At 65.2% G+C, this 55,710-nt stretch carries 55 protein-coding genes, 1 tRNA gene and 2 pseudogenes (1 of these 58 only partly in view); 26 read left to right on the top strand and 32 right to left on the bottom strand.

All coding sequences use genetic code 11. The features are described from left to right. Positions 1-1,855, top strand: the 3' portion of a protein-coding gene (locus ACQR10_RS07840) for a xanthine dehydrogenase family protein molybdopterin-binding subunit (protein WP_316179900.1). 479 nt of this gene lie to the left of the window's left edge; only the last 1,855 of its 2,334 coding nucleotides appear in the window; its start codon lies off the left edge, out of view; the stop codon is at positions 1,853-1,855. A gap of 71 nt (positions 1,856-1,926) precedes the next feature. Here the strand turns inward: ACQR10_RS07840 and ACQR10_RS07835 are convergent, their stop codons facing one another. After that, a complete protein-coding gene (locus ACQR10_RS07835) occupies positions 1,927-2,301 on the bottom strand; it encodes a transposase (RefSeq protein WP_316179899.1) in 375 nt (124 codons plus the stop codon). Positions 2,302-2,608: 307 nt separating this feature from the next. Between ACQR10_RS07835 and ACQR10_RS07830 the strand changes: the two genes are divergently transcribed. Next, positions 2,609-3,547, top strand: coding sequence for an acetamidase/formamidase family protein (locus ACQR10_RS07830; protein WP_316217016.1), 939 nt, complete (start codon positions 2,609-2,611; stop codon positions 3,545-3,547). Positions 3,548-3,554: 7 nt separating this feature from the next. Here ACQR10_RS07830 and ccoG read toward each other — a convergent pair whose 3' ends face one another. Further along, positions 3,555-5,036, bottom strand: coding sequence for a cytochrome c oxidase accessory protein CcoG (ccoG, locus tag ACQR10_RS07825; RefSeq protein WP_316217018.1), 1,482 nt, complete (start codon positions 5,034-5,036; stop codon positions 3,555-3,557). Between the two features lie 530 nt (positions 5,037-5,566). Beyond that, positions 5,567-6,361, bottom strand: a complete 795-nt coding sequence (locus ACQR10_RS07820) for a fumarylacetoacetate hydrolase family protein (protein ID WP_315803737.1) — start codon at positions 6,359-6,361, stop codon at positions 5,567-5,569. A gap of 950 nt (positions 6,362-7,311) precedes the next feature. Here ACQR10_RS07820 and ACQR10_RS07815 point away from each other — a divergent pair. Beyond that, complete coding sequence (locus tag ACQR10_RS07815) at positions 7,312-7,923, top strand: SOUL family heme-binding protein (protein ID WP_316217019.1); 612 nt, start codon at positions 7,312-7,314, stop codon at positions 7,921-7,923. 20 nt (positions 7,924-7,943) lie between these two features. On the opposite strand, the gene ACQR10_RS07810 is transcribed toward ACQR10_RS07815, so the two are convergent. The 13 genes and pseudogenes from ACQR10_RS07810 to ACQR10_RS07750 form a co-directional block, all read right to left on the bottom strand. Then, complete coding sequence (locus tag ACQR10_RS07810) at positions 7,944-8,720, bottom strand: cyclase family protein (RefSeq protein ID WP_316217020.1); 777 nt, start codon at positions 8,718-8,720, stop codon at positions 7,944-7,946. Then, positions 8,705-8,950: a fumarylacetoacetate hydrolase family protein gene (locus ACQR10_RS07805; protein WP_410051426.1), complete on the bottom strand. Its 246-nt coding sequence runs from the start codon at positions 8,948-8,950 to the stop codon at positions 8,705-8,707. Before ACQR10_RS07805 ends, ACQR10_RS07810 begins: the two co-directional genes overlap by 16 nt. Positions 8,951-9,349: 399 nt before the next feature. Beyond that, positions 9,350-9,532: a hypothetical protein gene (locus ACQR10_RS07800; RefSeq protein WP_316217021.1), complete on the bottom strand. Its 183-nt coding sequence runs from the start codon at positions 9,530-9,532 to the stop codon at positions 9,350-9,352. A gap of 343 nt (positions 9,533-9,875) precedes the next feature. Further along, a pseudogene (locus ACQR10_RS07795) lies at positions 9,876-11,265 on the bottom strand (M20/M25/M40 family metallo-hydrolase). A gap of 126 nt (positions 11,266-11,391) precedes the next feature. Further along, positions 11,392-11,739, bottom strand: coding sequence for a RidA family protein (locus ACQR10_RS07790; RefSeq protein ID WP_316179892.1), 348 nt, complete (start codon positions 11,737-11,739; stop codon positions 11,392-11,394). Between the two features lie 7 nt (positions 11,740-11,746). Continuing rightward, positions 11,747-12,880, bottom strand: coding sequence for an NAD(P)/FAD-dependent oxidoreductase (locus ACQR10_RS07785; protein WP_316217022.1), 1,134 nt, complete (start codon positions 12,878-12,880; stop codon positions 11,747-11,749). Continuing rightward, the gene (locus ACQR10_RS07780; RefSeq protein WP_316217023.1) at positions 12,877-14,280 is read right to left on the bottom strand and encodes an NAD(P)/FAD-dependent oxidoreductase; all 1,404 of its coding nucleotides are present in this window, start codon (positions 14,278-14,280) and stop codon (positions 12,877-12,879) included. The genes ACQR10_RS07785 and ACQR10_RS07780 overlap by 4 nt, the downstream gene beginning before the upstream one ends. Beyond that, positions 14,277-14,573 carry a (2Fe-2S)-binding protein gene (locus ACQR10_RS07775; protein WP_315803744.1) on the bottom strand — a complete coding sequence of 99 codons (297 nt, stop codon included), beginning with the start codon at positions 14,571-14,573 and terminating at the stop codon, positions 14,277-14,279. The genes ACQR10_RS07780 and ACQR10_RS07775 overlap by 4 nt, the downstream gene beginning before the upstream one ends. Positions 14,574-14,606: 33 nt before the next feature. After that, the gene (locus tag ACQR10_RS07770) at positions 14,607-15,746 is read right to left on the bottom strand and encodes an NAD(P)/FAD-dependent oxidoreductase (RefSeq protein ID WP_316217024.1); all 1,140 of its coding nucleotides are present in this window, start codon (positions 15,744-15,746) and stop codon (positions 14,607-14,609) included. 8 nt (positions 15,747-15,754) lie between these two features. Then, entirely contained in the window at positions 15,755-16,564 is an 810-nt protein-coding gene (locus ACQR10_RS07765; protein WP_315803746.1) for an ABC transporter permease, read from the bottom strand. Beyond that, positions 16,561-17,442, bottom strand: a complete 882-nt coding sequence (locus ACQR10_RS07760) for an ABC transporter permease (protein WP_315803747.1) — start codon at positions 17,440-17,442, stop codon at positions 16,561-16,563. Before ACQR10_RS07760 ends, ACQR10_RS07765 begins: the two co-directional genes overlap by 4 nt. Beyond that, positions 17,439-18,482: an ABC transporter ATP-binding protein gene (locus ACQR10_RS07755; RefSeq protein ID WP_316217025.1), complete on the bottom strand. Its 1,044-nt coding sequence runs from the start codon at positions 18,480-18,482 to the stop codon at positions 17,439-17,441. The genes ACQR10_RS07760 and ACQR10_RS07755 overlap by 4 nt, the downstream gene beginning before the upstream one ends. Before the next feature lie 117 nt (positions 18,483-18,599). Next, complete coding sequence (locus tag ACQR10_RS07750) at positions 18,600-19,631, bottom strand: ABC transporter substrate-binding protein (protein ID WP_315803749.1); 1,032 nt, start codon at positions 19,629-19,631, stop codon at positions 18,600-18,602. A 221-nt stretch (positions 19,632-19,852) separates the two neighbouring features. Between ACQR10_RS07750 and ACQR10_RS07745 the strand changes: the two genes are divergently transcribed. From ACQR10_RS07745 to ACQR10_RS07700, 10 genes are all read left to right on the top strand, one after another. Next, positions 19,853-20,776 (top strand): LysR substrate-binding domain-containing protein, encoded by a 924-nt coding sequence (locus tag ACQR10_RS07745; RefSeq protein WP_316179886.1) that lies wholly within the window; start codon positions 19,853-19,855, stop codon positions 20,774-20,776. A 255-nt stretch (positions 20,777-21,031) separates the two neighbouring features. After that, on the top strand, positions 21,032-22,459 hold the full coding sequence (atpD, locus tag ACQR10_RS07740) for a F0F1 ATP synthase subunit beta (protein ID WP_316179885.1): 1,428 nt from the start codon (positions 21,032-21,034) through the stop codon (positions 22,457-22,459). Next, positions 22,456-22,878, top strand: coding sequence for a F0F1 ATP synthase subunit epsilon (locus ACQR10_RS07735; RefSeq protein WP_316179884.1), 423 nt, complete (start codon positions 22,456-22,458; stop codon positions 22,876-22,878). Before atpD ends, ACQR10_RS07735 begins: the two co-directional genes overlap by 4 nt. Beyond that, positions 22,878-23,174 (top strand): AtpZ/AtpI family protein, encoded by a 297-nt coding sequence (locus tag ACQR10_RS07730; RefSeq protein WP_316217026.1) that lies wholly within the window; start codon positions 22,878-22,880, stop codon positions 23,172-23,174. Before ACQR10_RS07735 ends, ACQR10_RS07730 begins: the two co-directional genes overlap by 1 nt. Continuing rightward, a complete protein-coding gene (locus ACQR10_RS07725; RefSeq protein ID WP_315803753.1) occupies positions 23,171-23,461 on the top strand; it encodes an N-ATPase subunit AtpR in 291 nt (96 codons plus the stop codon). Before ACQR10_RS07730 ends, ACQR10_RS07725 begins: the two co-directional genes overlap by 4 nt. Further along, complete coding sequence (locus ACQR10_RS07720) at positions 23,461-24,147, top strand: F0F1 ATP synthase subunit A (RefSeq protein ID WP_409997954.1); 687 nt, start codon at positions 23,461-23,463, stop codon at positions 24,145-24,147. Before ACQR10_RS07725 ends, ACQR10_RS07720 begins: the two co-directional genes overlap by 1 nt. Further along, the gene (locus ACQR10_RS07715; protein ID WP_315803755.1) at positions 24,144-24,389 is read left to right on the top strand and encodes a F0F1 ATP synthase subunit C; all 246 of its coding nucleotides are present in this window, start codon (positions 24,144-24,146) and stop codon (positions 24,387-24,389) included. Before ACQR10_RS07720 ends, ACQR10_RS07715 begins: the two co-directional genes overlap by 4 nt. 27 nt (positions 24,390-24,416) lie before the next feature. Further along, a complete protein-coding gene (locus ACQR10_RS07710) occupies positions 24,417-25,133 on the top strand; it encodes an ATP synthase F0 subunit B (RefSeq protein ID WP_315803756.1) in 717 nt (238 codons plus the stop codon). Continuing rightward, entirely contained in the window at positions 25,130-26,671 is a 1,542-nt protein-coding gene (locus tag ACQR10_RS07705) for a F0F1 ATP synthase subunit alpha (protein ID WP_316217027.1), read from the top strand. The genes ACQR10_RS07710 and ACQR10_RS07705 overlap by 4 nt, the downstream gene beginning before the upstream one ends. Continuing rightward, positions 26,671-27,522, top strand: coding sequence for a F0F1 ATP synthase subunit gamma (locus ACQR10_RS07700; protein WP_316217028.1), 852 nt, complete (start codon positions 26,671-26,673; stop codon positions 27,520-27,522). Before ACQR10_RS07705 ends, ACQR10_RS07700 begins: the two co-directional genes overlap by 1 nt. 286 nt (positions 27,523-27,808) lie before the next feature. On the opposite strand, the gene ACQR10_RS07695 is transcribed toward ACQR10_RS07700, so the two are convergent. The 7 genes from ACQR10_RS07695 to ACQR10_RS07665 form a co-directional block, all read right to left on the bottom strand. Then, positions 27,809-27,884: transfer RNA gene (locus tag ACQR10_RS07695), tRNA-Lys, on the bottom strand. A gap of 165 nt (positions 27,885-28,049) precedes the next feature. Beyond that, on the bottom strand, positions 28,050-28,649 hold the full coding sequence (locus ACQR10_RS07690; protein WP_316217029.1) for a Spy/CpxP family protein refolding chaperone: 600 nt from the start codon (positions 28,647-28,649) through the stop codon (positions 28,050-28,052). Positions 28,650-28,798: 149 nt separating this feature from the next. Further along, positions 28,799-30,124: a TRAP transporter large permease gene (locus ACQR10_RS07685; RefSeq protein WP_315756319.1), complete on the bottom strand. Its 1,326-nt coding sequence runs from the start codon at positions 30,122-30,124 to the stop codon at positions 28,799-28,801. Then, positions 30,121-30,687: a TRAP transporter small permease gene (locus ACQR10_RS07680; RefSeq protein ID WP_315752772.1), complete on the bottom strand. Its 567-nt coding sequence runs from the start codon at positions 30,685-30,687 to the stop codon at positions 30,121-30,123. The genes ACQR10_RS07685 and ACQR10_RS07680 overlap by 4 nt, the downstream gene beginning before the upstream one ends. A 121-nt stretch (positions 30,688-30,808) precedes the next feature. Next, complete coding sequence (locus ACQR10_RS07675; RefSeq protein ID WP_315803767.1) at positions 30,809-31,825, bottom strand: TRAP transporter substrate-binding protein; 1,017 nt, start codon at positions 31,823-31,825, stop codon at positions 30,809-30,811. A 290-nt stretch (positions 31,826-32,115) separates the two neighbouring features. Then, positions 32,116-33,690, bottom strand: a complete 1,575-nt coding sequence (locus ACQR10_RS07670; protein WP_316217030.1) for a 2-isopropylmalate synthase — start codon at positions 33,688-33,690, stop codon at positions 32,116-32,118. Positions 33,691-33,817: 127 nt separating this feature from the next. Beyond that, positions 33,818-33,943: a hypothetical protein gene (locus ACQR10_RS07665; protein ID WP_315803769.1), complete on the bottom strand. Its 126-nt coding sequence runs from the start codon at positions 33,941-33,943 to the stop codon at positions 33,818-33,820. A 1,082-nt stretch (positions 33,944-35,025) separates the two neighbouring features. Between ACQR10_RS07665 and ACQR10_RS07660 the strand changes: the two genes are divergently transcribed. The 7 genes and pseudogenes from ACQR10_RS07660 to ACQR10_RS07630 all read left to right on the top strand — a co-directional run bounded on the left by ACQR10_RS07660 (position 35,026) and on the right by ACQR10_RS07630 (position 41,876). Continuing rightward, complete coding sequence (locus ACQR10_RS07660) at positions 35,026-36,732, top strand: GmrSD restriction endonuclease domain-containing protein (protein ID WP_316179865.1); 1,707 nt, start codon at positions 35,026-35,028, stop codon at positions 36,730-36,732. A 34-nt stretch (positions 36,733-36,766) separates the two neighbouring features. Beyond that, positions 36,767-37,498, top strand: a complete 732-nt coding sequence (locus tag ACQR10_RS07655; RefSeq protein WP_316217031.1) for an alpha/beta fold hydrolase — start codon at positions 36,767-36,769, stop codon at positions 37,496-37,498. Between the two features lie 98 nt (positions 37,499-37,596). Next, the gene (locus ACQR10_RS07650) at positions 37,597-37,842 is read left to right on the top strand and encodes a CopG family ribbon-helix-helix protein (protein ID WP_316217032.1); all 246 of its coding nucleotides are present in this window, start codon (positions 37,597-37,599) and stop codon (positions 37,840-37,842) included. Continuing rightward, positions 37,839-38,133: pseudogene (locus ACQR10_RS07645) on the top strand (type II toxin-antitoxin system RelE/ParE family toxin). The gene ACQR10_RS07650 and the pseudogene ACQR10_RS07645 overlap by 4 nt, the downstream one beginning before the upstream one ends. Before the next feature lie 117 nt (positions 38,134-38,250). After that, a complete protein-coding gene (locus ACQR10_RS07640; RefSeq protein WP_316217033.1) occupies positions 38,251-39,810 on the top strand; it encodes a serine hydrolase domain-containing protein in 1,560 nt (519 codons plus the stop codon). A gap of 235 nt (positions 39,811-40,045) precedes the next feature. Further along, positions 40,046-41,497: a sensor histidine kinase gene (locus tag ACQR10_RS07635; protein ID WP_316217034.1), complete on the top strand. Its 1,452-nt coding sequence runs from the start codon at positions 40,046-40,048 to the stop codon at positions 41,495-41,497. A 163-nt stretch (positions 41,498-41,660) separates the two neighbouring features. Beyond that, the gene (locus tag ACQR10_RS07630) at positions 41,661-41,876 is read left to right on the top strand and encodes a hypothetical protein (RefSeq protein WP_316217035.1); all 216 of its coding nucleotides are present in this window, start codon (positions 41,661-41,663) and stop codon (positions 41,874-41,876) included. A 132-nt stretch (positions 41,877-42,008) separates the two neighbouring features. Here ACQR10_RS07630 and ACQR10_RS07625 read toward each other — a convergent pair whose 3' ends face one another. Together ACQR10_RS07625 and ACQR10_RS07620 are read right to left on the bottom strand one after the other, a co-directional pair. Then, positions 42,009-42,575, bottom strand: coding sequence for an HXXEE domain-containing protein (locus tag ACQR10_RS07625; protein ID WP_316217036.1), 567 nt, complete (start codon positions 42,573-42,575; stop codon positions 42,009-42,011). Positions 42,576-42,702: 127 nt separating this feature from the next. After that, entirely contained in the window at positions 42,703-42,993 is a 291-nt protein-coding gene (locus tag ACQR10_RS07620) for a hypothetical protein (protein WP_315803776.1), read from the bottom strand. A gap of 199 nt (positions 42,994-43,192) precedes the next feature. Between ACQR10_RS07620 and ACQR10_RS07615 the strand changes: the two genes are divergently transcribed. Continuing rightward, complete coding sequence (locus tag ACQR10_RS07615) at positions 43,193-43,780, top strand: TetR/AcrR family transcriptional regulator (RefSeq protein ID WP_315803777.1); 588 nt, start codon at positions 43,193-43,195, stop codon at positions 43,778-43,780. A gap of 6 nt (positions 43,781-43,786) precedes the next feature. Here the strand turns inward: ACQR10_RS07615 and ACQR10_RS07610 are convergent, their stop codons facing one another. Then, a complete protein-coding gene (locus ACQR10_RS07610) occupies positions 43,787-44,023 on the bottom strand; it encodes a hypothetical protein (RefSeq protein ID WP_315803778.1) in 237 nt (78 codons plus the stop codon). Between the two features lie 122 nt (positions 44,024-44,145). Here ACQR10_RS07610 and ACQR10_RS07605 point away from each other — a divergent pair, with 122 nt between their 5' ends. Further along, positions 44,146-44,871: a Crp/Fnr family transcriptional regulator gene (locus tag ACQR10_RS07605; protein WP_315803779.1), complete on the top strand. Its 726-nt coding sequence runs from the start codon at positions 44,146-44,148 to the stop codon at positions 44,869-44,871. 64 nt (positions 44,872-44,935) lie between these two features. Here the strand turns inward: ACQR10_RS07605 and ACQR10_RS07600 are convergent, their stop codons facing one another. The 3 genes from ACQR10_RS07600 to ACQR10_RS07590 all read right to left on the bottom strand — a co-directional run bounded on the left by ACQR10_RS07600 (position 44,936) and on the right by ACQR10_RS07590 (position 46,422). Continuing rightward, complete coding sequence (locus ACQR10_RS07600; RefSeq protein WP_315803780.1) at positions 44,936-45,295, bottom strand: hypothetical protein; 360 nt, start codon at positions 45,293-45,295, stop codon at positions 44,936-44,938. 169 nt (positions 45,296-45,464) lie between these two features. After that, entirely contained in the window at positions 45,465-46,100 is a 636-nt protein-coding gene (locus tag ACQR10_RS07595; protein ID WP_316217037.1) for a CAP domain-containing protein, read from the bottom strand. 1 nt (position 46,101) lies between these two features. Further along, the gene (locus ACQR10_RS07590) at positions 46,102-46,422 is read right to left on the bottom strand and encodes a hypothetical protein (RefSeq protein ID WP_315803782.1); all 321 of its coding nucleotides are present in this window, start codon (positions 46,420-46,422) and stop codon (positions 46,102-46,104) included. A 205-nt stretch (positions 46,423-46,627) separates the two neighbouring features. Here ACQR10_RS07590 and ACQR10_RS07585 point away from each other — a divergent pair, with 205 nt between their 5' ends. Together ACQR10_RS07585 and ACQR10_RS07580 are read left to right on the top strand one after the other, a co-directional pair. Continuing rightward, positions 46,628-47,875 (top strand): multidrug effflux MFS transporter, encoded by a 1,248-nt coding sequence (locus ACQR10_RS07585; protein ID WP_316217038.1) that lies wholly within the window; start codon positions 46,628-46,630, stop codon positions 47,873-47,875. Between the two features lie 11 nt (positions 47,876-47,886). After that, positions 47,887-48,399, top strand: a complete 513-nt coding sequence (locus tag ACQR10_RS07580) for a DUF1833 family protein (protein WP_316217039.1) — start codon at positions 47,887-47,889, stop codon at positions 48,397-48,399. Here the strand turns inward: ACQR10_RS07580 and ACQR10_RS07575 are convergent, their stop codons facing one another. The 3 genes from ACQR10_RS07575 to ACQR10_RS07565 form a co-directional block, all read right to left on the bottom strand. Next, a complete protein-coding gene (locus ACQR10_RS07575; protein ID WP_316217040.1) occupies positions 48,400-48,795 on the bottom strand; it encodes a hypothetical protein in 396 nt (131 codons plus the stop codon). It abuts the gene before it with no gap. Between the two features lie 253 nt (positions 48,796-49,048). Next, on the bottom strand, positions 49,049-49,240 hold the full coding sequence (locus tag ACQR10_RS07570; protein ID WP_316217041.1) for a hypothetical protein: 192 nt from the start codon (positions 49,238-49,240) through the stop codon (positions 49,049-49,051). An 80-nt stretch (positions 49,241-49,320) separates the two neighbouring features. After that, a complete protein-coding gene (locus ACQR10_RS07565) occupies positions 49,321-51,117 on the bottom strand; it encodes a ShlB/FhaC/HecB family hemolysin secretion/activation protein (RefSeq protein WP_316217042.1) in 1,797 nt (598 codons plus the stop codon). Between the two features lie 127 nt (positions 51,118-51,244). On the opposite strand from ACQR10_RS07565, the gene ACQR10_RS07560 reads away from it, so the two are divergent. Continuing rightward, positions 51,245-52,531, top strand: coding sequence for a FecR family protein (locus ACQR10_RS07560; protein WP_316217043.1), 1,287 nt, complete (start codon positions 51,245-51,247; stop codon positions 52,529-52,531). A 152-nt stretch (positions 52,532-52,683) separates the two neighbouring features. After that, positions 52,684-55,434: an EAL domain-containing protein gene (locus tag ACQR10_RS07555; protein WP_316217044.1), complete on the top strand. Its 2,751-nt coding sequence runs from the start codon at positions 52,684-52,686 to the stop codon at positions 55,432-55,434. Positions 55,435-55,710: the final 276 nt, after the last annotated feature.

The raw sequence follows: 55,710 nt of genomic DNA, 5'->3' as shown, positions 1-55,710 counted from the left end.
GGCGGCCAAGCGCCTCGGCGTGCCGCCGAGCGAAGTGAAAGCCGTCAATCATGAGGTCGTGCACAGCGCCAGCGGCCGCCGCCTCGGTTTCGGCGAGCTCGCAGCCGATGCCGCCGGTCTGCCGGTGCCTGCGGTCGACACCATCAAGCTGAAGTCGCCTGGGGATTTCCGCTATCTCGGCAAGGGGCAGGTCAGCATCGTCGATCTGCACGACATCACCGTCGGCAAGGCGCGCTACGGCGCCGACGTCCGCCTGCCCGGCATGAAATACGCGGTCATCGCCCGGCCGCCGGTGACCGGCGGCAAGGTCAAGTCGTTCGATCCGGCCGAGGCACTGAAGGTGCCCGGCGTCGAGCAGGTGATCGAGGTCAAGGGCTGGCCGTGGCCGTCGAAGTTCCAGCCGCTCGGCGGCGTCGCCGTGATCGCACGCAACACCGGTGCCGCGATCAAGGGCCGCGACGTGCTCAAGGTCGAGTGGGACGACGGCGCCAATGCGAGCTACGACTCTGTCGCCTATCGGACCGAGCTCGAGGCCGCCGCGCGCCAGCCGGGCCTCGTCGTGCGACAGGAAGGCGACGTCGAGGCCGCGCTGAAGTCGGCCGACAAGGTCGTCATCGGTGAGTACTACCTGCCGCACGTCGCTCATGCCAGCATGGAGCCGCCGGTCGCGGTCGCCGACGTCAAGGGCGACAAGGCCGAGATCTGGGCGCCGGTGCAGAGCCCCGGCGGCACGCACGAGGATGTCGCCAAGACGCTGCAGATTCCGCCGGAGAACGTGACCGTCAACGTCACCCTGCTCGGCGGCGGGTTCGGGCGGAAGTCCAAATGCGACTTCGCGCTCGAGGCCGCCCTGCTGTCGAAGACGGTGGGCGCGCCGGTCAAGGTGCAGTGGACGCGTGATGACGACATCCATCACGATTTCCTGCACACGGTGTCGGTGGAGCGCATCGAGGCCGGCCTCGACAAGAGCGGCAAGGTGGTGGCGTGGCGTCACCGCAGCGTCGCGCCGACCATCCTGTCGACCTTCGCCGCCGGCGCCGACCATGCCGCGCCGTTCGAGCTCGGCATGGGCCTCGTCGACATGCCGTTCGAGATCGCCAACATCCAATGCGAGAATCCGGCCGCCAAGGCGATGACCCGCATCGGCTGGTTCCGGTCGGTCTCGAACATCCCGCGCGCCTTCGCCGTGCAGTCGATGGTCGGCGAGATCGCGCACGCCACCGGCCGCGACCAGAAGGACACGCTGCTCGATCTGATCGGCAGCCCGCGCGTGCTCAAGCTCACCTCGGTGAAGGACCTCTGGAACTACGGCGAGCCCTATGAGAGCTACCCGATCGACACCGGGCGGCTGCGCCGCGTCGTCGAGTTCGTCGCCGAGAAGGGCAATTGGGGCCGGTCGGTGCCCAAGGGCCACGGTCTCGGCATCGCCGCGCATCGCAGCTTCGTCAGCTACATCGCTACCATCGTGGAGGTGTCGGTCGACGACAAGGGCAAGCTTGTGGTGCACCAGGTCGACACCGCGATCGACTGCGGCACCTTCGTCAACCCCGAGCGTATCGCCTCGCAGCTCGAAGGTGCCGCGATCATGGGGCTGAGCCTCGCCAAATATGGCGAGGTGAGCTTCAAGAACGGCCGGGTGCAGCAGCGCAACTTCGACGACCATCCGGTGGTCCGGATCGACGAGGCCCCGCTGATCACGAACGTGCACATCGTCCCTGCCGATGCCGACACGCCGCCGAGCGGCGTCGGCGAGCCGGGCGTGCCGCCGTTCGCGCCGGCGCTCGCCAATGCGATCTTCGCCGCCACCGGCAAGCGCCTGCGCGCGCTGCCAATCGGCAATCAGCTCGCGACGTAAGCTTGCAGCAATCAGCAGATCATCGGCCGGAGCGATCCGGCCGATGATCCTACCGGAAGACGCAGGATCAGTCAGCGCCCATAGCGCACCGAGGCATAGCGGCCAATGACGGCGCCACGTCCCTGCCCCGGCGCGCCCGCCACGCCGTGAGGCGTGCTGCCGCAGTCCTGGCGCTGCGGCACCGGCGCAGCCTTGATGGCCGTGTTTGCATTCGGCTGCCCCTCGACGAGCTTCGTCACCAGCGAGCGCAGCCGCTGATTCTCGATCTCCAGCTCTTTCAGATGACGCAGAGCAGGACTGCTGAGACCGCCATAGCGCTGACGCCAACGATAGAAGGTGCGCAGCGACACGCCGGCCGTGCTGCAAATTTCGGCAATCGGAACGCCCGACTCCGCCTCGCCAAGCAGAACCAGAATTTCGTGCTCGGTGTGCAGGGAACGTCGCATGATCAGGTACCCCTACGCGGCCAACGCGGTCAATCTCGCATGAATTCCATGAGCTTGGTAGTGCGGCAACGCATGGGTCTCGCAACCGCGCTCCGCGTGGGCGCACCGCGATCGAGGTCAAGCGCGGCGATGCGGGCTCATCGCGGGCCGCCGGCGCCTCGCCGCCAATTGGCAAAATTGACGCGCGTCGCCAGACACGTCGCCCGCTGCCGGTCGTGTGAGCAAGGCTGAACAGTTTTTGGCGTTGCCGACCGCGACATCCTGCCTTGATATCAGCTGCAAAGACCGAGACCCGAGGAGCCCTGCCATGTCCAAACGCCACGAGATTCCCGCGACGCATGAGAGCATGGTCTGGGGCTATCTCGACAGCACGACGCCGCCGGTGCTCGAGGTCGCCTCCGGCGACACCGTGACGCTGCATTCCTTTCCGGCCGGCGGGAAGGAGACCTTGCCCGAGGACCGTAGGATCGTTCCCGCCAACTACCTCACTGCGCTCGACACCATGATCCAGGGGCCCGGACCGCATTTCATCACCGGCCCGGTCTATGTGAAGGGCGCGCAGCCCGGCGACACGCTCCAGGTCGACATCCTCAACGTCAAGGTCAGCCAGGACTGGGGCTTCGTCTCGATCCTGCCGCTGCTCGGCACCCTGCCAGACGAGTTCACGGACTACGAGACCATCCACCCCAAGGTCGACCACGACCGCCAGGTCTGCATCATGCCCTGGGGCACCGAGATCGCGCTCGATCCGTTCTTCGGCATCATCGCCACCGCGCCACCGCCCGCATGGGGGCGGTGCGGCTCGCCGGTGCCGCGCAGTTTTGGCGGCAACATGGACAACAAGGAGCTGCGGCCCGGCACCACGCTGTATCTGCCCGTCTTCAACGAGGGCGCGCTGTTCTTTGCCGGCGACGGCCATGGCGTGCAGGGCGACGGCGAGGTCTGCATCACCGCGCTCGAGACCGGCGTCACCGGCAGCTTCCGCCTCACCGTGCGCAAGGACATGGACATCACCTGGCCGCTCGCCGAGAACGCCACCCACCTGATGTCGATCGGCCTCGACGAGGATCTCGACGACGCCGCCAAGCAGGCGGTGCGCGAGATGGTCAAGCACGTCTGCGCCCGCACCAATTTGTCGCACAACCAGGCCTACATGCTGTGCTCGCTGGCCGGCAATCTGCGCGTCACCCAGCTGGTCGACGGCAACAAGGGCATCCACATGCTGCTGCCGAAGGCGTATCTCTGAGCCTCCTCTACCGGTTGACGAAGCGGTCGTGCGCGGTCAGCACGACCTGCCCGCTCGGATCGACCGCCTCGAAGGTGACGTCGGCATCCTCGGGCTCTGGCATGGTCAGCGTCACCCGCAGCGTTTCCGAGCCGTCGGGCTCGACCTCGATCGCATCCGCCGCCGCATGGCCGACGATGGCGAGCGCCGCGTCGACGCCGCTGATCCCGAGCTTGAAGCTCTGCACGGCCGAGGACTTGTTGAGCAGCTTGACGGTGTAGGCGTTGCGCACCGAACCATCCGACAGCCGCACGGCAAGGGGATCACGATCGTGCTGCACCGACAGCACGGCCGTGGTCTTGGTCACGAACGACACCGCGATGACGCCGGCCAGCGCGACGCAGGCCAGCGCGAGTCCGATCGTCTTCGGCCGCACCAGCCGCGACACACGCGGCTCGCCGACGCGGCCGCGCTCGATGTTGCGCCAGCTCTCGTAGTCGATGAGGCCGCGCGGACGATCGAGCTTGGCCATCACCCCGTCGCAGGCGTCGACGCAGAGGCCGCAATTGATGCAGGCGAAGCTCGGACCCTGCCGGATGTCGATGCCGATCGGGCAGACCGCGACGCAGGCGCCGCAATCCACGCAATCGCCGGCCGGCAGCCCCTGCGACCTCGCCTCGGCGGCCTTCTTGGCGGACATCCGGGTCTCGCCGCGATAGTCACGGTAGTTGACGGTGAAGGCTTCGGGATCCCAGATCGCGCCCTGCAGCCGCGGCCACGGGCACATGAAGGTGCAGACCTGCTCGCGCGCGAAGCCGGCGAGGCCGTAGGTCGTGCCCGCGAACACCAGCGTCCAGGTCAGCGCCGTCGCCGACATCTCGCCATGGATGACATCGCGCACCAGCTCCGGCGCGTCGGTGAAGTAGAAGATCAGGGTGCCGCTGGTGCCGAGCGCGATCGCCATCCAAAGTGCGTGCTTGGTCGCGATCTGCGCGATGCGTTTCGCCGTCAGCGGCGCGCCGATGTTCTTCAGCCGCTGCCGCCGGTCGCCCTCGACCAGGCGCTCGACCAGCAGGAACAGGTCGGTCCACACCGTCTGCGGACAGGCGAAGCCGCACCAGAGACGGCCGGCCAGCGCATTGACCAGAACCAGGATCAAGGTCGCCAGCAGCATCGCCGCGGTGATGAGGTAGAGGTCCTGCGGCCAGATCTCGGCCGGGCCGAGATAGAGCTTTCCGTGGGCGAAATCGAGCAGCACGGCCTGGCCCGGCGCATTCGGCCCGCGGTTCCAGCGGATGAACGGCGTGACGTAGTAGACCGACAGGGTGAACACCAGGATCAGCCATTTGAGCCGGCGGATCGGGCCCTTGACGCCCTGCGGAACCACAGGACCACCCGCCTTGCGCGGCGATCGTGCCGGGCTGCGCGCTGGTGCCTGGGACTGGCTTTGTCCCCGTCCCTCCGCCATGCGCCGCGTCCTGGCGTGATCGATCTCGATGGTGATGGCCACGGCTGCCCTCGTTCGCTTGCCTGTTGCAGGCGACGATAGGCGGCGAGGCCGGGACGCTCTTTGTCGGGCCACAAACTTGCGAACGGGTGGCAGCGACTGTTTGCGCGGGAACAACGATAGTTCCCGTTCGGCAGGTGATGGGAGGCGCAGCGCCGCGAGCGCCATGGCGACAGGCGCAGCATCCGGAGGGATGATGGCGGCTGCCGCCCTTTGGGCGGCGGTCTGCAGGAGGACAGCGTATTGCCGCCACATCGGCATTCTTTGCTCGGCCCATCCTTCGAGACGCGCGCCTTCGGCGCGCTCCTCAGGATGAGGGCGGAATGCTCGGTCAAAGGCTTGAGCCTCATGTCACAGTCGTGATCCTCTCCATGAACACGCCAACAGCGTGTTCATAGTCCCGTATGCAGCGGCCGCCCCGCCGCTTGCGCCTCATGGTGAGGCGCGCCGCTCGCGGCGCGTCTCGAACCATGAGCCACAGGCGGGAAGCGAACTGCGGAGAAGTTCGTCTTCGTAAACAAGATCCACGATCCTCAGACGATCTTGATCGACATGTCCGGCAGGCCTTCGAGCTTGCACAAGAGCACGTCGCCCTTCACCACCGGGCCGACATTCTCCGGCGTGCCGGAATAGATGATGTCACCGGCCTTCAGCTCGAACGCCTCGGACAGTTTCGCGATCTGCTCGGCGACGTTCCAGATCATCTTGGTCAGGTCGGAGTTCTGCCGGACCGTGCCGTTGACCGCAAGCGAGATCGCGCCCTTGGTGAAGTGGCCGACCTTCGAGACCGGATGGATCGGGCCGAGCACGGCGGCATGATCAAAGCTCTTGCCGATCTCCCATGGCTTCTTCTCGGCGGCCATGCCGTTCTGCAGGTCACGGCGAGTCATGTCGAGGCCGAGCGCGTAGCCATAGACATGATCGAGCGCGGACTCGGCGGGAATGTTGGTGCCGCCGGATTTCAGCGCCGCCACCAGCTCGACCTCGTGATGATAGTTCTTGGTCAGCGACGGATAGGGATGATCGGCGACCTCGCCGATCGCGACGTTCTGGATCGCGTCGGTCGGTTTCTGGAAGAAGAACGGCGGCTCGCGGTTCGGATCGGAGCCGCGCTCGATCGCATGCGCTGCGTAGTTGCGGCCGATGCAATAGATGCGGCGGACCGGAAACACGCCCTGCTCGCCGGCGATCGGAATCGTGGTCGCCGGCACGGCGAAGATCGGCTTCGGTCCGGCCTGAGCCGCAGCCGGATGAGTATCCGTCATGATCGCGGCCGCTGCAGCGGCGCTGCCGGCAACGAGAAGATTGCGGCGTGAGGTGTCTGCCATTGGGGTCCTCCTGGGGTCAGCCGTCGCGACTGGCGGCCTGTTGTTCTTGAGCGCTATCGGCGCCCCAACTGATAAGCATATCCAGTATGCCAGCGCCACCATGCGCGCACGCGCGGTCGCTCTCGCGACGCAACACGCGCCCGAAGCGATGCTCGAGACCCTCGCCGGAAGCGCGAGGGCACAGGGAAGGCCGGACCTCGACTGAGGCCCGTGGCCCGCCTGCGAAAAAAATGCAGGCGGCAGGAACCACAGGTTCAGCCGGACAGACCCGGCCTTCCCTGCGCGGTGGGTTGAACGTCTGCTCCGCGCTCTCCCCGGGGACCGGCTTGTTTGCCCCCGTCACCTGCGCAACCCGTCAGGTCGGCATCAGGCTTGGCGCCAGCATCGGGGCGCCAGGACCACACGGCTTGAACGTCCGCGAGTTGCCAATCGTCCAGCGCAACAGCACCTGACAGGCTCGCGGCCACCGCTCCCCGCCTCAACGTATCGTGACGACGCGTACGCCCCTCAGCATGAGGACGGGATAGAGGGAGGAGAGCATGTATTCCGATAAAACGAAAGAAGGAAATTTTTACGCCGAGATCTGGACAGAGGTGATCGTGTTGAACGCGCGGGCGATTTTTCGTTTTGGGCGCACACGCGATCTTCGATCATGAGAGGCGTTGCGGGCAGCGCTCTTGGCGGCGCCCGGGTCCGAGTCGCCCGACGGGCACGCATTGCCGGCAGCCCAGGCGCAGCACGGACGAGCGCAGCGTCACCCGGGGCGCTCCCCCACAACGCGTGTGATCCCAGATATCGCTGATCCGGATCCGCAGACAGGGGTCGCGAAGGATCGCCCGCAGGCAAGCACCCGGCACGTGATCTGCCGAACCTTTGCTCGCGTTCCCTCGTTACTCAAACCTGACGGCGCAACCGCCATGACCGAAACGACACCACCAAGGAGGCGCCGCATGCTGATTGGGCTCACCAGCCTCCTCGTGCTCGTCCTGGCCGGCGCCGCCATTGCCGCGGGGCCGATCATGAGCCGGGTCGAACATCCCAAGTATGACGTGGTGAAGCGCGACGGCGAGTTCGAGATCCGCGCCTATGCGCCGATGATCATCGCGCAGGCGGGGGTGCAGGGCGCGCGCAGGCCGGCGATCGAGGAAGGCTTTCGCATCGTCGCCGGCTACATCTTCGGCGCCAACCGTGCGAAGGCGAAGATCGCGATGACGGCGCCGGTGCAGCAGCAGGCCAGCGGCACACCACCGACGGATGGCGGGAACAGCGACCGGTGGAGCGTCAGCTTCGTGATGCCGTCGAGTTGGTCGCTGGAAACGCTGCCGCCGCCGGCCGACCGCAGGATCAAGCTGACGCCCGTCCCGGCACAGCGCATGGTCGCGTTGACCTTCTCGGGCTCCTATTCCGACGGCATCCTGGCCGAGAAAACCCGCGTGCTGCGCGACTACGCGCAACGGAAGGGACTGGCCGTGTCCGGCGCACCGCTGCTCGTCTTCTACAATCCGCCTTGGACCTTGCCCATGCTGCGGCGGAACGAGGTGATGCTGGCGTGTATTTGTTAGCTCTTCCCGATCGCCTCTCCTCACCCCTCGATGATCGCCACCGCCCGCGTCCATCCGGCCGAGGCGCGCTCGATCTTGACCGGGAAGCACGACACGGTGAACCCCGTCGACGGCAGCTGCTCCAGATTGTGCAGCTTCTCCAGGTGGCAATAGCCGATGTGGCGACCGGCCTTGTGGCCTTCCCAGATCAAGGCGGCATCGTGGGTTTCGGCATATTTCTGGGCAGTGAACACGAACGGCGCGTCCCAGCTCCAGCCGTCGGTGCCGGTCAGGCGCACGCCGCGCTCGAGCAGATACATGGTCGCCTCATAGCCCATGCCGCAACCGGAATTGACGTAGTTGGCCTGTCCGAAGCGCGCGCCGGCCGAGGTATTGACGACGATGATCTCCAGCGGCGACAGCGTGTGGCCGATGCGCTTGAGCTCATCCTCGACATCCCTCGCGGTCACCACATAGCCGTCGGGGAAATGACGGAAGTCGAGCTTCACGCCCGGCTGCAGGCACCACTCCAGGGGCACCTCGTCGATGGTCCAGGCGCGCTCGCCGCGATTCATCGTCGGATGAAAATGCCAGGGCGCATCGAGATGCGTGCCGTTGTGGGTCGAAAGATTCACCTGCTCCACCGCCCAGCCCTGCCCATCCGGCAGGTCCTCGGCCTTCAGCCCGTCGAAGAACTGCAGCATGCGGGGCAGCCCCTGCTGATGGTCGATATAGGTGATGGTCGGATGATTGCCGGGCGGATCGGCGGGCACATCGTTCTGCAAGGGCACGGAGATGTCGATCAGCTTGCGGGCCATGGGCGGTCCTCTCTGATTGTCATTATTGGTTGTCGTCGTCGGCAACCGCAGCCATTGCCGACCGTGCCCGAGCCGATGAACTCGCCGGGCATCAGGGTCTCGTCCTTGCTGGTATAGGCGATCAGCTCCTCGAACGAAAACAGCATGCCGGCCGAGCGCGGCCGCGGTGAGCCGTTGCGGAGCCAGCTCAAACTGTTGAACGGCTGGGACGATCTGGACGGAACACCCATGGGGCCGATTGCGGGGCCAGAGCACCCGACCAGCCCCTGAAAGAAAGAGGCCGCCGACACAAGAAGTGCAGGCGGCCCAAGTCCAGGGAGGAAACGCCCCAAGAAGGGCTAGGTTTTACTTACTAGATCAGGAGAGTCGTGGGTATCCGGATGATACCGGAGGTTGTCATCGCGCTGCCGGGTTCCATATCCCGACCGAGATACCGTTAGACTACGCCGCCTGACGCTCCCGCACGCACGAATTCCGTGACCTTCCCCGACATTGGAGTGGACCCACTCTGCCATCCGTTGCTCCAACTGCGGCGACTGCTCGAGCGGCGCGCGGACCTCCTCGACATCGTCGGCGCGGCGCAACGCGAGCAGCGACTTGTAGGTGGCGATCTCAAATAGTGGGCGATCTCAAACTGATCGAATGCGTCGGTGGGCGAAGGTGTTCTTCAGGAACTCGTCGCCGAACGGCGCAAGTTCGATCTCCGCCAAGAACGGAACCTTCTCAACGCCACATCGTCGGTGTGACAAGATGCGCGCCATCGGACCGTTTCCGACCGAGAGCGCCAGGGCTTTGTGCAGCCTGATCGACATTGGGCTCAGGTTCGATTGCGGGCGCGTGGTCGAGCTGGATCACAGGAACCGCGGCGGGGTGTTCCGGAGCGCTGAGCTGATCGCGCGCGCAAGGAGAAGCGGAACTTGCCGAATCACTCGGCTGGTCAACGGGGTCGTGCATGTGGCAGCTCCGAGCCCTGAAGCGGCGTTTACTAATCCCTTCCGAGACTAGGCGATATCAACTGCGTTAATCCATGCGCGATCTCGCCGCGTGCGGCCGATTCGCCCGCAACGCGACCAGCGTGTGCTTGCCATCCGTTCGTGGCCGCGCGATGACGCTTCCCGCACTGCACGCGGGATCGTGATGGACGTTCCGCCGGCATCAGCGCTCGCGCGCGCCGACGCGGTCGAGCAGTGCCGCACCGGTGCGGATGCCATTGTAGAAGCAGTCGATCGTCATGTTCTCGTTCGGCGCGTGATTGGCCTCGTCGGCATTCGCATAGGGAACGACGAATGCGGGAACGCCGAGGATCTTGGTGAAGACGTAGTCCGGCAGACTGCCGCCGGTGCACGGAAATTCGAGCGGTGTGACGCCCTGCGAGCGCGATGGCGTCGCGCACGATCGCGCCAAAGGGCGAGTCGAGCGGCACGCGCGACGGCAGCATGCCGCCCCGCCGAATGAACTCCACCTCCGGCGCGTGGCGCTTCACATGCGCCTCCACCTTCGCCAGCACGTCGTCCGGCGTCATCGCCTCGACCAGGCGGATGTCGCATTTGGCGAAGGCCTCGCAGGGCAGCACGGTCTTGCTGCCCGGCCCGCCATAGCCGCCGTGGAAGCCGTTGATGGTCAGCGTCGGATGGAACATCAGGCGTTCGTAGTAGCCGCGGTCGGGCGGCGCATCGAGATGGCTGAGACCGAGGCTCGCCTTGGCGGCATCGATATCCAGCGGCAGGCGTTTCACGGCTGCAATGTCCAGCTCGCTCGGCGGCACGATCGCATCATGCAGACCGTCGATGGTGATCTCGCCTGCGGCATTCTTCATCGTCCCGAGCAGGTGGACCAACGTCCAGATCGGATTCGGCACGATGCCGCCGAGGTTGCCGGAATGCACGTCGCGGCTGGCGTGCCTGGCGCGCAGCTCGAACGAGCACATGCCGCGCACGCCATAGGTCATGGTCGGCCGCCCCGACGGGTGCATCGGCCCGTCCGCGGTGACGACGAAATCGGCTTTCAGTTCGTCGCGATGCCCAGCAACGAAACCGGCGATGCGCGGGCTGCCGATCTCCTCCTCGCCTTCGAGCAGAAAGATCACATTGCAGGGCAGCTCGCCATGCACTCGGAGATGGGATTCGATCGCCATGAGCTGCGCGAAATGCTGGCCCTTGTTGTCGCCGATGCCGCGCGCATAGATGCGGCCGTCGCGGATGGTCGGCTCGAACGGCGGGCTCAGCCACAGCTCCAGCGGATCCGGCGGCTGCACGTCGTAGTGGCCGTAGAGCAGCACGGTCGGTGCGCCCGGCTTCTTCTGCCAGCGTCCGAGCACCATCGGATGTCCTGCCGTCGGCACCGTCTCGGCGTCGAGCCCGAGCTCCCGCAGCATCCTCACCAGCAGCGCGGCGACCTCGGCGATGCCGACATTGTGAGCGCTGATCGAGGGATGCCGGACATAGTCCATCACGCGAGCCAGGAAATCCTGCTTTTGATTCTCGATGTGAGCGAACACCGCCTTCAGGCCAGCAGATGGACGCGGCAGGCTACGCTCTTCATTCATGATGTCGGCTTTCGGCGCGTGCAATGGAAGGACAGGCTGATGTTCGATCGAATTGGACCGAAAAGCAAATCACGCGCGGAGCGAGCCCCGCGCGTGATCGATTGACCGCTCGATGCGGCGCGATGCTCAACCCTTGACGGCCGTGACCACGATCTCGATCAGCGCGCCGCCGCCGAGATCGGAGACGCCGACCGTGGCGCGGACCGGCAGGTCGTCGCCGAAGAACGCGGTCCAGGCCGCATCCATCTCCTTCTTCTTCGACAGGTCGGTGACGAAGATCTGGCCGGAGACGACGCGCGTCTTGTCGGTGCCGGCCTCCTTCAGGAAACCGTCGATCTTGCCGAGGATGTTGCGGGTCTGCTCGCTCATCGACACCGAGGTGTCGTCGGCGATGGTGCCGCCAATGAAGACGAAGCCGTTGGCCTCGACGATGCGGTGATGAATGGCGGAGCGGATCTTGCGGGTGATCGTCATCATGTCCTCATGTCGTTGATGAAAGAGTGGAAGTCTGAAAGCGCGCGACGCTGAGACCGCCGATGCGCGTCTGCGTGCCGCCGTGGGCGATCAGCTCGGCCATCACGGCGCCGGCGCCGGGGCCGAGCTGGAAGCCGTGCGCGGAGAAGCCGAACTGGTGATACAGCCCGTCGTGAACGGCGCTCGGCCCGAACACCGGAATGTCGTCGCGCATGCGTGCCTCGATGCCGGCCCAGGCGCGCACGATGGTCGCGCTGCGCATGACAGCGAACAGCTCCGCGACGGTGCGCGCGCTCTCCGACAGCTTGCGCCAGTCGAGCACGGTCTCGTTGCGGTCCTGATCGGGGATGGCGAGGTGTCCACCGCCGATCAGCACCGTGCCGTTGGGGAACTGCTTGAACGACAGCTTGCGGCCGCGCAGGATGACGACGGGATCGATGAAGTGCGCCACCGGCGAGGTGATCATCAGCATCGGCGCGATGGTCTCGACTGGGACCGGCTCGCCGAATTGCGCGGCGATCTGTCCCGCCCAGGCGCCGGCGGCGTTGACCAGCACCGGGGCGGCGAAGCTCTCCGCGCCGACGTCGACATGCCAGAGCTTGCCGTCCTTGCGGATGTTCGTCGCAGCCACGCCCTCGCGAATGAGCGCGCCGAGCTGCTCAGCCTTGCGGCGGAACGCCGTCGTGGTGCGCGCGGGCTGCGCCGCGCCGTCCCGGCGAGATACAACGCCGCCCGGACAGCTCTCCGCCACGGCCGGCACGAGGCGACGCAATTCCGAGCCGTCGATCAGCTCCTCATGGCTGAAGCCGCGTGCGTTGAGATCGGCGACGCGGACGCGGCAGGCGTCGAGCTCCGAATCGTTCTCGGCGACCAGCACCTGGCCAAAACTCTCGAAACCGCAATCATCGTCGACGAGGTCGCTGATGGTCTCCCAGATGCCCATCGAGCGGATCGACAGCGGAATCTCCGCGACGTCGCGCGCGAGCTGCCGCACGCCGCCGGCGTTGACACCGGAGGCGTGGCGGCCGGCATAATCCTTCTCGATCAGCACCGGCTTCAGCCCGGCGAGACACAGATGCAGCGCGGTGGAGCAGCCGTGGATGCCGCCACCCACGATGATGGCATCCGTCTTCACGGTCATCCGCGCACCACGGCCTTGGTCGCCTCTTCGGTCTTCGGTAGGCCTGCCAGCTCGGACAGCATGATCGGCTTCACCGGCGCGCGCAGCCGGTAGTAGCCGATCTCCTGCGGGGTCTTGCCGCGCGCCTGCGCCATCAGCTCGGTGACCGTGAGGCCACACAGCCGGCCCTGGCACGGCCCCATGCCGGTGCGGCGATAGGCCTTGAGCTGGTTCGGTCCGGTGGCGCCGATCGCGACGGAGTCGAGCACCTCTCTGGCGGTGATCTCCTCGCAGCGGCACACGATGGTGTCGCCTTGAGGAATACGGAACTGCTTTGCCGGCTGGAATAGAACGTCGAGGAAGGCGCGACCGCGCTCGGCACGTTTCAACTGCGCTGAATGGTCCAGAACCTGTGCCTGGGGCCGCAGCGCCTTGATGGCGCTTGCTGCCGCGATACGGCCCCGCCACAGCGCCGCCTGCGCGCCGCCGATGCCGGCGCCATCCCCGGCAATCGCGATGCCTGGAATGGAGCTGTTGCCGTCAGCGTCCAGCACGGGTGTCCAGCAGAGCTGCAGCTCGTTCCAGCGATGCTCGACACCGGCCGCCATCGCCAGGTTGACGTTGGGCACCACGCCCTGATGCAGCAGCAGCAGCTCGGCCGGCAGCGTCTCGCGCTGGCCACCTGCGGCGTAAGTGACGGAAGCGAGCTTGCCGTCGCCGCTTGCGGACAATTCAGTGACGCCCTTGATCACCTGCACCTTGGCCGTGACCTCCCGCACCATCGCCAGACCCTTCAAGAAATAGGGCGAGGTCATGAACGCGAAGGCATGCGGCAGCGCCGCCATGTAGTTGGCGCGCGGCGTGGTATCGAGCACGCGGTCGATGCGGCCTCCGAGCCGCAGGATCTGGGCGGCGAGCAGCCACAGCAGCGGCCCCTGTCCCGCGATCACCGTCGGACCGTCCGGCACCAGCCCGGACGATTTCAGCATCGTCTGCGCTGCGCCCGCCGTCATCACGCCCGGCAGGGTCCAGCCTTGTATCGGGAACGGCCGCTCCTGCGCCCCGGTCGCGATGATGACTCGCCTCGCCTTGATGAAGGCCGAACCGCCGCCGATGGAAACACCGAGTTCGAGATTGCGATCGAGGCTCCACACCGTGGCGCGAGGGATGATCTCGGCGCCGCTGGTCTCCGCGGCTTTCGCGATCTCGGCGCCCGACCAATAGTCGGTGCCGAGCAGCGCCTCGCGCTTCACCGGCGTCGAATGGATCGCGCGCCAGACCTGCCCGCCCGGGCCCGCATTCTCGTCGAGCAGCAAGGTCGACAGGCCGGCGCCGGCGGTCGCGGCCGTCGCGGCCAGCCCGGCAGGACCGGCGCCGATCACCACGACGTCATATTCATCATGCTTCGGCGCCGCGCTCATTTGCCGATCTCCCGCTTGCCCTTCTGGATCTCGATCTGCATGCCCTCGGCGACCGGCACGAGACAGCCTTGCCGGTTGCCGACGCCATCGATGGTGACGAGGCAGTCGAAACACACGCCCATCATGCAATAAGGCAGCCGCCTTGCGCCGCTCACCGCAGTGGCGCGCCGGACGTCGAGGCCGGAGGCGAGCAGCGCCGCCGACACGGAGTCGCCCTCGCGCGCGGCAATCGGCTGGCCCTCGACGTGGATCGTCACCGATCCCCTCGCATCACCCTCAGTTCGTTTGAACATCATCGTCTCCATGGCGCCCTGCGCCGTCATCTCTCAGTAGTAGCCACTGCCGCCCGCTCCCGCTTCGCTGTCGAAGCGGCGGGCTGTGAACGCGCCGACCAGCTCCGGCTCCAGCGCGCCGTCCTTGACCATGCGCGCGATGTCGAAGGCGTGGTTCGCCGCGAGCGTCACGCCGGAATGGCAGCAGGCGACGAAGGCGCCCGGGTGGGTCTCCGACTGCTCGTAGATCGGAAAGCCGTCCTTCGGCATCACGCGGATGCCGGTCCAGCTTCTGACGACGTTGAGCCGCGCCAGATGCGGGAAGGTGCGCTGGGCGCGATCGGCCATGACCGCGTTGACGGAAAAGTTCTGCACGCGGTCGTCGAGCTCGTCCTCCTTGCTGTCGCCGATCATCACCGTGCCCTCGTCTGTCTGGCGGATCGTGGTCAGCGGATGCGGCAAGAACGGCATCGTGCGTTCGGTCACGACGATCTGGCCGCGCGTCGGCCCCATCGGCGCGGACAGCCCGACCATCGGCGCCAGGGTCTGGTTGGCATTTCCTGCCGCGAGCACGACCTTGGTCGCGCGGATCTCGCCTTGCGCCGTCGTCAGCCTGAACTCATTGCCGTCCCGCGCGATCGCACCGACCGCGCGCTCCGGCAGATAGTCGACGCCGAACTGCCTCATGCCGGCGTGCAGGGCGCGGAAGGTGCGCAGCGAATTCACATGACCGTCATAGGGACAGAAGCTGCCGCCGGAGACCTCCGGGCCGATCAGCGGCAGCATCTTCTTCACCTCGGACGCCGGCAGCATCTCCATCTGATAGTCGGCGGCGCCGACCTGGTTGTGCATGCGCCCGACGAGCTGGGTGCGCTGCTCGTACTCGGCCTCGCCGAGGGTGAGATGAAAGCCGCCGTTCTGCTGCAGCACCACGTCGAGCCCGGTCTGCGCCTTCAGCTCTTCGGCGAGCTTCGGCCACGCCTTGGAGCCGCGCACCGTCCAGCCGGTGTAGGCCGGCATGCCCAGGCCCTTGCTCTGCACCCAGACCAGCGCGAAGTTGGCGCGCGAGGCACGCTTGGCGATATCGCCCTCGTCGAGCACCGCGACGCGCTGGCCGAGCCGGCCCAATCCCCAGGCAATCGCAGAGCCGAGCAGGCCGCCGCCGACGACGGCGACGTCATAGTCTTTCGTCATAAGGTCTCCTATCGTCCGGCGTCGCCGCCTTTGGCGGTCAGCACGCGGTCGAGCCCGTAGAAGCGATCGAGCAGGATCAGGACGGTCATGGTGACGGCGATGACGCTTGCCGACACCGACGTCACCAGCGGATCGATGTTGTCCTGGATGTAGAGGAACATGCGCACCGGTAAGGTCTCTGTGCCGGGCGTCGCCAGGAAGACGGTCATGGTCAGATCGTCGAACGACTGGATGAAGGCGAGCATCCAGCCGCTCACGATGCCGGGCAGGATCGCGGGCAAGGTGACGCGGCGAAACATGGTCCAGCCGTCGGCACCGAGCGAGATCGCGGCCATCTCGATCGAGCGGTCCATGCCGGTCGCGGCCGCAAGCGTCAGCCGCAGCGCGAACGGAAACACCACGACGACATGGGCGATCACCAGCGCCACGAACGTGCCGCCGATGCCGACGGAGGTGAAGAAGCGCAGGAAGGCGATGCCGAGCACGACGTGCGGGATCATCAAGGGTGACAGGAACAGCGCCGACAGCGCGTCACGGCCGCGGAAGCGATAGCGGCTGATCGCCAGCGCCGCCGGCACCGCGAACAAGAGCGCCACGCACGACGACAGCGCGCCGAGCCACAGGCTCACGCCGAAGGCGTGGACGAATTCCGGATAGTCGGCGAGCGCCCTGAACCAGCGCAGCGAGAAGCTGGTGATCGGGATCGACAGGAAACCTTCCGGTGTGAACGCGACCCAGCACACGACGACGATCGGCGCCACCATGAAGACGACGAAGACGGCATGGAAGATCAGCGCCAGTGGGCCGTTCCTGCTCATCGGAACACCTCCTGGTAGCGGCGCTCGATCAGCGCGTTGGAGCCGACGACGATCAGGACGAGCGCGATCAGCAGCAGCACGGCAACCGCGGCGCCGAGCGGCCAGTTCAGCGTATTGAGGAACTCGTCATAGGCGAGCGTCGCCGCGACCTTGAGCCTGCGGCCGCCGATGATCGCCGGCGTCGCAAACGCGCTGGCGGACAGCGAGAATACGATGATGGCGCCCGACAGCACGCCCGGCATGATCTGCGGCAGCACGATGCGGCGGACCACCGTCAACGAGCTTGCACCCAGCGACAGCGCCGCGTTCTCGACCTGCGGATCGAGCCGCTGCAGCGCGGTCCATACCGCGAGCACCATGAACGGCATCATCGCATGCGCCAGCGCGATCACCATGCCGGTCTCGGTGAACATGAACCTGATGGGTGACTCGATCAGGCCGAGCGCCATCAGCAGCTTGTTGGCAAGCCCGTTGTTGCCGCCGAACAGGAGTGCCCAGCCGAGGGTGCGCGCGACGACCGAGATCAGCAGCGGGCCGATGATCACCAGCAGGAAGAGGCCCTTCCACGGCCCCTGCATGCGGTTGAGGATGTAGGCCTCCGGCACGCCGAACACCGCCGTGATCGAGGTCGCCAGCACCGCGACGCGGAAGGTGCGCCAGAACATCTCCGCGTAGTAGGGATCGTCCACGATCTCGCGCCAGTTCTTCAGGATGAACACCGGCTCGATGCCCTTGTACTGGCCCCAATCGTGGAACGACAGCATCACGGTCATCGCCAGCGGGATCACGACGACGCCCAGGAACAGCATCAAGGCCGGCAGCGCCAGGGAAAGCCCGGCCCGCGTCTCCGACGGGTTGGACGCGATGGTCGCGCTCATGCTGCGGCCTTCGCGGCGCGCAGGCTCATGTCCGAGACCTGCCAGACGAGGTGCACCGCGGCGCCCTGCTCCGGCTGCGGCTGGCCGTCATTCTGCCGGATCACGATCGCCGGCCCGCATTCGGTGTCGCATTGGAACAGCCAGTGATTGCCCTGGAAGATGCGGCTCGTGATGCGCCCCGCAAGACCGGCGTCGCCGAAGCCGATACGCTCGGGCCGGACGCTGACGGCGACGGAGCCGGCCACGCCGGCCGGCGCCGGCGCGCTCCACGATCCCGCGACCAGCCTGGCCTGCCCGGAGGCGCAATCCACGGTCGCGGCAAACTCGTTGGTCTTGCCGAGAAACTGCGCGACGAAGGCCGAAGCGGGCTGCTCGTAGACCTGCTGCGGCGTGCCGATCTGCTCGATCCTGCCCTTGCTCATCACCACGATGCGGTCGGACAGCGACATCGCCTCGATCTGATCATGGGTGACGAGGATGGTCGTAGTGCCGAGGTCGCGCTGGATCTGGCGCAGCTCGATCTGCATGTCCTCGCGCAGGCGCGCATCGAGATTGGACAGGGGCTCATCGAGCAGCAGCAGGCTCGGCCGGATCACCAGCGCGCGCGCGAGCGCCACGCGCTGCTGCTGGCCGCCGGACATGCGGCGAGGATGACGGTCCTCATAGCCGGCAAGGCCGACCAGCGCGAGCGCCGATCGTACGCGCTCCTCGCGTTCCTTGCGCGCGACTTTGCGCATCTCCAGACCGAACGCGACGTTCTCGGCGGCGGTCATGTGAGGAAACAGCGCGTAGCTCTGGAACACGATGCCGAGGCCGCGCTTCGCCGGTGGCACCGCGACGAGATCCCTGCCCTCGAGGCGGATCGCACCATGTGACGGATCGAGGAAGCCCGCGATCATCTGCAACGTGGTGGTCTTGCCGCAGCCGGAGGGGCCGAGGAACGAGATGAACTCGCCCTTGGCGACGCCGAGGCTGAACTCTTCGACGGCCGTGTTGGGGCCGAAGGACTTGCCGACGCGGTCGAGTTCGAGGAGGGACATGCTTTGGATCCAGATGGGCGAGGAATACTGGCGCTCCGCGCACGGTGCACCTCCCTTCCCCTTTAGGGGAAGGGAGAACACCGCCGTCAACGAGAGAGGCTCGCAACAAGCAACCGGTTAGCGCTCGACCTCGCGATTCCAGCGCTTGGTCCATTCCTCGCGCTTCTCGTTGACCACGCTCCAATCGGGCGCATAGACCTTGGCGGCGCGTTCGCCGATCGGCGCCATCGCGCCCACGCCCTCGGGGATCACGACGGATTTCACGACCGGGCCGTAGCCATATTCCTTCAGCATCGTGAGCTGGATCTTCGGATCGAGCAGCAGCTTGATGAAGCTCGAGGCCAGCGGCGAGACCGACGGCTTGGCGATCGGACACGCCGTCGTCAGCAGGCTCACGGCGCCTTCCTTCGGATAGACGAAATCGACCGGGAAGCCGGTGTTGGCAAAGCTCTGCACGCGACCGCTGCCCCACACCGCGATGACCGCCTGCCCCGATTGGAACAGCTCGGTCATCTTGCCGGGCGACGGCTCGTAGGCCAATACGTTGGGATTGATGTCATTCTTGAAGATCTTGAAACCGGCATCGACATTGCTCTCGCTGCCGCCGTTCATCTTCGCCAGCATCAGAAGCACGTTGAGGCCGTAGGTGTTGTTGATCGGCGGAATGACGAGCAGTTGCTTGTATTTCGGATCCTTGAGATCGTTCCACGAGGTCGGCGCGGCCCAGCCTTTCTCGGCAAACACCTTCTTGTTGTACATCAGGCCGGTGGCGACGAGGCCGATGGCGACCGCCTTGTCATCCTTGAAGCGCGCGACCTCCAGCAGATCGCCGGGCAGTCCGGTGACCTTGTCGCAGAAGCCGAGCTGGATCGCCTGGTACATCGGGCCGTCATCGACGATCGCGACGTCGATCTGCTGGTTGCCCTTCTGCGCCTGCAGCTTGGCGAGGGTGTCGGTGGAGTTGCCGGCGACGTATTCGACCTTGACGCCGTTGGCCTGCTCGAACGGCGGGATCACCTCCTCGCGGATCGTCTTCTCGAACGAGCCGCCATAACCGGCGACATAGAGCGTCTTCTGCTGAGCCCAGACCTGCGAGGCCGAGGCCAGGACGGCGACGCTGACCGCCATCAGGAGTTTAGGGTGCTTCATTGGACCGATCTCCATCATCTTGGATACGAGACGGTATAAAAAAACCGCCCCAGGGAGACCGGCTTGCCCGATGGCATCCGCAGATCCAGGAAACCCGGAGCTGAAGAGCCTAAAAAACGAGCCTTCCCTCACCCTGCCAAAAAAGATCGCAGCAGAGGCTTTGATCGTCCAATGAATAATGGCACCCTATTCATACGTAAATGTTATGGATGTAAGGACGTATGGCGCGGATCAACTCGCGGCAGGTCGAAGCCTTCCGGGCGATGATGCTGAGCGGCAGCGTCACCGAGGCAGCCAAGCTGATGGCGGTGACGCAGCCGGCGGTCAGCCGGCTGCTGCGCGACCTGCAGGCGCTGCTCAAGATGGAGCTGTTCGAGCGGCGCGGCACCGGCCTGGTTCCGACCGCGGCAGCGACGGCGCTCTACATGGAGGTCGAGCGCTCCTTCGTCGGGCTCGATCGCATCACCGCGGCCGCTGAGGAGATCCGTGGCCGGCGCACCGGGACGCTGCGCATTGCCGCGCTCCCCGCGCTTGCCAATGGCTATCTGCCGCGGCTCGCAGGCCACTTCCTGCAGGAGCGCCCGAACCTCAACCTCGCCTTCTTCGGCGTGATCTCGCCGATCGTGATCGACTGGGTGCTGAACGCGCAATGCGACGTCGGCTTTGCCGAGGTGCCGATCGCCCATGCCGGGCTGCCGAGCATCAAGCTGCCGGCGCTGCCGCGCGTCGCCGTTCTCCCGGCAGGCCACCGGCTTTGCGCGAAGACGATCTTGGTGCCGCGCGACTTCGATGGGGAGACCTTCATCTCGCTGTCGTCTGGCTCCACCAGCCGGCATCTGATCGATCAGATCTTCCATCGCGAGGATGTCAGGCGCGTGCTGCGGGTCGAGACGACCTTGTCGGAAATCATGTGCGGGATGGTGTCGTCGGGACTGGGCGTCTCGATTTGCGATCCGTTCACCGCGCGCGAATTCGACGGCCGTGGCGTGGTGATGCGGCCCTTCGCGCCGCGCATCGACTTCGAATTTGCCGCGGTGTTTCCGCCGCAGCGCAGCCCCTCGCCGGTGGCGCTGGACCTTGTCCAGTCGGTGCGACAGGCCCTGGAAGAGCTCGGCCGGTCGTCGATCCCTGGAGAAACCGGGTGAGGCCTGGTGGGCGAACCTAGGACCCGCGGATTGTGATCGAGAGTTCTGCCGGTTTGACGGCAGGATTTGATTGCATCGGAATCTTCGTCAGCTCTGTCATGATGCTTCTAGTTGTACGCCCTGACGTTGTTCGACGCAGTTCGATCAAGATCATGTGTGCCCAAGAAAGGGGGAGTCGCTCGTTGATTCTGATCAAGGCTGAGAGCCGTCAGCGCGGTAGCAACGTGCAAGACTGACATTTTCCGACGGATCACCATGGCGCTTTCTATACAATCAGAAGGCCGGGTACTCGCGGTCCGCGGCGCCGTGGTTGACGTGGAGTTCCCCGCCGCCGAGCTCCCCAAGCTAGGCGACGCGCTTCTGGTGGATTGGGACCTGCCCGAAATCCTGATCGTTGAGGTTCAGGCCCACCTGGACGAGACGACGGTGCGCGGCGTCGCCTTACAGGCAACTGCCGGTCTGAAACGGGGTGCGCGGGTGCAATCGACAGGTGGACCGATCAGCGTTCCCGTCGGCGACGCAGTGCTCGGGCGCCTGCTCGACGTGACCGGGCGCACGCGGGACAACGGCCCCGCATTGCCCGACGATCTGGCGCGCGCGCCGATTCACAATCCCGCACCGCCACTCGGCGAACGGAGCCCGGCCACGGCGATCTTCGAAACGGGCATCAAGGTCATCGATCTTCTGGCGCCGCTTCCGCAGGGTGGTAAAGCCGCAATGTTTGGCGGCGCCGGCGTCGGCAAGACCGTGGTGGTGATGGAATTGATCCACGCCATGGTTCAGAGTTACCAGGGCATTTCCGTGTTTGCCGGGATCGGCGAGCGCTCCCGCGAGGGGCATGAGCTGCTGTTGGAAATGCGCCGATCCGGGGTGCTCGATCGCAGCGTGCTGGTTTACGGCCAGATGAATGAGCCGCCGGGTGCCCGCTGGCGTGTCGGGCTGACGGCGCTGACGATCGCCGAATACTTCCGCGACACGAAGCGTCAGAACGTTCTGCTTCTCATGGACAACGTGTTCCGGTTCGTGCAGGCCGGGAGCGAGGTGTCCGGCCTGCTCGGGCGCTTGCCGTCGCGCGTCGGTTATCAGCCGACCCTTGCCACGGAAGTCGCCGCGTTGCACGAACGCATCGCCTCGGTTTCGGGCGTCTCGGTGACCGCCATCGAAGCGGTCTACGTTCCGGCCGACGACTTCACCGATCCGGCGGTGACCGCGATCTCAAGTCATCTCGACAGCATGATCGTGCTGTCGAGAACGATGGCTGCCGAGGGCATGTATCCCGCAGTCGATCCCTTGAACTCGTCCTCCATCCTGCTTGATCCGACTGTGGTTGGCGACGAGCACTATCGGATCGCCGAAGAGGTGCGCGAGACGATTGCACACTATCGAGAACTTCAGGACATCATCTCGCTGCTCGGAATCGAAGAGCTCAGCGCTCAGGACCGGCTGGCTGTTGCACGTGCCCGACGCCTGCAGCGTTTTCTCACTCAACCGTTTTCCGTGACCGAGGCGTTTACGGGTGTGCCTGGCCGCTCGGTTCCCCTGGCAGAGACGCTCAAGGGCTGTCAGGCGATCCTTGGCGGTGACTGCGATCAGTGGACAGAGAGCTCGTTCTATATGATCGGCGGCATCGACGACGCGAGGGCCAGGCAGCCTCAGGAAAAGTCCGAGGAGCCGGCGAGATGAGGCTCCTGATCACCACACCGACTGCAATCGTGATCGACGAAGCAAACGTTTCGAGCGTTCGCGCCGAGGACGACAGCGGCAGCTTTGGAATTCTCGCAGGTCATGCCGACCTTCTTACTGCTCTGAACATCTCGGTGGTCAGTTGGCAAGGCGCCGACAGGCGCCTACGCTACTGTGCGGTGCGGCGGGGCGTGCTTTCCGTGACCGGCGGCGCCGAGATCGCCATCGCCACACGCGAGGCGATTGCCGGCGACGATCTCGATCGCCTTGAAGTGATCGTGCTCGATGAATTTCGCAAACGAAGCGAAACGGAGCGCGCGTCCCGAACGGAGAATCTCCAACTGCAGATGAAGGCCATCCGGCAGATCGTCCACTACCTGCGTCCCGACAAGCGCAGTTTGATGGAGGGCGGCTCGTGATGGTCGGTTCGAAGCCGAACGGCGATCCCACTCCTGATGGATTGACCAAGGCGGTCCGCGACCGACGCGCGCGATGGGAGTCTTGGCGTAGCGATGGCGACTCATCGGTGGTGCGATTTGTCGGCCAGATCGGCGTGCTCGGCTGGATCATCGTCGCACCTGCGCTGATTGGCCTGTTCGTCGGCCGCTGGATCGACCGTTGGCTCGGGACAGGCATCTTCTGGAGCGCGCCGCTCCTTTTGCTCGGGGTGGCGGCCGGCTGCTGGTCGGCCTGGCGATGGATGCATCAGCAATGAGCCATGCCGTCATGCACGACTATCTCTTCATTGCTGAGGCAGCTGGCTGGATTGGTGCTGGTGGCCTGCTGGGGCTGCTGCATTTCGCCTCCTTGCGATGGAACGTACGCTTCCTCATCGGTGGCCAGCCATTCTCTTCGCTCGGACTGCAATTGCTTCGTTTCGCTGCGACAGGTGGAGCCATGGTGCTCGTCACCAAATCGTTTGGAGCGATGCCCCTCCTTGCCGGGACCCTCGGCCTCCTGACCGCGCGAAACGGACTTCTTCGGCCGGAGACGCGACGATGATCGGTTCACCCCTGACCGCAAAGGTCGTGTTCACGATTGGGCCAGTCGCAGTCACCGAGCCCGTCGTCGTGACCTGGGGGCTCATGGCCATCCTCGGCGTGGGTGGCTGGCTCGCCACGCGCTCGCTCTCGCTGCGGCCCACCGCTGCCCAGGCGATCGTCGAGACGGTTGTCGACGTCATCGAAAATCAAGTCCACGAGACCATGCGCGTGGCGCCGGCGCCATATGTCCCGATGATCGGTACGCTCTTTCTCTTCATTCTGGCGGCAAATTGGTGCTCGCTGATCCCCGGTGTCGAGCCGCCAACTGCGCACATTGAAACAGATGCGGCGCTGGGGCTCATCGTGTTCGTCGCCATCTTCTACTTCGGTGTTCGGGCACGGGGGCTGGTCGGATATCTCAAGACCTTCGCCGAGCCCACCTTCATCATGGTTCCCCTGAACATCGTCGAAACGTTCACGCGAACGTTTTCGCTGATCGTGCGCCTGTTCGGAAACGTGATGAGCGGTGTTTTTGTCGTCGGCATTGTTCTGTCCCTTGCCGGTCTACTCGTGCCTATTCCGCTCATGGCGCTCGATCTCCTGACCGGCGCGGTTCAGGCATACATTTTCACCGTTCTCGCCATGGTATTCATCGGCAGCGCGTTGAACGAGGGACGCGCTCCCACGAAAGGGAAGTCATCATGAACTGGATCGAGATTGTCAGCATCTTTGCAGCGGCCATGGCGGTCTCTTTTGGAGCGATTGGGCCGGCACTTGGCGAAGGTCGCGCGGTCGCCGCAGCAATGGATGCCATCGCCCGGCAGCCCGAGGCGGCGGGGACGATCTCGCGCACCCTCTTCGTCGGTCTTGCCATGATCGAAACCATGGCAATCTACTGTCTCGTCATCGCGCTGCTCGTGTTGTTCGCCAACCCCTTCATCCATTAGGCCGATATGCATATCGACTGGTGGACGTTGGCGCTCCAGACCGTCAATGTCCTCATCCTCATCTGGATCCTGGGCCGGTTCTTCTTTCGTCCGGTCGCCGATCTCGTAGCGAAACGGCGAGAAGAGGCGGCTAAGCTCCTTGCGGACGCCGACGCGGCTCGAAAGGAGGCCGGGGACCTTCGCGCCGAAGCAACGACACTCCGCGCCGGGATCGACGCGCAGCGCGATCGCTTGCTCGCACAGGCCCGCAAGGACGCGGAGGCGGAGAAAGCGTCCGCACTCGCCCAACTGTCGAGCGAGCTCGATCAGCACCGAAAGGATGCGGCAGTCGCGATCGAAAAAGAGCGCATCGCCATGCAGCACGCTGTGCTCGATCGAGCGAGCGAGCTCTCGGTGCGGATTGCACGCCGACTACTAGAACGGCTTCCAGCAAGCGCTGCATTCTCCGCTTTTCTCGATGGTCTTGGTGCTGAACTGGGCCGGCTGACGGTGGACTCGCGCAATCGCCTTGCGGGATCGGATCCGGCTCACCCGCTCGACGTCGTCGCAGCGGCGAAACTGGATGACGAGCAGGCGGCCAGCTTGCGGGAGACGATCCACGCAGCGTTCGGCAGTGAGCCACCGATACGTCTCTCGTGCGATTCCAGGCTCATCGCTGGTTTCGAAATCAGAGGCCGGAATATCGTCGTGCGCAACAACTGGCAGGCCGACCTCGAGATCATTCGAAGAGAGCTGGACCGATGACGGCCATCGCCCCTCTCGACAGCTGGCTACGGGAAGCCGAGGCGCGCGTTGATGCTGCGACGCTTGCACCGGTAACCGAGCAGATTGGCTGCGTGGAATCCGTTGCCGATGGGATCGCATTGGTGTCAGGCCTGCCCGATGTGCGTCTTGATGAGCTCGTACGCTTCGAGCACGGACAGGTCGGCTACGCCACCACGCTCGACCGCGATCTGCTGGGATGCGTCCTGCTCGACGACCCCACAGGCCTCAAGGCGGGCCATCAGGTGCACGGCAGCGGCGAAGTGGTCCGCGTCCCCGTCGGACCTTCTCTGCTCGGCCGGACGATCGATCCGCTGGGGCGTCCTCTGGACGGCGGAGCACCGATCGAGTCGGGCGCATATGAGCCGATCGAACGGCCGGCACCGTCGATCATCGATCGCGACCTTGTCAGCGAGCCCCTGCAGACCGGAATTCTTGTGCTGGATTCGATGTTCGCGCTCGGCCGCGGCCAGCGCGAGCTCATTATCGGCAATCGCGCAATCGGCAAGACGGCAATAGCGATCGACTGCATCATCAATCAGAAGTTCAGCGACATCGTTTGTGTCTACGTCGCTATCGGTCAGAAGTCGTCGACCGTGAAGCGGGCGATACAGGCGATACAGGCACACGGCGCTCCCGAGCGATGCATTTTCGTCGTTGCCGGCGCTTCCGCTTCGCCCGGCCTGCAATGGATCGCCCCTTTCGCCGCTTTCACCATCGCCGAATACTTCCGCGACCGTGGCCAGCATGCGCTGGTGGCCATCGACGATCTGACGAAACATGCGGCCACCCATCGGGAAATCGCCTTGCTGACGCGCCAACCGCCCGGTCGCGAGGCCTACCCCGGCGACGTCTTCTATGTTCATGCCAGGCTGCTGGAGCGGGCGGCAAAACTTTCCAAGGCGGCCGGGGGAGGTTCGCTGACCGCGCTGCCCATCGCTGAACTCGATGGCGGGACTCTCAGCGCCTACATTCCGACCAACCTGATATCGATTACCGACGGCCAGATCGTTCTCGATGCGCGTCTTTTCCACGAAGGTCACAAGCCGGCCGTCGATGTCGGCACAAGCGTCAGCCGAGTGGGTGGAAAGACTCAGGCTCCAGCCTTGCGCGAAGCCGCGCACGCTCTGCGCCTCGACTACGCGCAATTTCTGGAACTGGAAATGTTCACGCGCTTTGGCGGAGTGACCGACACCCAAGTCAAGGACAAGATCGCTCGCGGGCGACACATCCGGAGCATCCTGGCCCAGCCACAATATTCGCCGGTTCGTTTGGCGGACGAGGTCGCGCTCGTCACGGCGCTGCAGACCGGCATTCTTGACCGCGTGGCGTTGGACGACATCGCAAGGTTTCGCACCGAACTCTCGTCCTGGATCGACAAGGAGGCAAAGGAGGCCGTGGCGGCCATCGAGCGGACTGGCGAGTTCGATGACCAGCAGAGGACAGCCATGTCCGAGGCCCTCACGGAGCTTGCCGCCAAGTTCGCGCGCAGCGACCGCACGCCAACCGGAGCCGAGTGATGGCGGAACGGCTGGCCGAGGTCTCAGCCCAGATCCAGAACGTCCGTCAGCTCGAGGCGGTGGTCACCGCGTTGCGCGGCATCGCCGCGTCGCGCTCGCAGCGAGCGCGCTCCCTGCTCGCCGGCATCGATTCCTACAGCGCGGTCGTTTCCCGAGCCATCGGGCAGGCCCTGACGCTGCTGCCGGCAGATTTTCGGGATGTGCCGAAAAAAAGCGGAGCTCCAATCGGCGTGATCCTCTTTTGCGCAGAACAGGGCTTCGCCGGTGCGTTCAGCGAGCGCGTTTTGAACGCCGCAGGAGGCGGTCTCGCGAACGCGACCACATTCCTGATCGGAACGCGCGGCCTTGTCGTCGCCCGCGAGCGGGGATTGACCCCTTCGTGGTCGGCTCCGATGGCGAGCCACGTCGATGCTGTCCCTTCGCTTGCAAACAACATCGCTGATGCATTGTACGCGCAGATCGCGCGCGCTACGCCATCGACAATTGAAATGATCGTACCGCGGTCTGCCCCTGGCATCGGCGTCCGGATCGAGCGCCACTCGCTGCTTCCACTTGACCTCGCGCGCTTTGCCGGTGACTCCGAGACCCTGCCGCCGATGACAACACTCAAGCCGCAGGAATTGCTCGAACGACTGACGGCCGAGTATGTCTATGCCCGGCTTTGTGAGGCAGCCATGCATTCCTACGAAGCCGAAAACCAGGCCCGCATGATGACGATGACAGCAGCCAGGAACAACATCGGGACCCGCCTCGTCACACTTGGGCATCGCGAGCAACAGCTTCGACAGGAAGAGATCACGAACGAGATCGTCGAGCTCGCTGCGGGAGCCGAGGCGCTGGCCGATCGCTGAACGACGCGTTTGACAGGGGCGAGCTGGCCCCGGATCGATACGAAATTCACGCTATCGGATTTGCTGCCTGCTCTCTTTCTCGCCTTGCCGTTCGCCCGCCAGTCGCCATGGGTGGCGTCCGATCGTCTGCGCCTCATCAAGGGGATCACCCAGGCGGAAACCCTTGCTTGCCGATCTGCGGACCACCGTCGGCGTTGAGTTTTGTCAAATTGCAGGCCAAGCCAGCCCGCACACAGACGCTGTGATCGATTTCCGGAGCGTGCTTGCCAATGCCGGAGGAAAGGCTTGGTGGGCGCACTAGGGCTCGAACCTAGGACCCGCTGATTAAGAGTCAGCTGCTCTACCAACTGAGCTATGCGCCCGGATCTTGCATCCGGAGAAAGCCTTCCGCGAGAGCCGGTCGTTTAGCAAAGCGATTCCGGGATGTCCAGCGATCCATGACGATTTTTCGTCACTTTCGATGCAGAAAAACCGCCGGCGGGCGGCGGTTTTCCCCAAGTGAAATCAGAAGGATCGTTAACCGGCGCTCAGAGCCGTCCGGACTCGCGTTCCTCCTCGGACCAGCCCATGTGGCCCATCGGTCCCGGGCCGAAGCGATGCCCGCCGAAGCGCGGACCGTCCTCCATGCCGCCCTCGCCGCGCTCCATCCAGCGGTGATGGCGCGGACCGTCCGTTCCCATCATGCGCCCCATCGGCCGGGTGAGCATCGACAGCCGGCGCTTCTGGCCGTCGTCGAGCGTCTTGTAGAGCGGGTCGGCAGCGTCGGCGACCTTCTTCATCGCATCCGCGGTGACCGCCATCGTATCGGCACGCTCGCGCAGCCGCGCCACGGGATCGATGTCCTTGTCCTGGGCTGCGTCGGTCATCCGCGCATTGGCGCGGTCGAACCGCAGCTTGGCGAGATCGCGCACCGCGCTCTCGACCGGCGGCCACAATTTCTCCTGGTCCGCCGTCAGCTTCAGGCCGGCATGGACGGAAGCGATGCGCGCATCCAGCATGGCGGCGCGATCTTCCGGATTCATGCGCGCATGATGCATGTGATCATGAAACCAGCCGCGCTGGGCGTAGACCGCGGTCGAGCCGGCGATGGCGAGCACGGCGACAGCGGCGATGGTGAACCTTCTCATGCCAACCTCCTTGGAAAGTCGGATCAGCATGAGCCCGCCGTTCCGCACCTTCAACTTACAGTTTGGACAGAGTGTACGACCTTACGAAGATGTAATTGCTTCAAATACCTTTCTGTTTTTGCAATTCGGTGTCATTTCATTTCTGCGCCTCAAAGCATCCCCAGCATGCGCGGCAACCACAGCGAGATTTCCGGCACGTAGGTGACGAGCGCGAGGAAGCCCAGCATCGTCAGCAGCCAGGGCATGACGGCGATGGTCAGCTCGGTGATGCCCATCTTGGCGATGCCGGAGGCGACGTAGAGGTTGAGCCCGACGGGCGGGTGGCACATGCCGACCTCCATGTTGACCACCATCAGGATCCCCAGATGCACCGGATGGATGCCGAGCTTGACCGCCACCGGGAACAGGATCGGCGCCATGATCAAGACGATCGAGGTCGCCTCCATCACGTTGCCGGCGAGCAGCAGGAGGATGTTGACGACCAGGAGGAACACGATCCAGTTGACGCCGGCCGCCGCCATCCAGTTGGCGATCTGCTGCGGGATGTTCTCGTTCGCCATCAGGAACGAGAACAGCACGGCGTTGGTGATGATGTAGAGGATCATCGCGCTCATGTTGGCCGAGCCGAGCAAGACCTTCGGCACGTCCTTCAGCGACATGTCGCGATACACGAACACCGCGATGACGAAGGCATAGACGGCGCTGACGGCCGCGGCCTCGGTCGGCGTGAACTTGCCGGTGTAGATGCCGCCGAGCACGATCACGATCAGCAGCAGACCCCACACGCACTTGCGGAAGGCCGTGAAGCGCTCGGCCCAGCTTGCCCGTGGCATCCGGGGGTAGTCGTTCTTCCAGGCCCGGTAGAAGGTCGTGAAGCCGAGCAGGCTCGCCAGCATCAGGCCGGGGATCACGCCGGCGATGAACAGCTGGCCGACCGAGGCCGAGGACACGCGGTGGCCGGCCGGATCGAGCGCGATGCTGCCGCCGGTCGCGACCGCATAGACCACCATCACGATCGACGGCGGGATCAGGATACCGAGCGCGCCCGAGGTGGTGATGACGCCGGCGCCGAAGCGCTTGGGAAAGCCCTGCTTGACCATCGCCGGCAGCATGATCGAGCCGATCGCGATCACGGTCGCCGGCGAGGAGCCGGAGACTGCGGCGAACAGCGCACAGGCCACGACGCCGGCTAGGCCGAGGCCGCCATACCAGTGCCCGACCATCGACGTCGCGAAGTTGATCATCCTTCGGGCGACGCCGCCATGGGTCAGGAAATTGCCGGCGAGGATGAAGAACGGGATCGCCATGATCTCGAAATTGTCGATGCCCGTGAACAGCTTCAGCGCGACCGATTCGGTCGGCACGTTGGTCATGAAGAACACGAACGACAGCACGGTGAGGCCGAGCGCGATCGAGATCGGCATGCCCGTCAGCATCAGGAAGATGAGCAGGCTGAAGATGAGGAGGCTGCTCATCGCAGCGCCTCCGTCGCCGTCGGGTCGACGCCTTCGACATAGGCGTGATCATGATGCGGCAGCTCGTCGTGGCGGAGATAGTGCCAGGCGACCTGCAGGAAGCGGAAGCACATCAGATAGGAGCCGAGCGGGATGCAGAGATAGACCAGCCAGCTCGGCAGCTCCATGTCCGGCGTCACCTGGTCGGTCTGCGACAGGCCGTAGACGAACTTGGCGCCCATGGTGCCGATGATGGAGGTGAACAGCGCGCCGCAGAGCAGGCCGAACAGGATCGTCACCTTGCGCAGCGACGGCCGCATCATGTTCACCACGACGTCGACGCCGACATGGATGCCGGTGCGCACGCCATAGGCGGCGCCGAACTTCGCCATCCACACGAACATGTAGATGCAGAGCTCCTGCGCCCAGGACAGGTCGATCGGAAACAGGATGGGATAGAGGAAGGGCACGCCGACCAGATAGCGGTGCAGCACGGCCACGAAGATGATCGAGGTCGCCGCCGCGATCAGAAATGCGATCAGGATCTCCTCGAGCCGATCGAGGATGCGCAATAGAAAGCCCAAGTCCCCTCCCCCACAATCAAACGTCCGCGGCGCTTGGCTGCGCCGTCTGCCTTCTTGCGCGCCGAGTGCGTCGCCCCCTCGGTGCGCGGACCATGGCCCGCGCACCGCTCGCCTCACGCCATCAGTTGGTCGAGCCGCGCGTCTCCTTCAGGAACTCGTCGATCAGCGGCTGGCCGACGCGCCCCGCGACGTCCTTGTACACCGGCATCATCGCCTTGCGCATCGCCTCGTCCTGGGCCGGCGTCAGCTTGACCAGCTCGCTCTTGCCGGACTTGCGGATCTCCTCGAGCGCGTCGTCGTTCTCCTTCGCCGACTGGCTGTTGCCGTAGGCGGTCGCTTCCTTCATCGCCTTCTCGCAGGCGGCACGGATATCCGGCGGCAGGCCGTCCCAGAACTTCTTGTTCACGACCACGACGTAGCCGATGTAGCCATGATTGGTCAGCGTGATGTACTTCTGCACCTCGTGCATCTTCTGGGTATAGATGTTCGAGGGCGTATTCTCCTGGCCGTCGACGACGCCGGTCTGCAGCGCCTGGTAGACTTCCGAGAACGCCATCACCTGCGGGATCGCGCCGAGCGTGCGGAACTGCGCGTCCAGCACCTTCGAGGATTGGATGCGGAACTTCAGGCCCTTGTAGTCGGCGGGATCGACGAGCTTCTTGTTGGCGCTCATCTGCTTGAAGCCGTTGTCCCAGTAGGCCAGCCCGATCATGCCCTTCGGCTCGAGCAGCTTCAGCAGCCTGGCGCCGAGCGGGCCGTCGGTCACCTTCCGCAGGGTGGCGAGGTCGGGCAGGATGTAGGGCAGATCGAACACCTCGAATTCCTTGATGCCGATCGGGCCGAACTTGGAATTCGACGGCGCCAGCATCTGCACCGCGCCGAGCTGCAGCGCCTCGAGCTCTTCCTTGTCCTTGTAGAGCTGCGAGTTCGGGTAGACTTCGACCTTGACCTTGCCGTCGGTGTACTTCTCGGCCAGCTCCTTGAACTTGTCGGCGGCGAGGCCCTTCGGGGTGTTCGAGGCAACCACGTGGCTGAACTTGATCACGATCGGATTGTCGGCGGCCAGGGCCGGGCCGGCCAGCGCGAGCACCGCGAGCGAGGCGGCGGTGGCGATCACATGGCGAAACTTGAAGTGCAAGGTGTCCTCCCGACGTTTCGGGGGACATTGCAATGACGCCCCCGCTTTGTATGCCAAGGACATTGTTAGCGGGTCGCCGGCCGGAATGCCATTGACCGTTAGCCGCAGAGCCGGGGATTCCCGTGCTGCAACGCACCATCCTCGCGTCGTCCGGGGCGGCGCGAAGCGCCGAACCTCAGATGCGCAATTTGCGCATCGGGGAACCTCGATATGGCCAGAGCAGGATGCAAACCAAGCTCCGGATTCCGGGTTCAGCCGCTCTCGCGGCTGCCCCGGAATGACGTTGTCGATCAGCCCGCTGCCGCCGTCGCGCCCTGCCCCTGCGCCACGTCGCGCTGGCGCTTCATGACCAGCTTGTTGAGCGCCCCCAGATAGGCCTTGGCCGAGGCCACCAGCGTATCCGGATCCGCCGCGCGCGCGGTCATCGAGCGGCCGTCCTGCGACAGCCGCACCGAGACCTCGGCCTGCGCGTCGGTGCCCTCGGTCACGGCATGGACCTGGTACAAGTCCAGCTTGGCCTCGTGCGGCACCAGCGACTTGATGCAGTTGAACACGGCATCGACCGGCCCGTTGCCTTCGCTCTCCTCGATCTTGGTCACGCCGTCGACGTCGAGCTTCATGGTGGCGCGCTGCGGACCGCGGGTGCCGGCGATGACCGACAGCGACAACAGCTTGATGCGGTCATGGGCGCTCACCATGCCCTCGTCGATCAGCGCCTCGATGTCCTCGTCGTAGATCTGCTTCTTGCGGTCGGCCAGCGCCTTGAAGCGGACGAAGGCGTCCTCGACCTGATTGCTCGACAGCTTGTGGCCCATCTCCTCCAGCTTGTGGACGAAGGCGTGGCGGCCGGAATGCTTGCCCATCACCAGCGAGGTCTGCTTCACGCCGACCGTCTCCGGCAGCATGATCTCGTAGGTCTGCGCGTTCTTCAGCATGCCGTCCTGATGGATGCCGCTCTCATGCGCGAACGCGTTGCGGCCGACGATGGCCTTGTTGTACTGCACCGGGAACGAGGTCGCGGCCGACACCACCTTCGAGGCGTGGGTCAGCTGCGTGGTGTCGATCTTGTTCCAGAACGGCAGCTTGTCGTTGCGCACGCGCATCGCCATCACGACCTCTTCCAGGGCCGCGTTGCCGGCGCGCTCGCCGATGCCGTTGATGGTGCATTCGATCTGGCGGGCGCCGGCGCGCACGCCGGCCATCGAGTTGGCGACCGCCATGCCCAGGTCGTTATGGCAGTGGACCGAGAACACCGCCTTGTCGGAGTTCGGCACGCTCTCGCGCACACGCTTGAACAGGTCGTAATACTCCTCCGGCACGGCGTAGCCGACGGTGTCCGGAATGTTGATGGTGGTGGCGCCGGCCTTGATCGCGGCCTCGACGCAGCGGCACAGGAAGTCGAACTCGGTGCGGGTGCCGTCCTCGGATGACCACTCGACATCGTCGGTGTGGTTGCGCGCCCGCGTGACCGAGGAGATCACCAGCTCGAACACCTGCTGCGGGTCCATCTGCAGCTTGTACTTCATGTGCACCGGCGAGGTGGACAGGAAGGTGTGGATGCGGCCGCGCTTGGCCGGGCGGATCGCCTCGGCGCAGCGGTCGATGTCCTTGGCGCCGGCGCGCGACAGGCCGCAGATCACCGCGTTCTTCGAGCGCTTCGCGATCTCGTTGACGGCCTCGAAGTCGCCGTCGGAGGCGATCGGGAAGCCGGCCTCGATGATGTCGACACCCATGTCGTCCAGCATCGCCGCGATGTTGAGCTTCTCCTCGAACGTCATGGTGGCGCCGGGGCACTGCTCGCCGTCGCGCAGGGTGGTGTCGAAAATGACGACGCGGTCCTTGTCGGACTGAACGGGATTGGACATTGGCTTTCCTCGAATTTTGTCGGGTGGTGCGCTTGTCGGTCAGGATCTCTGAACATTGGGCGCTGAAGGGTGTTTCGGTGTCGAAGCAGCCCCCTGAGTGCCCAGGCGCATCCCGCCCAGCCGGCCCTCAGGGGCAGCTAAGAAGCAGAAGCTCGAGCGCGCCGGTCAGGCCGCGAGCCGGCAGCGGGGCGAGCGCGATCGACCGGGCGTCTGCCCCGGCGATGGCCTCGATCTCTGCGCTGCGAATCAGCATTGCCAAACCCTTTTGCGAAGACACGAAAACTGTGCGGCAAAACCATTGATGGATCGTTGCCGGGGTGCCCTCGACGGTGCTTTTACCGGGAATGGGAGGGCGTCGCAACGCCGAATAAGGGTCAGAAGGGGTGACGTATTGCGGCGTCTGCGTCGCGAATCTCCGTGTGGTTATGGATCCATCTGCGCGCGTCTGCCGCACACTCGTCCGGGCCGACCTCGAGGGCATGTTTGGCGGTGTCGGCATCTGCAGGGGTCCCGATCGGCCAGCACCGGCCCACCACACAAACGGTGTCATCCCGGGCAAGGCCGCCAGCGCGAAGCATTGGTGGCCGCCGACCCGGGATCCATACGCCGTGACGGGTGTGGCTGGATGGGATGAAGCGGCCATCGCGCCTCGCAGATCTCCCCTGGGGTTATGGATCCCGGATCGGCGCGCGCGTGCCGCGCGCTTGTTCGGGATGACAGTGAGGGTGTGGTTGGCGGTGTCGGCATCTGCATCAGCACGCACCTCATCATCCCCGCAGCACGTCCGCGCCCGGGTTGATCCTCGACATCAAACCCTCTTCAATTCGAGGGTGCAGGGAAGGCCGGGCGTCTGCCGACACCCGCGGCCCCCGTGCGGAAAGAAGTGCACGGGGCAGGAACCACAGGCTCGGCCAGGACATCCCGGCCTTCCCTGCGCAACGGCTTTACGGCTTACTCCGCGCTCTCCCCGGGGACCGGCTTGTTTGCCCCCGTCACCGGCGCGCTCGTCATGAACGCCGCCGGCTTGACGCCAGCTTCGGGGCGCCAGGACCACACGACTTCGCCGTCCGCAAACCGCCAGTCGTCCACCGGCGCCTCACGGCCATCGCTCCCCGCACTCCACGTATCGTGACGACGCGTACGCCCCTCTCCGATGAGGCGGGATGGCGCATAAAAACACGATTTCTGAAAAAAGGAAAGAAAAAAAATTCGATTGCATACACGACTAAGTTGAAAGTTAATATTGAGCTCGATCTGGAAGATTGACCGGACCTGTCGACTACCAGACTTGCTCGGTCACAATTTTAGCAATGAAGATTTTAGTGGGACACTGGAATGGCTCGGGCAGAAGCTTCAGTCGAGGAGTTAGTGGGGATGATCGAGCGGGGCGAACTCCGCTTACCGGAAATGCAACGCCAATATGTGTGGCGATCACCCCGAGTAAGAGACTTGATGGACTCGCTTTACCGGGGCTACCCATCTGGGGCCATCTTGCTTTGGGAAACGGACGAAGAAGTTCCTCTTCGCAAGTTTGCTGTATCACAAGCCGGAAATCCATATCAGAGTGTGCGCCTGCTGCTTGACGGCCAACAGCGCCTAACGTCGCTTTCTGCAGTTATCCGTGGGCAACCTGTTGCCGTGCGCGGACGCAGGAGGCCTATAGAGCTGCTTTTCAATCTCGAACACCCGGAAACACTGGCTTTCGTTACGGAAGTGGAGGAAAACGGCGAGGATGAGGACAGTGAGGATAGCACACCAATAACTGAAGATGAGACCGACAGCACCGAAGACGAACTACAAGAGCGCTTCAATAGAATGACGTTCGTCGTCAGCACCAGAAAGCTCGCCCAACTCCCGCAATGGGTAAAGGTGTCAGACGTATTCAAAGTCGATGCGGACGCGCAATTTCTCCGAGCAGCAGGAGTCACGGGGTTCGACGATCCTCGATACGAAAAATATAGTCAGCGACTCGCTCGATTGCGAGGTATCCGGAAGTATATGTACAGAATGGACGTCCTAGAACGTGCGCTTTCCTACAACGAAGTGACCGAGATCTTTGTTCGCGTCAACTCGCTTGGTGCAAAGTTGCGCAGCTCAGATTTGGCTCTGGCTCAGATCACCGCAAAGTGGCGACACTCGCTCCAGATATTCCTTGATTTTCAGGAACAGTGCACCAATCTCGGCTTCGATCTAGATCTTGGCCTACACCTGAAAAACCTAGTGGCTTTCGCCACTGGCCAATCACGCTTCTTGACTGTCGGCAAGCTCAATCTTGAAACATTGCAGACAGCCTGGAAAGAAGCGCGCGAGGGGATGCAGTTCGCCATTAACTTCCTTAAGAGTAATGCCGGAATAGATTCTCCCGCACTGCTTTCATCTCCGTTCATCCTAATCACGCTTGCATATTATGGTCTTAAGACAGACTACAAGATCGACAATCTTGAAGAAAGAGAACTGCGCCGCTGGGTCCTGTTGGCAAATGCAAAGGGTCGCTATTCTCGCGGGTCGAGCGAGACAATACTTGACCAAGATCTCGCGAACATTCGCAATGGCGGCAAGGGACCAGAACTGATTGATCGCCTCAAGCAGCAGGTAGGTCGTCTCGACATTGCGCCAGAAGAACTTGAAGGCCGCAATCAGCGGAGCGCGCTGTTTAAGACAATGTTCTTGGCCTTTCGTTCAAACGGAGCGAAGGACTGGCGCTCAAATCTCACCATCTCACTCGATCACACCGGGGCGCAGCATCAACTGCAGTTTCACCATATTTTCCCAAAGAAGCAACTCAAGGGCATTCACAGCGCTCGTAAGGCCGATGATATCGCCAACCTTGCTTTTATCGGAGGAAAAACCAATCGGACTATCAGCGATAAATCGCCTGTGCAGTACTTGGCCCCCTTGATACAACAACACGGCACGATACCTTTCGATGCACAAGCAATACCAACAGACCTTAGATTGTTAGAAGTCGCCGAGTACGACAATTTCCTTGCTGCACGACGGCAGAAAATTGCCGATCGGCTAAATCAGTTTCTGCTAAGTTGACAAGTTCTCCTACGCGATACGGTTGTGTCTCGCCATGACCAACCGTATCCTCCTCCACGGCGTCCCTGACACGCCGGTGATTTGGGGGCCGCTGATCGCGGCGCTCGGGGAGACCGTTGCCGTCCCCTGCCTGCCCGGCTTCTGCGGCGAAGCCCCGGCCGGCTTTGCATGTAGCAAGGACGCTTACGCCGACTGGCTGGTCGCGCTGATGGAGGCGCAGCATGCGGCGGTCGGGCCGCTCGACCTGGTCGGGCATGATTGGGGCGCACTGCTGGTGTTGCGTGCGGCGTCGCTGCGGCCTGAGCTGGTGCGCTCGTGGGCCGTCGCCGGCGGCGCCCTCGATGCCGCCTATCGCGGCCATCGTATCGCACGGATCTGGAACACGTCGGTCCTCGGCGAGATCTTCATGACGCTGTCGTCGCAGCGCTTGATGGCGCGGATGTTCCGCCAGAGCGGACTGCCGGCCGACCTCGCCGCACGTGAAGCCGCGGCCTGGCAGTCGCCGATGAAGCGCGCGATCCTCGCGCTGTATCGCTCGGCGAACGGGCTTTGCTTCAGTGGCGACTGGATCGCGCGGCTGGCGCAGCTTCCGCGACGCGGCCTCGTGATCTCAGGCACGCAAGACCCTTACGTGCCGCTCGACACGCTCAGCCGCTTCGCACAACACCACGGCGCGTCCTTGCACGTCGAGCAGGACGCCGGGCACTGGAGCATCGTCGAGCGGCCACAGAGCATCGCGGCGGCGCTGCGGGCGCATTGGGCGTGAGCGCGAAAACGCTCGGACGATCCGACGATCCTTGACGGAGGCCGTTGACCGGACGGTTGGTCTCACACACAACCCGCGCCAACCGAGAGACAAATCCCATGGCTGCCTTCACTGTCCGCGTCTCAGATGCGACGTCTGCAAAGCTCGACGAACTCGCCGAGAGGCTCGGCCGTCCGCGCTCCGAAGTCGCTGCGGGTGCCATTGAGGAATTCGTGCACCGGCAAGCCTGGCAACTTGCCGAGATCGAGGCGGGTCTGGCCGAAGCTGAGCAAGGAGACTTCGCCAGCAACGCCGAAGTGGCGAAGGTCATCGCCAAATACGTGAAGCCAGCCGGACGAGGATGAGCCAACGTCCCATCCGATGGACAACAAGAACGCTGCGGCGCCTCGATGAGATCGGCTCGTACATTGCCGAAGACAATCCCGCAGCTGCCGCCCGTGTCGTTGCGCGCATCATTTTTGCGGGTCGAATCCCTTGCTGAGAGCCCCGACATCGGACGCCCCGGCCGCGTGGCCGGCACCCGTGAGCTCGTGCTCACAGATATCCCCTACATCGTGCCCTATCGCCCGACGACGGCCGGCATCGAGGTTCTGACCGTGATGCACTCGGCTCAGAGATGGCCGGACGGGTTCTGACCCTGTCACCGGCAATACGCCGGTGCTGCCGCGCGCAATATGATTGTCACACAATCTTTGATGGATTGCGGTCTTCTGATACCCTATCATTGCCTCGTTCATCAGAGGACGTTCGGCATGGTGCGTCTCAGGATTGTCGTCTTGTTGGTCGCGGCGGTCTTGGTGGCCGGTCTCTTCACGAGACGCGCCTGGGCCGACGACGTCAGCCTGTCCCGCTTCCCTCACCCCGAATGGACGACCGCCACACCCGAGGACGAAGGCATGGACTCGGCGGCGCTGACAAAGCTCGTCGCCGCCGGCAAGACGATGAGGTTCGACAGCCTGCTGATCACACGCCACGGCCGCGTGGTGCTCGATGCGTCCTACGCGCCCTACGACGCCGACGAGCCGCACATCATCAATTCGTCGACCAAGGCGGTGGTCTCGACGTTGATCGCGATGCTGCTCAAGGACGGCGTGCTCGACAGCCTCGATCATCCGGTGCTCGATTTCTTCAAGGATCGCAAGATCGACAACGTCGATGCGCGCAAGCAGGCGCTCACCGTGCAGCATCTGCTCAACATGACGTCCGGCCTGGACTGGGACGAGGGCTACAACGGCGGTGCCGAGACGTCGCTGTACGAGATGGGACGAAGCCCCGACTGGGTGCAGTACATTCTCGACCGTCCGATGGCGCATGCGCCGGGCGAGACGTTCTACTACAACAGCGGCAACTCGCATCTGCTGTCCGCCATCATCACCAAGCTCACCGGCAAGAGCGCGGAGAACTTCGCGGCTGAGAGACTGTTCGGGCCGCTCGGCATCACCGAACACCCGTGGTTCAAGGATTCCCAGGGAATTTCCGCCGGCGGTTTCGGACTGGCGTTGAAGCCGCGCGACATGGCGAAGATCGGCTACCTCTATCTGCGACGCGGCCGCTGGGGCGAGCAGCAATTGCTGCCCCTCGACTGGATCGAAGCCGTCAACCACGCCACCGTCAGCATGAACGCGACGTTCGATCCGGGGCTCCGCTATGCCGATCAGTTCTGGGCCCTGCCGGAGCGGAACGTCTTCATGGCCGTCGGCTATCACTGCCAGGTCATCATGGTGCTGCCGGACCCTGACATCGTGGCCGTGATGACCGCGCGCAATTTCTGTCCATTCCGCAAGCTTGCGAATGAGATCCTGGCCACGGTGAAATCGAATGAGGCCCTGCCCGCCGCTGATGGAGCCAAGGAGGCTCTGGCGGCCGCCATCAGCGAGGCCGGGACGGAGACGCGAGGCACGGTCGGCAGTGTCCCGGATATCGCGGCGACGATCTCGGGCAAGACCTACACATTTCCGCCCGGCCCGCTCGGCATCAACACAATCACCCTCAGCCTCACCGGACCCGAGCCGCAGGTCACCTGGGACATCCCGTCGCGAGACCGCAACGGGGGAACAGTTCATCTGCAGAGCCCGATCGGCCTCGACGGCCTCTATCGAGCGACTGCGCAACCTCACCCCTGGCAGCCCTACGTCTACCGCGCCATGAAGGGCAACTGGGTCGATCCGACGACCTTCGCGATCGACGTGCAGTTCATCGGCCAGGGCGAGGAGCGCAACTGGCGGCTCACCTTCGATGGCGACAAGGTGATGTTCAGAACCAAAGGCCGCTATGGCAAGGATCTGGCGATCGAAGGTCAGGCGGCGCCATGAGTCCCCGATCGGCTCCGCCAAACTCCTGATAGCAGCGGAGTCCAGATGCCTTGGTGCTGACGGACCGGCAGACCGGGCCGGAAACAGTTTGGAACAGTTCTAATAACCTTCCGCGTGCCGCAGGCCGTGGATGCGATCTCCCGTCGTTTTCGCGAGCAGCTCATCTCGTGTATGTCTGCCCTCCCGCCGCGGCTCGTCCTGCGGTGGGGGATCGTTTTTCGATTGCGGTGGCATAATGTTGGGATTGCTGGAACGCCTGGGGCTGCGTTTCGAGGATGCCGTGGAGGAGCGGCGCTTCGTTGATCAATTCGTCCACGGCAATACCGCCTGGACGCAGATCGCGATGCTGCTCGGCGCCATGACCTTCGCCGGCTACACGTTGTGGGACTGGGTGCTCTATCCCGAGATCGTGCCCACGACGCTTGCGATCCGCGGCGGGACCGCCGTGCTGGTGCTGCTGCCGCTGACGGCGCTGCTGTCGACGCCGGCGCGCCGATGGGCGGAGCCGATCCATCTGGTCTATTGCGTGATCCCCGGCTGCGTGCTGCCGACGATCTACTGGGTGCTGCCGTCGGGCTTCACCTATTCCGCGGCCGGCATGATCATCGTCATCCTGTTCGTGTCCACCATGCTGCCGCTGCGGACCGGCTCCTACGCGATCTTCTGCGCGACGAGCTGGAGCGCGCTGGCGGTCGCCGAGAGTCTCGCGACGGAGCCGCTGCCGCCGGGCCTGCGCTTCATCGATCATTCGCTGGTCGGCAATGCCTGCCTGCTCTCGCTCTATGCGGTCGGGGCGCGGGAGTACCAGGCGCGCAAGCAGTTCCGCACTGCCGAGGCACTGCAGCGGGAGAAGGAGCGCTCCGAGACCTCGCTGCGCGATCTGCATGCCACGCAGGCCCATCTCGTGCAGGCAGAGAAGCTGGCCTCGCTCGGCCAGCTCGTCGCCGGCGTCGGCCATGAGGTCAGCACGCCGCTTGGGCTGGCGCTGACCACGTCGACGGCGATGGAAGGCGACGTCCAGGCGATCACGCGCATGCTTGGCGGCGGCCCGGTGCGGCGCTCGGATCTGGCGCGGGGCGTCGCGCGGCTGCAGCAGGGTCTGCACCTGACGACGCAGAGCCTGCATCGTGCCTCCGAGATGGTCCACAGCTTCAAGCAGGTCGCCGTCGACCAGGCCAACGAGGCGCTGCAGACCTTCGAGTTGCACAGCTGGATGACCGATCACGTCGCCAAGCTCCGCCCGCTGCTGATGCGCCAGGGACTGACGGTCGTGCTGTCCTGCCCGGAGGGCATCGTGCTCACCAGCTATCCCGGCGCACTCGGGCAGGTCATCAGCATCCTCGCCTTCAATGCGGCGACGCATGCCTATCCTGGCGACAGCAGCGGCGTCTTCACCGTGGAGGTCGCACAGCCCAGCGATGAGTCGGTGCGCATCGTCTGCGCCGATCAGGGCGTCGGCATGCGCGACCAGGTGCGCGGCCGGGTGTTCGACCCGTTCTTCACCACGCGCCGCGAGAAGGGCAATGCCGGCCTCGGCCTGCACATCGCCTTCAACCTCGTGGCATCCACGCTCGGCGGCCGCATCGAGCTCGACAGCCGGCCGCAGCAGGGCACGCGCATCACGCTGGACATTCCGCTGATCGGGCCGGGCAAGCCGGCCGAGCTGGAGCTCGCAGCAGCGCAATAATCCCGATGATCAAGCGCATCGAGGCTCGCCGCGGAACTGTCCCCGCGCGATGCATCGCGGCGATCAGGCAAGGAACCGTCGCACCGCTCTGCCGCCGTCACGAACGAGCGATCGCACGAGCAGATGAGAACCTCCCTGTGCCCCGCACGGCCTGCGCTCCAGCATGCGCAGCTGCTCATGCGTCTTGCGGCCGCCGCGCATCAAGGCCAAGGGCGACGGCTCGGGCGCGATGACCGACCTGCAGGAGGACCCGGTCGGCGAGAACATGGTGCTGTCGAACCGCGACAAGACCGAGAGCTCGCGCGAGTGCGGCCAGGACGGCCGCTGCGTCGAGACCGAGCAGTATCAGGACCACAACGACAACAAGGGCCGCGGCTGAGAACGTCGTAACGTGGCGTCGTAGGGTGGGCAAAGGTGCGCCGTGATGTCGCGGATCAATCCGCGCTGTGGCGCGCGCGGTGGCATCACGGCGCGCCTTTGCCCACCCTACATGTCAGATGCGCTCGGCGCTCTAGGCCTTGGCCAGACCGGCGCCGCGGGCGCGCCGGATCGCGTTGGCGGCGATGATGATATGCAGCAGCAGCGACAGGCCGAAGCCAAGCGCATGCTGCGCCGCAGTGGCCGGGATCGTCAGCACGGTGACGAGGCCGAGCGGAATGAACAGGACGATGCCGGTGACGAGGCCAGGATTGTAGCCGCGAAAACGCAGCGCCGGGCCGATATGGCCGAGCGCGTTGACGAGCATCAGATAGGGCGCGACCAGCGCCCAGGCCGGGCCGGCGATCCAGGCGACGTAGAGCGCAATCAGGTCGATGCCCCAGACCGCGCCGCAATTGACCCAAAGCACGTCGCCGGTGGTCAGCGCCTCGCGGCCGCCGAACATCACGTTGTTGACGAAGCTGCGGAAGCGGTCGCCGGTGTGCTCCTCGACCTGGTGGATCATGTAGCCCGGCGAATGCAGGAAGATCAGCAGCAGCGCGAGCGGCCAGTCCGCCGCCAGCAGCGGCACCAACGCCAGCAGCGCCGCGGCCATGAACACGGCGCCGGCAACCCAGTGACGGGTGAGAAGCTCCAGCATCACCTAGTGATGCGCGAGTCGGCTGAACTTGCCAAGCCGGGTTGCCCCGGAGCGACGCCGCCTGCTCCGGGAGGCTGCGGCCTGATGTCCCATCGCAGCCTCCAAACCTTGCGGGGCGCGGCGCGACCTACTTCAGCAGCACCAGGCATTCGCCGGCCGGCGTGGCGTTGGCGCGGGCAGTGTCGCGATCGAACCTTCCGGCCATCACCAGCGGCCTGACACGCTCGACGATGACGTCCTTGACGACGCTGTCCGGGCCGATGGCCGGCGCAGACGCGTCGTAGATCTGCTTCGCCACCGGCGACAGCTTGGCGGCACAGCTGTCGGCGGCGGCGCGGTTGCCGGCCAGCGCGGCCTGCGACAGAAGACATTGGGAGACGGCGATGAATGTGACAAACGGGAATGCGACGCGCAGCATGGCAATCAGTCCTTCGTTCAAATGAGGTTCAGCCCGGCGCAAGCAGGCCCGGTCCGGAGCACATCCACTCATTGTCCGGCCGCCTGCATGCGGGCTCTGATCTAACCCGAGCCGGCAGCAACGCCTACTCGATTTCGCCCGTCCGCCCGCCGAGGTTCAGACCGTGCAGCAAGCTCCTGAAATACTTCGAAAAACCCCGGTGCAGAAGCGCACGCGGCAGACCCTCGACGTGATCTTCGAGGCAACCGCTCAACTTCTGCAGAGCGGCGGCGGCAAGGGCCTGAGCACGAACGCCATCGCCGAGCGCGCGGGCTTCTCGATCGGCACGCTCTACAGCTATTTCAGGGACAAGACCTCACTGTTGCGTGCGCTGGTGCTGCGCGAGTTCGCTCGCCAGGAGGCGGAGTTCGGGGAGGCGCTGGAGGCGCATCGCGGGCTTGGACGCGAGGCGATCGTGCGCGCAGCGGTGCGCCAGGGCTTCGCCCCGTTCGCCGGCCGTCACCGTGTGCGGCGCTATCTGCTCGGCCTGCTGGGCAATGACGCGGAGCTGCAGAAGGCGCTGCACGAGATGGTGGACCGCATGACCGAACGGCTGATCCAGACGGTGGGTTTGCGGAGCGAGGCGATGCCGGCCGCGCGCCGCTTCATCCTGGTCCGCGCTGCGCTGGGCCCGATCCGGGCTGCCCTCATGCGCGAGCATCGCCTCGTCGGCACGCGCGAGCTCGAGGACGAACTGGTGCGGCTGATGCTGTTCCTGCTGGAGCCGGATCCCGCCAGATCGTCATGAGAGCCGTCACGAGGGGCGGTCGGGCTTCGCGGCCGCCAGCCGCTCCGCGAGCTTCCTCAAGGCCTCCTCCGAGGCCGGCCGGCTCTGGAACTCGCGGATCGCGCGCGACAGCTCCTGATCCGACATCGGATGCGCCGGCTGCTTGATGCGGCCGTCGGCGAGGGCAGCTGCGATGGTTTCGATATGCGGCCCCGTGCCACCGAACAATTGGCGGAGCCGGGAGAGGAACGCGATGTGGGGCACGGCTGTTCTCCCGATGCGGCGACCGGCAACTTCGACCGCATCTGCTGAAAGCCACCTTAGTCGGCATCGCCGGCTCCGTCGTCTCATTTGATACAAAACAGCGCCCGGACGGTACAATTTTCATGGATGCGGACCGGATCGTCACCGAGAAGCTCAGGGAGCATTCGAAGCTGACCGGCGAGGACATCGCCGAGATCCGGCATTTCAGCTTCGCTTTGCGCGAGCTTGCCGATCAGGAGGACCTCATCCGCCAGGGCGACGAGCCGGACCGTTCCGTCGTCGTGATCTCCGGATGGGTGGCGCGCTATCACCTGCTGTCCGGCGGCCAGCGGCAGTATCTCTCCTTTCACATGCCGGGCGACTGGCCCGACGCCCAGGCGATCTTCCTCGACCGCATGGATCACGCCGTCTGCGCGATCGGGCCGGCGGTGGTGGCGAGCATTGCGCACAAGGAGCTGACCCGCGCGATCAGCCGGCGGCCGACGCTCGGCTTTGCGATCTGGCGCGAGACGCTGATCGATGCGTCGATCTTCCGCGAGGCCATCACCAACAACAGCGCGCGGAGCAAGCCGGCGCGCATGGCGCACATGTTCTGCGAGCTGTTCTATCGCGCCCGCGCGCTCGGACACGTCCGGGACGATCAGTTGCAGTTGCCGGTCAGCCTGGTGCAGCTCGGCGAGGCGCTGGGCATGGCGATCGCGACGGTCAACCGCACGCTGCTCGAGCTGCGCGCCAGCCGCGCGGTCGATTTCCGCAGCGGCATGCTGACGGTGCACGACTGGACGCGGCTATGCGCGATCGGCGAGTTCGATCCCGGCTATCTGCACCTGAAGAAGCAGCCGCGCTGAGGCACAGGTCTCAGCGCGGCGAAGTACGTGGGCTCGTCGAGCCCACCTCTCGCGCCGCCTCAGGTCAGGCGGCGACCTTGGTGATCAGCTTGACCGCGTAGGCGTAGGGCCCGTTCGGGCTCTTCTCGGCGATCCAGGCGCAATGCCAGTCGGAGCCGTAGCGCAAGCCCGTGTCCCATCCCGAGCCGCCGCCGTGCTCGTTGTCCCACGACCAGGCCTTGCGGTCCTTCTGAGGATCGGAAGGGAAGCTGCTGCCGCTGTAGACGGAGATCTGCCCCTGCTGCGCGCGGAACGGCGCGTTCGTGCTCCACTTGAGCCACAGATTGCCCTGCTCCTCGTAGGACGTGAGCGACCATTGGTAGGTCGCCGAGACGGTCTGCGGATTAGTGCTGGTGGTGGCCGAGGTCTGCTCAATGACTGCCATGATGGTCTCCGTTCAAAATGAGATGAAAAATCTTCACGATACTGGCTGTCCAAAAGACAACCATTGCTTGCATATCCGATGAAACTCGCCTCGGCAACAAGCCTCCCTCGCACAACGGCGTGATCGCGCGGCGGGCGTCGCGTTCAGCCATGGCCGCAGGTCACTGCGCTCAGATGCAGAGACCGATGACCTTGATGCTGAGGTGGCAGTCCTTGCCGGAGGATGCCGGCGGCTTGGCGCCCCAGCGCGTCACCGGCCTGGCGTCGCCCTTCCCGGATCGTGTCGCCGTCTGCGCGACCACGGCCTTGCCCTTGCTCTTCGGAGCGCCCTTCGGCTTCTCGGTGTCGTAGTCGCCCGCGATCACCATCGCCCAATAGGTGCGCTTGCCGCTGGCATTCCTTGCGCTGGCGATGCCGACCTTGGTCGCCTTCGGCAGCAGCAGGTTCTTGCGGTGCCCCGCCGAGTTGATCCACTGCCCCAGCGTCTTGTCGAAATTGTCATAGCCGTAGGCGATGTTCTCGGCGGCGCGGCCGGCCTTCGACGGCGCGACGCGGCGGGTGAAGGGAGCGAGCACCTCGTGGCTGAGATCGTCCTTATCGGCCATCGCGCGCGCCTGCTCCATCGCGATGCGGTCGAGCGTCGCGTCGCGCGTCACGCGGCCTTCGCCATGGGCGAGTCGGAACGCCGAGATCTGATCGGCCGGCGCGGCGTCGCCGGCCCGCGCCGCGGACGCTGCGGTCGTGGCGAACAGCGCCGCGATCAGGAGAGTGCGGAAGCCGCGCAGCATGAGATGAAGCATCGGCATGCTAGTCCACCCTCTCGAGCGCATAGACGTCGATCGTCGGCTCCTCATAGGGATGCGCACTGCGGATCGCCTGGATCACGGACCTCAGCCTGTCCCCGGCGCACACGGCCTCGATGCGCTCCTCCTCGACCGTCTCGAGCCGGCCGACCGCGCCGATCGCCGGGTTGGCGCCGGCGAGCGGGCGAAACCGGCCGGTGCCCTTCGAGGTAAACGAACAATGATCATAGTTGCCGATGCGGCCGGCGCCGGCCTCACCCATCGCGTGGCGCACGGCGTCACCCGCCGCTTCCGGGACATGGACGACGATCTTGTAGGTCTTCATGCGGGCCTGGATCCGGACGTCGATCACACGGCCGTTACCATCGCGGCGCCGCCGGCGCAATTTTCAGCGGCTCACGGGCAGTCACAATCACGCCAACGCCGGCGCCGGTGAGCAGCCATTCCGAAACGCGCCTTGTGCGACGCAGCAAACCCGATATCTATCGGTACTCTCTCCCGCATTCCCAACACCTTGGAAGGCCCGCGCCTTGGCTGATACCAGTGCCGACACCATCGAGATCGTCCGCCACCGGCCGATGGGCTTCACCGAATTCGTCATCGTGGTCGCGGCGATCATGGCGCTCAATCCGCTGGCGATGGACATGATGCTGCCGGCGCTGCCGAACATCGGCGCCTCGTTCCATATCGACGTCGCCAACCGGCTGCAGACGGTGCTGTCGGCGTTCGTCATCGGCTTCGGTCTCGGCCAGTTCGTGATCGGCCCGCTGTCCGACAGCTTCGGCCGGCGCCCGGTGCTGATCGGCGGCATGGTGCTGTACGCGGTCGCCAGCCTGCTCGCGATCGCCGCCCCGACCTTCGAGACGCTGCTGCTGGCGCGCGCGCTGGAAGGCCTCGGCACCGCGGCGACGCGCGTGATCGCGACCTCGATCGTGCGCGACTGCTATGCCGGCCGCCGCATGGCGAGCGTGGTCTCGCTGGCGATGATGGTGTTCATCGCCATTCCCGTGATCGCACCGTCGTTCGGCCAGGCCGTGATGCTGCTGACGCAGTGGCGCGGCATCTTCGTGGTGCTGACCTTGTACGGCATCGTCACCTTGCTGTGGACCGCGATGCGGCTGCCCGAGACGCTGCCCGAGAGCGAGCGCAAGCCGTTCTCGGTCAAGGAGATCATCGCGGCCTTCCGCAACACCCTCACCAACCGCCAGACGCTGGGCTATGCGCTCGCCGCGAGCGGCATCTTCGGCGCCGTGCTCGGCTATGTGCTGTCGTCGCAGCAATTGTTCACCGGCGTCTATCATCTCGGCCGCTACTTCCCGCTCGCCTTCGCGGCGATCGCGGTGACCATCGCTGTCGCCGGCTTCCTCAACGCCCGCCTCGTCGGCCGGCTCGGCATGCGCATGATCTCGCACGGCGCGCTGGTCGGCAGCGTCGTCATCGCGCTGGCCTGTTTCAGCGCGGCGGTTCTCGGCATGCTGCCGCTGTGGCTGTTCATGCTGCTGTCGGCGGGCATGATGTTCACGTTCGGCCTGATGTTCGCGAACTTCACCGCGCTGGCGATGGAGCCGCAGCGCGCCAATGCCGGCACTGCGTCGTCGCTGTACGGCTCGATTACCACCCTGCTCGGCATGGCCGCCGGCGCCGTCGTCGGCCAGGCCTTCGACGGCACCCCGCTGCCGTTCGCCGCGGGCTTCCTGGCCTGCACGTCGAGCGCGCTGGTCATCGTCCTGATCACCGAGAAGGGCCGGCTGTTCCACGGCCATGGCAAGCCGGTCTAGATCTGAGGCACTTGATCGAGACCCGAGCGCCAACCGCGATCTCCTCTCACCTCCGCTCCGTCGGAAGAGGTCGGCGCGTCGCGCCGACCGAGGGGCCCAGTCCCTCGGCACGGAGGCATCCGTCCTTCGCGCAGGCCGCGCGCGTGGTCGCCAACGTCGGCGATGACATGAGCTACGGCATCAAGGCCGGTGCGCCGCGTGACGCCAGAAGCACGGTGACCTTCGTCGCCTGTCCGTTCCAGGCCGACCATCCGGCGCAGCGCGAGGCGCAGCCGCCGTCCTGCCGAATATCGATCGACAATATCGCGCGCGAGCTGGTGCCGCAGATCCGTGCCGCGCTCGGCGTACGCGCCTATATCGACGTGCTCTATCGCGAATATCTTGGCAGCGATCTGACCAGGCCGGCCTGTGGCCGCGTCCATTTCGAATTGCGCAATGTGCCGATCACCGGGACGACGCTGACGGCATGGTCGTGGATCTCGAAAGACTACACATATCAGCAGTTTCCGAGCCTGTTGCCTTGATCATAAAAACGAGATGGCTCGAAAGAAATAGCCTGCGATGCATCCATAAGCGACAACGAACAGAACGGCTTTCAACAGGAACAGGACGTTCATGGGAAGGTCGAGCAGCGGCGTGTGACCGATATCCTTATCCTCTTTGGTGCCTAAGATTTCCTGCTTCCGATAGTACAAGAACCAGATGATCGCTCCCAGGAAATACTGCAGCAGATCAGCCAGTAGACCGGACGCAATAAGAAGGAGCGGCAGCAGAAGCTCGCTCGGAATAGCGGATTGTCCGGCGACCTCCTTTTTGAAGGTCCAAATGATTACAACGCCCGTCAGACCCAGGTGACGACAGATGTCGCTCACCTTGGCGGTATACATCGTGAACGCGTCGCGGTAGCCCTGAAGCTTCATCGCATGTTCGAGGAACGGCTGAAAAGCCTCGCCAGACTAATAAGCTTCGCCTCCTTCGGAGGGGCACTGGGTGCTGCAGCGCCAGTTGAGCTTGTCTTGGCCCTGAGGAATTCTTTCCACCACAATTCCGCGGGGAGCTCGTGTTCCGCCGTTGGCTCTTCCGCTGTGGGCGTCGGTGTGTCGGACTTAGGTTCGTCGGCCATTACACAACCTACAATTGTATTGGAAAATATGGCAGCGTTGCAGAGAAAGTTCAACTGAGATGGGATGCAACGAGCGGGCGAAGTTTCTCCCCCCCGATCAGCGAGTCCTGGTCCTGGCAGTCGCGCAACCGCTGGACCTTGCGTGTCATGTCCAGCACGAGCTGTTCGGCCGCGCGCTGCCAGAGGTGGGCGCGCCCGATGGCTTCTCGCGACGCTGGATGCTGGATGAGTTTGCCGGCCATCCGGAGCGCGCGAGGTCGCACAGGCGCGCTCGCCCAATGGGACAAGCGGACCTCCGCTGCCGCACCGATCCCGCCAATTCTCAGATGCAGGGTCCCTGCCCGCGCTGCGGGCACAGCTTGAGCACGCTCGACAGCGTCAGCAACAGGCGCGCGCTGCGCGTCGTGTTGTCGGGGGCACGGTAGCTGAGCGGCGCGGCGACGCCGAGGTCGGCGCGCCAGTCGTTCGGGAAGGTGAAGCGGATCCCGGCTCCCGCCGAGGTCAGCGCCACGCCGTCCGACGGCCGGAAGCCGTCGTTCCAGGCGAGCCCGGCGTCGAAGAAGCCGTAGAGCTGATAGCTGGTGAGATACTGCCAGTTCGGCTTCTGCTCGAAGCGGACCTCGAACGTGCCGGCGACGCCATTGTCGCCGCTGATCTCGGCGCTGCCATAGCCGCGGCCATAGGCGAGACCGCCAAGATAGAACTGCTGCGAATTGTACAGCGGACCCGAGGCGAGCTGGCCGGCGGCCGCGAGCTTCAGCGACCACGCCTCGGACAACGTCTGATAGCGCGCGAACCAGCCGTTGAAGACCGAGAAGCTCGGCGAGGCGCCCGCGCGCGATGCGAGGGGATCGTCGAGCGGCGTCGCCCCGAACGCGTTCAGGCCCTGCCGGTACGCCGCCGTCAGGTAGCTATCGCCGCCGACATCATCCTTCCAGCGGTAGTCGGCAGTGAAGGTCAGCGTCCTCACGCGATCGCGATACCAGATGCCGAACAGGTCGCGCTCGGTCACGTCGCTGAAGGCGGCCGCGAGATTGAGCTTCAGCGAGGCGCGCTGCGACTGGATCGGCACGAGGCCGCCGCGCAGCTCGAGCGTCTCGGTCACCGTGTTGTCGTTGAACAGCCGTCTCCGGTCGCCCGGCCGCACCTCGCTGTACAGCGCGGAGGCGCCGACATAGGCGCCGTCGGTGCCGACCGGCACCTCATAGGACAGCCGGCCGAAGGCGAGCTGGCGCGGATCTCCCGGCGTCGTCGACAGGTTGGCGGTGAGCGTGTCGCCCGGCAGCAGATAGGAGTTGAAGGCGGCCGTGGCGTAGTTCTGCCAGGGACCGACGGTCGACGAGCCCAGATTGTCGACGCCGGCGAAGCCGTAGACGTGCCAGGTCTGCAGCTCGATCACCAGGCGGAACCGGCCGGTGGTGCCGCCGATCTCCTCCAGCGCGGAATCGACCAGACGGACGCCGCCGCGGCCGTTGATCAGCAGCAACTGCCGCTCCAGCGTCTCCAGCCTGGACGGCTGCTCGGCCAGCACGGGGGCGAGCATCGGCCGGATGCCGAACTCTTCCGCGCCGGCGCCCTTCAAGGTCACCTCGGTGATGCTGCCTTCGAGGATCTGGATCCGCACCCGGCCATCGCGGATGTCCTGCGGCGGTACGATCGCACGGCTGAGATGATAGCCGGCGGCGCGGTACTGATCGCTGATCGCGGTCGTGATCGCGGCGAGGTCGGCCTGCGACACCGGCTTGCCGAGATAGGGCTGATAGCTCGCGGCGAGCTGCTCGGCGGGCAGCGCGGACGCCCCCGTCAGCGTGACGCCGCGCATGGTGAACAAGGGCTTGCGATCGCCGCCGCCCTGGGGCGCGAATTGCGGCGCACGCGGCCGCGGCGGCGGCTGCGTCGACCGCGACTGCTGCTCGTCGAAATAGCGCTCGGTCTGCCGCGGATCGAAGCCCGGCTGGCTGACCTGCTGTGCCTGGGCCGTCGCTGCAAACAGCGATGCGGACAGGGAAATGCCGGCGGCGATCACGGCTCCATGCAGCCGTCGCGAGCCGTGCGGTCCGGCCGCGGCGTCGCGCCAACCCGCAGTCCTCCCAGTTCCGTCGACACAACCAGCGCGCATGCCTCGTTTCTAGTTTGTTAAGGTCAACGAAGCGTAAATGGGCGAGGGCAACACGGCTGCAACTCCTAAGGGTCTCTTGAAACATTTCGATTAGTTTCAAAAGCCGCCAACGATGCGAGTTCGTGCCATGTCATCCAAGCGCTTCCTGATCCCGGGACTGATCGCCGCGTTCCTTTTCGGTGCAATGCCGGCCGCATTCGCGGCCGACGGTGAGCCGTGGCTCGTGAGCAAGTCGTCCGGTGAGGTCTGGGTCACCACCCAGGGCGCAGCGCAGGTGTCGCTCGGTCGCGAGGACCCGCTCAAGCCAGGCGATACGATCCGGACCGGGCCGACCGGCCGCGTCCGCCTGACCCGCGGCGCCGAGACGATCGTGATCGCGCCGAACTCCGAGGTCGGCCTGCCCACCGCGGCCAGGGACGGCATGGCGACCACCATCCTGCAGCGCGCCGGCTCGATCCTGCTCGACGTCGAGAAGCGCAACGTCCAGCATTTCGAGGTCGAGACGCCCTATCTCGCCGCCGTCGTCAAGGGCACGCAGTTCAGCGTCACGATCTCCGGCCGCAGCACCAAGGTCGAGGTCAGCCGCGGCCAGGTGCAGGTGTCGGACTTCAAGACCGGCCAGATCGCCCAGGTGATGCCGGGCCAGGCCGCCACCGCCTTTGCGAGCGGCCGCTCCGGCCTCAGCCTGTCCGGCGCCGGCACCTTCAGCCCGATCGAGCAGGGCCCGCCGCGCGCCTCCACCATCGATCGCGTTCCGGTGCCGCGCGACGGCCTGCAGGCGCCCCGCGAGGCCAAGGGCAGCGTGATCCACGCGCTGAACGTCAACGGCCCGCCCGCGCGTCCGGGCACAACGGTCGCCGCTCAGCGGCATTCCGCGACCGGCTTCGGCAGCGCGAAGCCCGGCGTGGTGCGGATCTCGTCATCGATCGGCGAGGTCAATTTGAACATCCAGAAGGCGACACGCGGCCTCGCCCATGGCGCCCACGCGCCGGCCGCCGGTGGAGGACGAAGCCCCGCCTGGAATGACGCGCGCGGCAACAGCGGCAATGCGACGAGCAACTCGGCGACCGCGAACGGCTCGTCGGGAGATTCCTCAATCGCGGCCGCCGTCACCGCGGCGATCGGTTCGCCGAGCGGATCCGCCAGCGCCAATGCGGCCGGCAATGGCGACGCCGGCAATGGCAACGGTAACGGTGGCAGCCGCGGCAGCAACAATGGCGGAAGTGGCAACGGCAACAACGGCCAGGGCAACAACGGCCAGGGCAACAACGGCAACGGCAACGGCGGCAACGGCAACAGCGGCAACGGCAACAGCGGCAACGGCAACAGCGGAAACAGCGGAAACAGCGGTCACGGCAATAGCGGCAACCATGGCAACGGCAATGCCTACGCTTACGGTCACAACAAGAACTGAGGATCCGCCATCGAGCGTCACGCCGACGTCATGCGTGCTCATGGGGGGAGCGCAGGCCAGCAGGGATCCTGATGGCTCTGTGCGCGGAGCGGGATGAGATTGGGATCGACGTGGCACGCAGTCATTCGAGAGACGGGACGTTCAGGCGGTTCATGCCGCATATTCTGGTCGTCGTTGCGCTGCTGACGGTCGGCCTGTCGGGCGGCCACGAGCTGGTGAGCAACGCCCTCGTCGATCTGCGCTTTCGCCTCGACAACCGCCCCGCCAGCGGCGAGATCGCGGTGGTCGCGATCGACCCGCGCTCGATCGAAGCCATCGGCGTCTGGCCGTGGCCACGGACCCAGCATGCGCGCCTGCTCGAGCAGTTGCAGCGCGCCGGCGTCCGCGACGTCGCCTTCGACGTGGATTTCAGCACACCGTCCGACGCGGCCGGCGATCAGGCGTTCCTGACCGCGCTGCAGAATGCCAAGAGCTCGGTCGTGTTGCCGGCCTTCAGGCAGCTCGATGCGGCCGGGAAGGACACCGCCGTTCACCTCAACCGGCCGCTGCCGCAATTCGAGCAGCTCGCATGGTCGGCCTTCGTGAATATCGAGGTGGCGCGCGATGGCCGCGTCAGAAGCTATGCTTTCGGCGAATATTGCGAGACCGGCGGGGGCAAAACCTTCCTGCAATCCATGGGCGCGTTCCTCGCCGGCAGCGATGCGGTCAAGGACAGCTCCTTCCTGGTCGACTACGGCATCGATCTGTCGTCGCTGCCGCGGGTGTCGTATGTCGACGTCCTCCGTGGCGACGCGGCGGCGCTGGCCCGGATCAAGGACAAGCGGGTGATCGTCGGCGCCACCGCGATCGAGCTCGGCGACTACTACAGCGTGCCGAACGGCCGCGTCCTGCCCGGCGTCATGCTGCAGGCGCTGGCGGCCGAATCGATCATTCAGCACCGCACCCTGCTCTCGACGTCGACGGCGGCCACCCTGGGCGGCCTGCTGCTGATCGTCATCATCATGCTGGCGAGCTGGCGGCACCTCTCGGCGGCGCGGCGCGCGCTGCTGATCGCCATGATCAGCGTCCTGATCGAGGCCGTGGCGCTGCTGCTGCACGACCGCTACGCCCTGGTGCTCGACACCTCGATGCTGCAGATCGCGCTGGTCGCCTATCTCGCGGCCACGGCCCTCGACGAGATCGACTTCCGCGGCCTGCTGCGGCACGTCGCCGAGAGCCGTTTCGAGCGGATCGCGATGTCGATCGGCGACGGGCTGGTCTGTACCGACCGCGACCGGCGCATCACGGTGTGGAATCCGGGCGCGGTCGCGATCTTCGGCTACGGTGCCGACGAGATCATCGGCCAGCCCTTTGCGCGTCTGCGCGCCGACGGCAGCGACACCCATGACCTGTTTCCGCAGCAGGAGGCGGCGCTGCCGGCGACGTTGATGCCCGACGGCTCCACGATCGAGTTCGACGGCCGGCGCAAGGACGGCGAGGTATTTCCGGTCGAGGCGAGCTTCTCCGCCTGGCAGGGCGCCGACGGCCTGCAATATGGCGTGATCCTGCGCGACATCTCGGCGCGCAAGCGCGAGGCCGAGCGCATCCGCTACCTCGCCGAGCACGACACGCTGACCGCGCTGATCAACCGCAACACGCTGCAGAGCGAGCTCGCCGCCATGATCGCGACCGCGGATGCCGCGTCCGACCGCGTGGCGCTGCTGGTGGTCGGGCTCGATGCCTTCCAGCGCATCAACGACATGCTCGGCCACGCCTTCGGCGACAGCGTCTTGCGCGCGGCGGCCGAGCGGCTCCGCACCGAGATCGGCAGCATGGGCCGCGTCGCCCGGCTCAGCGGCGACGAGTTCGCCGTCGCCATTCCCTGCTCCGCCATCGGCGGCACCGTGGCCGAGCTCGCCGATCATCTGTCGCATTTGTTCGAGGCGCCGCTGGACGCGGGCACGCGCCAGCAGCGCGTCAAGGTCACCCTCGGCGTCGCGGTGCATCCCGAGGGCGGGCACTCGGCAGACGAGCTGCTCAGCAATGCCCACCTTGCCCTCTGTCGCGCCAAGACGGACCGGCGGGGCGGCCATGTGCTGTTCGAGAGCGCCATCCGCCACGAGCTCGAGCAGAGATTGACGCTGGAGGCGGAGCTTGCGCTCGCCGTCGAGCGGAACGAATTCGAGCTGTTCTACCAGCCGCAAGTGGAGCTGTTGGACGGCCGCGTGATCGGCGCCGAGGCGCTGATCCGTTGGCGTCACCCGACCCGCGGCCTCGTGCCTCCCGGTGATTTCATTCCGGTCGTCAACACCTCGCATCTTTCCGAGGCGGTTGCGACCTGGGTCATGGCCACCGCCTGCCGGCAGGCGCGGGACTGGCAGCTCGCCGGCCACGACATTCGCGTCGGCGTCAACCTCTCGCCGTCCCAGTTCCAGTCCGGCGACCTCGCGGCCTTCGTCAGCAAGCTGCTCACCTCGACCGGCCTGTCGCCGCGCCTGCTCGAGCTCGAAGTCACCGAGGACATCCTGCTGCACGACGAACCCGGCGTGCTGCAGACGTTCAACCGGCTGCAGGCACTCGGCGTCAGCCTGGTGTTCGACGATTTCGGCACCGGCTATGCAAGCCTGAGCTATCTGAAGAAATTCCCGCTCGACGGGCTCAAGATCGACCGCTCCTTCGTGCGCGACGTGCTGACCCAGGCCGACGACGCGGCCATCGTCGGCTCGACGGTCAGCCTGAGCAAGCAGCTCGGCCTGTCGGTGATCGCCGAGGGCATCGAGAACGCGGCGACGGCCGAGTTCCTGCTGCGGCTCGGCTGCGAGCAGGGACAAGGCTATCACTTCGGCAAGCCGATGCCGGCAGCGGATTTCACGCAGCGGTTCCTGCAGGTGCACGAGGACACACGCCAAGCCGGCGCGGCGTGAGGTGAGATGGCGGGATTGATGCGAGCGGATGGGCCATGCGTGTGCACGCTCGCATCTCTCGCGTGTCGAGCACTAATCCACCGTTATGTCCGGGCGCCCAGTTCAAGGTTGGGCCCATGCGAGCGCCTGACTCACTGATCCATCATGGCCGGGCTTGACCCGGCCATCCAGCTCCTTGAACGGCTTTCCGTTGAAGGGATGGATGCCCGGGTCAAGCCCACGGCTGTCCGGTTCAGACAGACTGGACATGGTGCATGGCGTGGATTCTTCTGCGGT

Origin of the sequence: Bradyrhizobium sp. HKCCYLRH2060 (assembly GCF_051168135.1) — a bacterium.
Classification (GTDB): domain Bacteria; phylum Pseudomonadota; class Alphaproteobacteria; order Rhizobiales; family Xanthobacteraceae; genus Bradyrhizobium.
This window is presented reverse-complemented; position numbering and strand designations above follow the sequence as displayed.

Excerpts from the sequence above, each read along its gene's own strand:
- ACQR10_RS07835 (WP_316179899.1), bottom strand. The coding sequence starts at position 2,301 with ATGCGACGTTCCCTGCACACCGAGCACGAAATTCTGGTTCTGCTTGGC.
- ACQR10_RS07830 (WP_316217016.1), top strand. The coding sequence starts at position 2,609 with ATGTCCAAACGCCACGAGATTCCCGCGACGCATGAGAGCATGGTCTGG.
- ACQR10_RS07820 (WP_315803737.1), bottom strand. The coding sequence starts at position 6,361 with ATGGCAGACACCTCACGCCGCAATCTTCTCGTTGCCGGCAGCGCCGCT.
- ACQR10_RS07815 (WP_316217019.1), top strand. The coding sequence starts at position 7,312 with ATGCTGATTGGGCTCACCAGCCTCCTCGTGCTCGTCCTGGCCGGCGCC.
- ACQR10_RS07810 (WP_316217020.1), bottom strand. The coding sequence starts at position 8,720 with ATGGCCCGCAAGCTGATCGACATCTCCGTGCCCTTGCAGAACGATGTG.
- ACQR10_RS07805 (WP_410051426.1), bottom strand. The coding sequence starts at position 8,950 with ATGGGTGTTCCGTCCAGATCGTCCCAGCCGTTCAACAGTTTGAGCTGG.
- ACQR10_RS07800 (WP_316217021.1), bottom strand. The coding sequence starts at position 9,532 with ATGTCGATCAGGCTGCACAAAGCCCTGGCGCTCTCGGTCGGAAACGGT.
- ACQR10_RS07790 (WP_316179892.1), bottom strand. The coding sequence starts at position 11,739 with ATGACGATCACCCGCAAGATCCGCTCCGCCATTCATCACCGCATCGTC.
- ACQR10_RS07785 (WP_316217022.1), bottom strand. The coding sequence starts at position 12,880 with ATGACCGTGAAGACGGATGCCATCATCGTGGGTGGCGGCATCCACGGC.
- ACQR10_RS07780 (WP_316217023.1), bottom strand. The coding sequence starts at position 14,280 with ATGAGCGCGGCGCCGAAGCATGATGAATATGACGTCGTGGTGATCGGC.
- ACQR10_RS07775 (WP_315803744.1), bottom strand. The coding sequence starts at position 14,573 with ATGTTCAAACGAACTGAGGGTGATGCGAGGGGATCGGTGACGATCCAC.
- ACQR10_RS07770 (WP_316217024.1), bottom strand. The coding sequence starts at position 15,746 with ATGACGAAAGACTATGACGTCGCCGTCGTCGGCGGCGGCCTGCTCGGC.
- ACQR10_RS07765 (WP_315803746.1), bottom strand. The coding sequence starts at position 16,564 with ATGAGCAGGAACGGCCCACTGGCGCTGATCTTCCATGCCGTCTTCGTC.
- ACQR10_RS07760 (WP_315803747.1), bottom strand. The coding sequence starts at position 17,442 with ATGAGCGCGACCATCGCGTCCAACCCGTCGGAGACGCGGGCCGGGCTT.
- ACQR10_RS07755 (WP_316217025.1), bottom strand. The coding sequence starts at position 18,482 with ATGTCCCTCCTCGAACTCGACCGCGTCGGCAAGTCCTTCGGCCCCAAC.
- ACQR10_RS07750 (WP_315803749.1), bottom strand. The coding sequence starts at position 19,631 with ATGAAGCACCCTAAACTCCTGATGGCGGTCAGCGTCGCCGTCCTGGCC.
- ACQR10_RS07745 (WP_316179886.1), top strand. The coding sequence starts at position 19,853 with ATGGCGCGGATCAACTCGCGGCAGGTCGAAGCCTTCCGGGCGATGATG.
- atpD (WP_316179885.1), top strand. The coding sequence starts at position 21,032 with ATGGCGCTTTCTATACAATCAGAAGGCCGGGTACTCGCGGTCCGCGGC.
- ACQR10_RS07735 (WP_316179884.1), top strand. The coding sequence starts at position 22,456 with ATGAGGCTCCTGATCACCACACCGACTGCAATCGTGATCGACGAAGCA.
- ACQR10_RS07730 (WP_316217026.1), top strand. The coding sequence starts at position 22,878 with ATGGTCGGTTCGAAGCCGAACGGCGATCCCACTCCTGATGGATTGACC.
- ACQR10_RS07725 (WP_315803753.1), top strand. The coding sequence starts at position 23,171 with ATGAGCCATGCCGTCATGCACGACTATCTCTTCATTGCTGAGGCAGCT.
- ACQR10_RS07715 (WP_315803755.1), top strand. The coding sequence starts at position 24,144 with ATGAACTGGATCGAGATTGTCAGCATCTTTGCAGCGGCCATGGCGGTC.
- ACQR10_RS07705 (WP_316217027.1), top strand. The coding sequence starts at position 25,130 with ATGACGGCCATCGCCCCTCTCGACAGCTGGCTACGGGAAGCCGAGGCG.
- ACQR10_RS07700 (WP_316217028.1), top strand. The coding sequence starts at position 26,671 with ATGGCGGAACGGCTGGCCGAGGTCTCAGCCCAGATCCAGAACGTCCGT.
- ACQR10_RS07690 (WP_316217029.1), bottom strand. The coding sequence starts at position 28,649 with ATGAGAAGGTTCACCATCGCCGCTGTCGCCGTGCTCGCCATCGCCGGC.
- ACQR10_RS07685 (WP_315756319.1), bottom strand. The coding sequence starts at position 30,124 with ATGAGCAGCCTCCTCATCTTCAGCCTGCTCATCTTCCTGATGCTGACG.
- ACQR10_RS07670 (WP_316217030.1), bottom strand. The coding sequence starts at position 33,690 with ATGTCCAATCCCGTTCAGTCCGACAAGGACCGCGTCGTCATTTTCGAC.
- ACQR10_RS07665 (WP_315803769.1), bottom strand. The coding sequence starts at position 33,943 with ATGCTGATTCGCAGCGCAGAGATCGAGGCCATCGCCGGGGCAGACGCC.
- ACQR10_RS07660 (WP_316179865.1), top strand. The coding sequence starts at position 35,026 with ATGGCTCGGGCAGAAGCTTCAGTCGAGGAGTTAGTGGGGATGATCGAG.
- ACQR10_RS07655 (WP_316217031.1), top strand. The coding sequence starts at position 36,767 with ATGACCAACCGTATCCTCCTCCACGGCGTCCCTGACACGCCGGTGATT.
- ACQR10_RS07650 (WP_316217032.1), top strand. The coding sequence starts at position 37,597 with ATGGCTGCCTTCACTGTCCGCGTCTCAGATGCGACGTCTGCAAAGCTC.
- ACQR10_RS07640 (WP_316217033.1), top strand. The coding sequence starts at position 38,251 with ATGGTGCGTCTCAGGATTGTCGTCTTGTTGGTCGCGGCGGTCTTGGTG.
- ACQR10_RS07635 (WP_316217034.1), top strand. The coding sequence starts at position 40,046 with ATGTTGGGATTGCTGGAACGCCTGGGGCTGCGTTTCGAGGATGCCGTG.
- ACQR10_RS07630 (WP_316217035.1), top strand. The coding sequence starts at position 41,661 with ATGCGCAGCTGCTCATGCGTCTTGCGGCCGCCGCGCATCAAGGCCAAG.
- ACQR10_RS07625 (WP_316217036.1), bottom strand. The coding sequence starts at position 42,575 with ATGCTGGAGCTTCTCACCCGTCACTGGGTTGCCGGCGCCGTGTTCATG.
- ACQR10_RS07620 (WP_315803776.1), bottom strand. The coding sequence starts at position 42,993 with ATGCTGCGCGTCGCATTCCCGTTTGTCACATTCATCGCCGTCTCCCAA.
- ACQR10_RS07605 (WP_315803779.1), top strand. The coding sequence starts at position 44,146 with ATGGATGCGGACCGGATCGTCACCGAGAAGCTCAGGGAGCATTCGAAG.
- ACQR10_RS07600 (WP_315803780.1), bottom strand. The coding sequence starts at position 45,295 with ATGGCAGTCATTGAGCAGACCTCGGCCACCACCAGCACTAATCCGCAG.
- ACQR10_RS07595 (WP_316217037.1), bottom strand. The coding sequence starts at position 46,100 with ATGCCGATGCTTCATCTCATGCTGCGCGGCTTCCGCACTCTCCTGATC.
- ACQR10_RS07590 (WP_315803782.1), bottom strand. The coding sequence starts at position 46,422 with ATGAAGACCTACAAGATCGTCGTCCATGTCCCGGAAGCGGCGGGTGAC.
- ACQR10_RS07575 (WP_316217040.1), bottom strand. The coding sequence starts at position 48,795 with ATGAAGCTTCAGGGCTACCGCGACGCGTTCACGATGTATACCGCCAAG.
- ACQR10_RS07570 (WP_316217041.1), bottom strand. The coding sequence starts at position 49,240 with ATGGCCGGCAAACTCATCCAGCATCCAGCGTCGCGAGAAGCCATCGGG.
- ACQR10_RS07565 (WP_316217042.1), bottom strand. The coding sequence starts at position 51,117 with ATGCGCGCTGGTTGTGTCGACGGAACTGGGAGGACTGCGGGTTGGCGC.
- ACQR10_RS07560 (WP_316217043.1), top strand. The coding sequence starts at position 51,245 with ATGTCATCCAAGCGCTTCCTGATCCCGGGACTGATCGCCGCGTTCCTT.
- ACQR10_RS07555 (WP_316217044.1), top strand. The coding sequence starts at position 52,684 with ATGCCGCATATTCTGGTCGTCGTTGCGCTGCTGACGGTCGGCCTGTCG.